Source organism: Sphingomicrobium clamense (genome assembly GCF_019264355.1).
In the GTDB taxonomy this organism is placed as follows: domain Bacteria; phylum Pseudomonadota; class Alphaproteobacteria; order Sphingomonadales; family Sphingomonadaceae; genus Sphingomicrobium; species Sphingomicrobium clamense.
The window spans coordinates 612955-668542 of record NZ_JAHVAH010000001.1; the positions used below are offsets into that span (position 1 = coordinate 612955).

General features: G+C 65.0%; 55 protein-coding genes and 1 tRNA gene (2 of these 56 running past the window's edge). 23 read left to right on the forward strand and 33 right to left on the reverse strand.

Features of this window, described 5'->3' with window-relative positions:
• The 6 genes from secF to KTQ36_RS11280 all read left to right on the forward strand — a co-directional run.
• Window positions 1-323: the end of a protein translocase subunit SecF gene (gene secF / locus KTQ36_RS03015; protein ID WP_218632276.1), read on the forward strand. It extends 634 nt beyond the left edge of the window; the window shows 323 of its 957 coding nt (coding positions 635-957); its start codon lies off the left edge, out of view; its stop codon occupies window positions 321-323.
• 70 nt (window positions 324-393) lie between these two features.
• Window positions 394-1179 carry an outer membrane protein assembly factor BamD gene (locus KTQ36_RS03020; protein WP_255554159.1) on the forward strand — a complete coding sequence of 262 codons (786 nt, stop codon included), beginning with the start codon at window positions 394-396 and terminating at the stop codon, window positions 1177-1179.
• 21 nt (window positions 1180-1200) lie between these two features.
• Window positions 1201-2853, forward strand: a complete 1653-nt coding sequence (gene recN / locus KTQ36_RS03025) for a DNA repair protein RecN (protein ID WP_218632277.1) — start codon at window positions 1201-1203, stop codon at window positions 2851-2853.
• The gene (locus KTQ36_RS03030; protein ID WP_218632278.1) at window positions 2850-3584 is read left to right on the forward strand and encodes a dienelactone hydrolase family protein; all 735 of its coding nucleotides are present in this window, start codon (window positions 2850-2852) and stop codon (window positions 3582-3584) included. Before recN ends, KTQ36_RS03030 begins: the two co-directional genes overlap by 4 nt.
• 44 nt (window positions 3585-3628) lie before the next feature.
• A complete protein-coding gene (gene ligA / locus KTQ36_RS03035) occupies window positions 3629-5623 on the forward strand; it encodes an NAD-dependent DNA ligase LigA (protein ID WP_425600735.1) in 1995 nt (664 codons plus the stop codon).
• 11 nt (window positions 5624-5634) lie between these two features.
• A complete protein-coding gene (locus KTQ36_RS11280; RefSeq protein WP_255554161.1) occupies window positions 5635-5769 on the forward strand; it encodes a hypothetical protein in 135 nt (44 codons plus the stop codon).
• Here the strand turns inward: KTQ36_RS11280 and KTQ36_RS03040 are convergent.
• From KTQ36_RS03040 to KTQ36_RS03055, 5 genes are read right to left on the reverse strand one after another with little or no spacing between them, the layout of a single operon-like run.
• Window positions 5766-6656, reverse strand: a complete 891-nt coding sequence (locus KTQ36_RS03040) for a 50S ribosomal protein L11 methyltransferase (protein ID WP_255554163.1) — start codon at window positions 6654-6656, stop codon at window positions 5766-5768. The genes KTQ36_RS11280 and KTQ36_RS03040 overlap by 4 nt on opposite strands.
• A complete protein-coding gene (gene bla, locus KTQ36_RS11285; RefSeq protein ID WP_255554164.1) occupies window positions 6653-7564 on the reverse strand; it encodes a subclass B3 metallo-beta-lactamase in 912 nt (303 codons plus the stop codon). Before bla ends, KTQ36_RS03040 begins: the two co-directional genes overlap by 4 nt.
• The gene (locus KTQ36_RS03045) at window positions 7554-8261 is read right to left on the reverse strand and encodes an SDR family NAD(P)-dependent oxidoreductase (protein ID WP_218632281.1); all 708 of its coding nucleotides are present in this window, start codon (window positions 8259-8261) and stop codon (window positions 7554-7556) included. Before KTQ36_RS03045 ends, bla begins: the two co-directional genes overlap by 11 nt.
• Window positions 8262-8301: 40 nt before the next feature.
• Window positions 8302-9591, reverse strand: a complete 1290-nt coding sequence (locus tag KTQ36_RS11290; RefSeq protein WP_255554165.1) for a methyl-accepting chemotaxis protein — start codon at window positions 9589-9591, stop codon at window positions 8302-8304.
• A 33-nt stretch (window positions 9592-9624) separates the two neighbouring features.
• On the reverse strand, window positions 9625-10971 hold the full coding sequence (locus KTQ36_RS03055; RefSeq protein WP_255554166.1) for a methyl-accepting chemotaxis protein: 1347 nt from the start codon (window positions 10969-10971) through the stop codon (window positions 9625-9627).
• A 158-nt stretch (window positions 10972-11129) separates the two neighbouring features.
• Here KTQ36_RS03055 and sdhC point away from each other — a divergent pair, with 158 nt between their 5' ends.
• From sdhC to KTQ36_RS03080, 5 genes are all read left to right on the forward strand, one after another.
• On the forward strand, window positions 11130-11525 hold the full coding sequence (sdhC, locus tag KTQ36_RS03060) for a succinate dehydrogenase, cytochrome b556 subunit (RefSeq protein ID WP_218632282.1): 396 nt from the start codon (window positions 11130-11132) through the stop codon (window positions 11523-11525).
• The gene (gene sdhD / locus KTQ36_RS03065; protein WP_218632283.1) at window positions 11522-11911 is read left to right on the forward strand and encodes a succinate dehydrogenase, hydrophobic membrane anchor protein; all 390 of its coding nucleotides are present in this window, start codon (window positions 11522-11524) and stop codon (window positions 11909-11911) included. The genes sdhC and sdhD overlap by 4 nt, the downstream gene beginning before the upstream one ends.
• Window positions 11912-11914: 3 nt before the next feature.
• Window positions 11915-13714, forward strand: coding sequence for a succinate dehydrogenase flavoprotein subunit (gene sdhA / locus KTQ36_RS03070; RefSeq protein WP_218632284.1), 1800 nt, complete (start codon window positions 11915-11917; stop codon window positions 13712-13714).
• A gap of 159 nt (window positions 13715-13873) precedes the next feature.
• Window positions 13874-15253 (forward strand): cell envelope integrity protein CreD, encoded by a 1380-nt coding sequence (gene creD, locus KTQ36_RS03075; RefSeq protein ID WP_218632285.1) that lies wholly within the window; start codon window positions 13874-13876, stop codon window positions 15251-15253.
• A 34-nt stretch (window positions 15254-15287) separates the two neighbouring features.
• Window positions 15288-16175 carry an LOG family protein gene (locus KTQ36_RS03080; protein ID WP_218632286.1) on the forward strand — a complete coding sequence of 296 codons (888 nt, stop codon included), beginning with the start codon at window positions 15288-15290 and terminating at the stop codon, window positions 16173-16175.
• On the opposite strand, the gene KTQ36_RS03085 is transcribed toward KTQ36_RS03080, so the two are convergent.
• From KTQ36_RS03085 to KTQ36_RS03095, 3 genes are all read right to left on the reverse strand, one after another.
• Complete coding sequence (locus tag KTQ36_RS03085) at window positions 16172-16648, reverse strand: DUF1801 domain-containing protein (protein ID WP_218632287.1); 477 nt, start codon at window positions 16646-16648, stop codon at window positions 16172-16174. The genes KTQ36_RS03080 and KTQ36_RS03085 overlap by 4 nt on opposite strands.
• Window position 16649: 1 nt before the next feature.
• Complete coding sequence (locus KTQ36_RS03090) at window positions 16650-17315, reverse strand: c-type cytochrome (protein ID WP_218632288.1); 666 nt, start codon at window positions 17313-17315, stop codon at window positions 16650-16652.
• 66 nt (window positions 17316-17381) lie between these two features.
• A complete protein-coding gene (locus KTQ36_RS03095; protein WP_218632289.1) occupies window positions 17382-18377 on the reverse strand; it encodes an A/G-specific adenine glycosylase in 996 nt (331 codons plus the stop codon).
• A 27-nt stretch (window positions 18378-18404) separates the two neighbouring features.
• On the opposite strand from KTQ36_RS03095, the gene KTQ36_RS03100 reads away from it, so the two are divergent.
• From KTQ36_RS03100 to KTQ36_RS03115, 4 genes are all read left to right on the forward strand, one after another.
• A complete protein-coding gene (locus tag KTQ36_RS03100; RefSeq protein ID WP_218632290.1) occupies window positions 18405-18926 on the forward strand; it encodes a DUF721 domain-containing protein in 522 nt (173 codons plus the stop codon).
• A gap of 11 nt (window positions 18927-18937) precedes the next feature.
• Entirely contained in the window at window positions 18938-19687 is a 750-nt protein-coding gene (locus tag KTQ36_RS03105) for a thioredoxin domain-containing protein (RefSeq protein ID WP_218632291.1), read from the forward strand.
• Window positions 19688-19715: 28 nt separating this feature from the next.
• Window positions 19716-23132 carry a chromosome segregation SMC family protein gene (locus tag KTQ36_RS03110; protein WP_218632292.1) on the forward strand — a complete coding sequence of 1139 codons (3417 nt, stop codon included), beginning with the start codon at window positions 19716-19718 and terminating at the stop codon, window positions 23130-23132.
• Window positions 23133-23203: 71 nt separating this feature from the next.
• The gene (locus tag KTQ36_RS03115) at window positions 23204-25354 is read left to right on the forward strand and encodes a TonB-dependent receptor (RefSeq protein WP_255554169.1); all 2151 of its coding nucleotides are present in this window, start codon (window positions 23204-23206) and stop codon (window positions 25352-25354) included.
• On the opposite strand, the gene KTQ36_RS03120 is transcribed toward KTQ36_RS03115, so the two are convergent.
• Genes KTQ36_RS03120 through KTQ36_RS03130 form a run of 3 tightly spaced genes read right to left on the reverse strand, consistent with a single transcriptional unit; the run spans window position 25351 to window position 28601 of the window.
• The gene (locus KTQ36_RS03120; RefSeq protein WP_218633799.1) at window positions 25351-26766 is read right to left on the reverse strand and encodes a UdgX family uracil-DNA binding protein; all 1416 of its coding nucleotides are present in this window, start codon (window positions 26764-26766) and stop codon (window positions 25351-25353) included. The two genes, KTQ36_RS03115 and KTQ36_RS03120, sit on opposite strands and share 4 nt — an antisense overlap.
• A 36-nt stretch (window positions 26767-26802) precedes the next feature.
• Entirely contained in the window at window positions 26803-27285 is a 483-nt protein-coding gene (locus KTQ36_RS03125; RefSeq protein WP_218632293.1) for a hemerythrin domain-containing protein, read from the reverse strand.
• Between the two features lie 53 nt (window positions 27286-27338).
• Entirely contained in the window at window positions 27339-28601 is a 1263-nt protein-coding gene (locus KTQ36_RS03130; RefSeq protein WP_218632294.1) for a putative DNA modification/repair radical SAM protein, read from the reverse strand.
• A gap of 120 nt (window positions 28602-28721) precedes the next feature.
• Between KTQ36_RS03130 and KTQ36_RS03135 the strand changes: the two genes are divergently transcribed.
• Window positions 28722-30476, forward strand: coding sequence for a DUF885 domain-containing protein (locus KTQ36_RS03135; RefSeq protein ID WP_218632295.1), 1755 nt, complete (start codon window positions 28722-28724; stop codon window positions 30474-30476).
• Window positions 30477-30480: 4 nt separating this feature from the next.
• Here KTQ36_RS03135 and KTQ36_RS03140 read toward each other — a convergent pair whose 3' ends face one another.
• The 8 genes from KTQ36_RS03140 to KTQ36_RS03175 are packed head-to-tail and all read right to left on the reverse strand — an operon-like array spanning window position 30481 to window position 35933.
• Window positions 30481-30876 (reverse strand): hypothetical protein, encoded by a 396-nt coding sequence (locus tag KTQ36_RS03140; RefSeq protein ID WP_218632296.1) that lies wholly within the window; start codon window positions 30874-30876, stop codon window positions 30481-30483.
• 44 nt (window positions 30877-30920) lie between these two features.
• Entirely contained in the window at window positions 30921-31445 is a 525-nt protein-coding gene (locus tag KTQ36_RS03145) for a demethoxyubiquinone hydroxylase family protein (RefSeq protein ID WP_255554171.1), read from the reverse strand.
• Window positions 31442-31936, reverse strand: coding sequence for a disulfide bond formation protein B (locus tag KTQ36_RS03150; protein WP_218632297.1), 495 nt, complete (start codon window positions 31934-31936; stop codon window positions 31442-31444). The genes KTQ36_RS03145 and KTQ36_RS03150 overlap by 4 nt, the downstream gene beginning before the upstream one ends.
• Window positions 31937-33271, reverse strand: coding sequence for a S41 family peptidase (locus KTQ36_RS03155; RefSeq protein WP_218632298.1), 1335 nt, complete (start codon window positions 33269-33271; stop codon window positions 31937-31939).
• Window positions 33272-33318: 47 nt separating this feature from the next.
• On the reverse strand, window positions 33319-34467 hold the full coding sequence (locus tag KTQ36_RS11465) for a murein hydrolase activator EnvC family protein (protein WP_218632299.1): 1149 nt from the start codon (window positions 34465-34467) through the stop codon (window positions 33319-33321).
• Entirely contained in the window at window positions 34464-34898 is a 435-nt protein-coding gene (locus tag KTQ36_RS03165) for a 23S rRNA (pseudouridine(1915)-N(3))-methyltransferase RlmH (protein ID WP_218632300.1), read from the reverse strand. The genes KTQ36_RS11465 and KTQ36_RS03165 overlap by 4 nt, the downstream gene beginning before the upstream one ends.
• 19 nt (window positions 34899-34917) lie before the next feature.
• A complete protein-coding gene (rsfS, locus tag KTQ36_RS11300) occupies window positions 34918-35331 on the reverse strand; it encodes a ribosome silencing factor (protein ID WP_425600724.1) in 414 nt (137 codons plus the stop codon).
• Window positions 35332-35333: 2 nt separating this feature from the next.
• Window positions 35334-35933, reverse strand: coding sequence for a nicotinate-nucleotide adenylyltransferase (locus tag KTQ36_RS03175; RefSeq protein ID WP_218632302.1), 600 nt, complete (start codon window positions 35931-35933; stop codon window positions 35334-35336).
• 79 nt (window positions 35934-36012) lie between these two features.
• Between KTQ36_RS03175 and KTQ36_RS03180 the strand changes: the two genes are divergently transcribed.
• Window positions 36013-37119: a DUF3667 domain-containing protein gene (locus tag KTQ36_RS03180; protein WP_218632303.1), complete on the forward strand. Its 1107-nt coding sequence runs from the start codon at window positions 36013-36015 to the stop codon at window positions 37117-37119.
• 56 nt (window positions 37120-37175) lie between these two features.
• Here the strand turns inward: KTQ36_RS03180 and ftsH are convergent, their stop codons facing one another.
• The 5 genes from ftsH to ptsP form a co-directional block, all read right to left on the reverse strand.
• Window positions 37176-39152: an ATP-dependent zinc metalloprotease FtsH gene (gene ftsH / locus KTQ36_RS03185; RefSeq protein ID WP_218632304.1), complete on the reverse strand. Its 1977-nt coding sequence runs from the start codon at window positions 39150-39152 to the stop codon at window positions 37176-37178.
• Between the two features lie 77 nt (window positions 39153-39229).
• Window positions 39230-40177 carry a tRNA lysidine(34) synthetase TilS gene (gene tilS, locus KTQ36_RS03190; RefSeq protein WP_218632305.1) on the reverse strand — a complete coding sequence of 316 codons (948 nt, stop codon included), beginning with the start codon at window positions 40175-40177 and terminating at the stop codon, window positions 39230-39232.
• A 4-nt stretch (window positions 40178-40181) separates the two neighbouring features.
• Complete coding sequence (locus KTQ36_RS03195) at window positions 40182-41096, reverse strand: tetratricopeptide repeat protein (protein ID WP_218632306.1); 915 nt, start codon at window positions 41094-41096, stop codon at window positions 40182-40184.
• A 36-nt stretch (window positions 41097-41132) separates the two neighbouring features.
• Window positions 41133-42143, reverse strand: coding sequence for a helix-turn-helix domain-containing protein (locus KTQ36_RS03200; protein ID WP_218632307.1), 1011 nt, complete (start codon window positions 42141-42143; stop codon window positions 41133-41135).
• 78 nt (window positions 42144-42221) lie between these two features.
• Entirely contained in the window at window positions 42222-44489 is a 2268-nt protein-coding gene (gene ptsP / locus KTQ36_RS03205) for a phosphoenolpyruvate--protein phosphotransferase (protein ID WP_218632308.1), read from the reverse strand.
• 134 nt (window positions 44490-44623) lie between these two features.
• Here ptsP and KTQ36_RS03210 point away from each other — a divergent pair, with 134 nt between their 5' ends.
• Window positions 44624-45106, forward strand: coding sequence for a hemerythrin domain-containing protein (locus tag KTQ36_RS03210; protein WP_218632309.1), 483 nt, complete (start codon window positions 44624-44626; stop codon window positions 45104-45106).
• 25 nt (window positions 45107-45131) lie between these two features.
• Window positions 45132-45575, forward strand: a complete 444-nt coding sequence (locus KTQ36_RS03215; RefSeq protein WP_218632310.1) for a hemerythrin domain-containing protein — start codon at window positions 45132-45134, stop codon at window positions 45573-45575.
• Here the strand turns inward: KTQ36_RS03215 and KTQ36_RS03220 are convergent.
• A complete protein-coding gene (locus KTQ36_RS03220) occupies window positions 45572-46627 on the reverse strand; it encodes an NAD(P)H-dependent flavin oxidoreductase (protein ID WP_255554173.1) in 1056 nt (351 codons plus the stop codon). The two genes, KTQ36_RS03215 and KTQ36_RS03220, sit on opposite strands and share 4 nt — an antisense overlap.
• Complete coding sequence (locus KTQ36_RS03225; protein ID WP_218632311.1) at window positions 46624-47838, reverse strand: aspartate kinase; 1215 nt, start codon at window positions 47836-47838, stop codon at window positions 46624-46626. Before KTQ36_RS03225 ends, KTQ36_RS03220 begins: the two co-directional genes overlap by 4 nt.
• 51 nt (window positions 47839-47889) lie before the next feature.
• Between KTQ36_RS03225 and ubiG the strand changes: the two genes are divergently transcribed.
• Together ubiG and KTQ36_RS03235 are read left to right on the forward strand one after the other, a co-directional pair.
• The gene (gene ubiG / locus KTQ36_RS03230) at window positions 47890-48609 is read left to right on the forward strand and encodes a bifunctional 2-polyprenyl-6-hydroxyphenol methylase/3-demethylubiquinol 3-O-methyltransferase UbiG (RefSeq protein ID WP_218632312.1); all 720 of its coding nucleotides are present in this window, start codon (window positions 47890-47892) and stop codon (window positions 48607-48609) included.
• A gap of 2 nt (window positions 48610-48611) precedes the next feature.
• Window positions 48612-49259: a hypothetical protein gene (locus tag KTQ36_RS03235; protein WP_218632313.1), complete on the forward strand. Its 648-nt coding sequence runs from the start codon at window positions 48612-48614 to the stop codon at window positions 49257-49259.
• A gap of 2 nt (window positions 49260-49261) precedes the next feature.
• On the opposite strand, the gene KTQ36_RS03240 is transcribed toward KTQ36_RS03235, so the two are convergent.
• The 6 genes from KTQ36_RS03240 to KTQ36_RS03265 all read right to left on the reverse strand — a co-directional run bounded on the left by KTQ36_RS03240 (window position 49262) and on the right by KTQ36_RS03265 (window position 54794).
• On the reverse strand, window positions 49262-49933 hold the full coding sequence (locus KTQ36_RS03240; protein ID WP_218632314.1) for a glutathione S-transferase family protein: 672 nt from the start codon (window positions 49931-49933) through the stop codon (window positions 49262-49264).
• 83 nt (window positions 49934-50016) lie between these two features.
• The gene (locus KTQ36_RS03245) at window positions 50017-50457 is read right to left on the reverse strand and encodes a hypothetical protein (protein ID WP_218632315.1); all 441 of its coding nucleotides are present in this window, start codon (window positions 50455-50457) and stop codon (window positions 50017-50019) included.
• Window positions 50458-50583: 126 nt separating this feature from the next.
• Complete coding sequence (locus KTQ36_RS03250; protein WP_218632316.1) at window positions 50584-51522, reverse strand: DUF2059 domain-containing protein; 939 nt, start codon at window positions 51520-51522, stop codon at window positions 50584-50586.
• Window positions 51523-51600: 78 nt separating this feature from the next.
• Entirely contained in the window at window positions 51601-52428 is an 828-nt protein-coding gene (locus tag KTQ36_RS03255) for an undecaprenyl-diphosphate phosphatase (RefSeq protein ID WP_218632317.1), read from the reverse strand.
• A gap of 6 nt (window positions 52429-52434) precedes the next feature.
• Complete coding sequence (locus KTQ36_RS03260; protein WP_255554175.1) at window positions 52435-53379, reverse strand: complex I NDUFA9 subunit family protein; 945 nt, start codon at window positions 53377-53379, stop codon at window positions 52435-52437.
• 74 nt (window positions 53380-53453) lie between these two features.
• Window positions 53454-54794: an MFS transporter gene (locus KTQ36_RS03265; protein ID WP_218632319.1), complete on the reverse strand. Its 1341-nt coding sequence runs from the start codon at window positions 54792-54794 to the stop codon at window positions 53454-53456.
• Window positions 54795-54927: 133 nt separating this feature from the next.
• Between KTQ36_RS03265 and KTQ36_RS03270 the strand changes: the two genes are divergently transcribed.
• Window positions 54928-55014: transfer RNA gene (locus KTQ36_RS03270), tRNA-Leu, on the forward strand.
• Window positions 55015-55042: 28 nt separating this feature from the next.
• Here KTQ36_RS03270 and KTQ36_RS03275 read toward each other — a convergent pair.
• Window positions 55043-55345, reverse strand: a complete 303-nt coding sequence (locus tag KTQ36_RS03275; RefSeq protein WP_218632320.1) for a PilZ domain-containing protein — start codon at window positions 55343-55345, stop codon at window positions 55043-55045.
• A 143-nt stretch (window positions 55346-55488) separates the two neighbouring features.
• Here KTQ36_RS03275 and KTQ36_RS03280 point away from each other — a divergent pair, with 143 nt between their 5' ends.
• A protein-coding gene (locus tag KTQ36_RS03280) for a gamma carbonic anhydrase family protein (protein ID WP_218632321.1) crosses the window boundary here: on the forward strand, window positions 55489-55588 show its 5' portion. Its footprint extends 425 nt past the window's final position; only the first 100 of its 525 coding nucleotides appear in the window; it begins with the start codon at window positions 55489-55491; its stop codon lies off the right edge, out of view.

Here is a 55588-nt window from a genome sequence, read left to right on the forward strand (position 1 = left end):
TCATCTACGACCGTATTCGCGAGAATCTGCGCAAGTATCGCAAGATGGGCATCGTCCCGCTGATCAACCTGTCGCTCAACGAAACACTCAGCCGGACGATCACAACGTCGATCGCGCTGTTGCTTGCCATCGGTGCGCTGCTGGTGTTCGGCCCCGAAGTCATCTTCGGGCTCACCGTCGCGATCTTCCTCGGCCTGTTCATCGGGACTTATTCGTCGATCTACGTCTCGGCACCTTTGCTCGACTTCCTCGGCGTGACGCCCGACAGCTTCATCCACGATGACGAGGACAAGAAGCCGACCGGCGACGGCGCGGTAGTCTGAGCAGAGTTATCGTCCAGCACCTGTTCATGCGGCTTGGCGCAGCCACGCTGTCACGTTAAGGATCGATCCCATGAAGAACCCGATGCTCCGCACTGCCCTCATTGTCGCGCTTCCGATCGCTCTTGCCGCCTGTGGTGGCGGTGGCGGCGGGAGTGGCCTCGACCAGTCCTACGTCGCGCGCGACGTGAACACGCTCTACTCGCTGGCGAAGGAACGGCTCGACCGCGGACGCTACGAGGAAGCCGCCGACCTCTTCAACGAAGTTGAGCGACAGCATCCCTATTCGGTATGGGCGCGCCGCGCGATGCTGATGGGTGCCTTTGCGCACTACCAGGACCGCAGCTTCACCGACGCGATTTCCGCGTCGCAGCGCTTCCTGTCGATCCATCCGGGCAATAGCGATGCGCCCTATGCGCATTACCTCATCGCGATGAGCTATTATCAGCAGATCGAGGACATCAGCCGCGACCAGTCGATCACGGCCAGCGCGCGCGATGCCTTCGCCGAGCTGATCCGCCGCTATCCGACCAGCCGCTACGCCGGGGATGCGCGAATCAAGATCGACCTCGTCAACGACCAGCTCGCGGGCAAGGAAATGGAAGTCGGCCGCTTCTACCAGACGCAGCGCAAATGGCTCGCCGCCACCATGCGCTTCCGCCAGGTGATCGAGCAGTACGAGACCACCGCCCACGCGCCCGAGGCGCTGCACCGGCTCGTCGAATCCTACCTCGCGCTGGGCGTGCCTGCCGAGGCGCAGAAGGCCGCCGCGGTGCTGGGTCACAACTATCCCGGCTCCAAGTGGTACGAGCGCAGCTACGAGCTGATGCAGAAGCACGGGATCAACGTCCTTAGCTAGGCGGAAGGAACGGGGCATTCGATGCTGCGACAGCTCGCCATTCGCGACGTCGTCCTCGTCGAGCGGCTCGAACTCGAATTTTCCGATGGCCTGACCGTCCTCACCGGCGAAACCGGTGCGGGCAAGTCGATCCTGCTCGATGCGCTCGGGCTGGCGCTCGGCCGTCGCGCCGATAGCGGGCTGGTGCGCAGCGGCGCCGACAAGGCCGAGGCGAGTGCGGAAATCGACATTACGGCGGACCATCCGGTCTGCGCCATCCTAGACGACGAGGAAATCGACCGTGACCCGGGCGAGCCCTTGCTGCTGCGACGCCGCGTCAAGGCCGACGGGGGCAGCCGCGCTTGGTTGGCGGGGGCCTCGGTGCCTGCGCGCACGCTGCGCGATGTTGGCGAAGCGGCGGTCGAGGTTCATGGCCAGCATGACGAACGCGGGCTGCTCGATGCCAAGGGCCACCGCGCGCTACTCGATGCCTTCGGCAAGATCGACACGGGGCCCGTCGCGCGGGCCTGGGAGGCGCTTTCGGCAACGATCGCGCGCCATTCCGAGGTCGAGGCCGAGGTCGAGGCTGCCGAGGCCGACCGAGAATTTCTCGACCATGCGGTGGGCGAGCTCGAATCGCTCGACCCGCAGGTCGGTGAAGAGGATGAGCTGGCGACAATGCGCCAGCGGATGAAGGACGCGGCGAAGATCGAGGAGGATCTCGACGCGCTCGATCCGCTTTTGTCGGGCGCGGAAGGTGCATTGTCTCAGATGCGGCAGGCGGCGCGGAGGCTGCAGCGGGTTGCTGACGTGCATCCGGGACTAGCCGAAGCATTGAGCGCGACCGACCGCGCGATCATCGAGGCGGATCAGGCGGAAGAGAAGATCGTCGAGGCGCGGCGCGAGCTGATGCATAGCCCCGACGATCTCGATGCGGCGGAGGAGCGGCTGTTCGCGATCCGCGGATTGGCGCGCAAGCATCGGGTCGAGCCCGACAAGCTGCCCGAGCTGCTGGCGGAGATGAGCGAGAAGCTGGAAGCGATTTCCACGGGCGCAGAGCGGCTGGCGGGGCTGGAAAAGGCGATTGCCGAGGCGCGCAAATCCTACGACGCGGCAGCGGCGAAGGTGCGTGAGGCGCGCAAGGGCGCGGCTTTGCGGCTCGATGCGCGGGTGGCCGAGGAACTGGTGCCGCTCAAGCTCGATGCGGCGAAGTTCGCGACCGCGATTGAAGATGCCGAGCCGGGGCCGGCGGGGATCGACCATGTGTCTTTCACCATTTCGACCAACCCGGGTGCGCCCTTCGGACCGCTGAGCAAGATCGCTTCGGGCGGCGAATTGTCGCGCTTCATCCTCGCGCTCAAGGTCGCGCTGGCCGAGGTCGGGAGCGCGGGCACGATCATCTTCGACGAGATCGATCGCGGGGTTGGCGGCGCGGTGGCGAGCGCGATCGGCGAGCGGCTGGCGCGGCTGGCTGAAAAGGCGCAGGTGCTGGTCGTCACGCACTCACCCCAGGTCGCGGCGCGCGCACAACACCACTTCCGCATCGCCAAATCCTCCGACGGCACGGTGACCCGCACCAACGTGGTCGCGCTGTCGGATGAGGAACGACGCGAGGAAATCGCGCGTATGCTATCGGGAACCGACATTACCGACGAAGCGCGCGCGCAGGCCGCGAAACTATTGGAGGCAGCATGATCAACCGCACCGAAACCAGCCACACGCATGACGGCACCGAGCTGCTGCACCTGGTCATGGACGATGGCAGCGGACAGGCACGGCCCGGCGTCGTGATCCTGCCGAGCTTCGCCAATCGCGGCGAGGTCGAGGAAGAGCATGGCGAACGGCTGGTCGAGCTGGGCTATTCGGTGCTGGTCGCGGACATTTACGGACGCGACATGATCGGTATCGATGTCGGCGAGGACGAGGGCAAGCAGAAGGCCTTCTCGACGATGGAAGAAAAGATGGAGGACCGCGGCGGCTATGTGAAGCAGCAGGCGGCGATCCTCGAATTCGCAAAAGCGCATGACGCGTTCGATGGCGACAAGATTGCGGTGATGGGCTTTTGCTTCGGCGGGCTGTGCACGCTCGACCTCGCGCGCTCGGGCGCCGATTTCCAGGTCGCGGGAAGCTTCCACGGCCTGCTCAAAATCCCCAATTTCACGACCCAGAAGATCAAGCCCAAGGTCGCGGTGTTCCACGGCTGGGACGACCCGATGGCACCGCCCGCCGACGTCGTCGCGCTGGGGCAGGAGCTGACCGAACAGGGCGCCTGCGACTGGCAGATCCACGCCTATGGCGGGGTCGGCCACGCCTTCACGAACCCCAATGCCAGCAAGCTCGGCATTGACGGCGTCGCGCACAACGCCAACGCCGCCTCGCGCAGCTGGGACAGCTTCTGCGACCTGCTTGCGGAGACGATGCGCTAGTGGGCGTGGGCCAGCTTTCCGACGCCGAGGCCGCCAATCGGTTGATGCGGCTGGCGCGGGAGATTGCGAAGCATGATGCGGCCTATCACGACCGCGACGCGCCCGAGATCTCGGACGCGGAGTATGACGCGCTAGTGGCCGAGAACAAGGCAATCGAGGCAGCCTTCCCGCACCTCGTGCGCGACGACAGCCCGTCGAAAAAGGTTGGGCACACGCCGTCCTCGCCGCTGGGCAAGGTCACCCATGCGGTGCAGATGCTCAGTCTCGACAATGGCTTTTCCGATGACGAGGTGCGCGAGTTCGTGGAGCGCGTTCGGCGTTTCCTGTCGCTGTCCGATGACGAGCCGGTGCGGCTGACGGCCGAGCCCAAGATTGACGGCCTCTCATGCTCGCTGCGCTACGAGGATGGCGAGCTGGTGCTTGCCGCGACGCGCGGGGACGGAAGCGTGGGCGAGGACGTCACCGCCAATGCGCGCACGATTGCCGACATCCCACAGACTCTAAAGGGCGCGCCGCCCGTGCTCGAGGTGCGCGGTGAGGTCTATATGGCGAAGGACGACTTTGCGGCGCTGAACGCACGACAGGAGGAGGCGGGGGGCAAGATCTTCGCCAATCCGCGCAACGCCGCCGCGGGGTCGTTCCGACAGAAGGATGCGAGCGTGACCGCCGCGCGGCCGCTGCGCTTTTTCGCGCATGGCTGGGGCGAGATTTCGGCCGAGCCCAAGCCGACCCAGGAGGCGATGGTGCGTTGGCTCGAAGAGCTGGGCTTTCCCGTCGCCGACCATTTCAAGCGCTGCGAAACGGTTGAGGAGGCGCTCGACGTCTACGCCACCATCGGCTCGGAGCGCGGGGCGCTGCCCTATGATATCGATGGTGTCGTCTACAAGGTCGACCGGCTCGACTGGCAGCATCGGCTGGGCAAGGTCGCGCGCGCGCCGCGCTGGGCGTTGGCGCACAAGTTTCCCGCCGAACAGGCCGAGACGATCCTCGAAGCGATCGACATCCAGGTCGGGCGTACCGGCAAGCTGACCCCCGTCGGCCGCCTCGCACCGGTCGGCGTGGGCGGCGTCATCGTCTCCAACGTGACGCTTCACAATCGCGATGAGATCGAGCGGCTGGGCGTGCGCCCCGGCGACCGGGTCAAGATTCAGCGCGCGGGCGACGTCATCCCGCAAGTGGTCGAAAACCTCACCCGCGACGAGAAGCGCGACCCGTTCGTCTTCCCCGACCATTGCCCCGAATGCGGGTCCGAGGCGGTCGCGGAGGAAGGCGAAGTCGACGTTCGCTGCACCGGCGGGCTTATTTGTCCCGCGCAACGGTTCGAGCGGCTAAAACATTTCGTGTCGCGAAGTGCGATGGATATCGACGGGCTGGGCGAGAAATCGGTCGCCGAATTCCTCGAGCTAGGCTGGCTGGAAAAGCCGTCCGACATCTTCACGCTCCACGAATATCGGGACGACTTGCTCGCCAAGGAAGGCTGGCAGGAAAAGTCGGTCGACAACCTCCTCGCCGCGATCGACGCGCGGCGCGGGTTCGATCCCGGACGCTTCCTGTTCGGGCTCGGCATCCGCCATGTCGGCGCGGTGACCGCCAGGGACCTGATGAAGGCCTTCACCAATGTCGGCCCGCTGATGGAGGTCGCGCAAGCCGAAGACGCCATCGCGCAACTCTCCGCCGTCGACGGCGTCGGCGAGGTTGTCGCGCAGGCGGTCGTCGATTTCTTCCACGAAGAGCATAACCGCGAGGAAGTCGCGCTGCTCCTCGAACGCGCCCGCCCCGCCGATTATGTCAGCGACGTCCAGGAGACCGCGTGGAGCGGCAAGACCATCGTTTTCACCGGCAAGCTGGAAACTGTCTCACGCGACGAAGCCAAGGCGCAGGCCGAACGCATGGGTGCGAAAGCGGCGGGATCGGTGTCGAAGAAGACGGACTTGCTGGTCGCGGGGCCGGGCGCAGGCTCGAAGCTCAAGAAGGCCGAGGAGCTAGGCGTACAGGTGATGACTGAGGAAGAGTGGTTGGCCGAGGTGGAAAAGTCGTAGGTGGATTGTAGATGATCGAAGCCGTTGTCAGTTGGATGAATGAGAAGCTCGGGATCAGGCTTTTCGGAGAGAATGCCATGGTCGCACTCTCGGTCCTTATTCTTGTGATCGTGTTTGGCGGCTACCTCGCCCTAAAGTTCTTCTAGCCTTTCTCCAACACCAACACCCGCCATTCCCCGTCGCCCTTGTCGACGACGCTGAGCCCTTCCGCCTCATACGCCGCCGCGACCGTGTCGGCCTGGCTGTCGAGAAGGCCGGAGAGGATCATCGTGCCGCCCTTGGCCAGCGCGGCGGCGAAGCCGGGGGCGAGGCTGACCAGCGGGCCAGCGAGGATGTTGGCGATCAGCAGGTCGTAGGGCTTGCGGTTGGCGATCAGCGGGTGGCCGAGCCCGGGCGCAGTGAGCAGCAGGACGTGGCCCGCCGCCTCGGCAACCGGGATCTTGTTGAGCGAGGCGTTCTCCTCCGCCACCTCGATCGCGACCGGGTCGATGTCGCTCGCGACGACCCGCGCCTCGGGCCAGAGCTTGAGCGCCGCGAAGGCGAGGAGGCCGGTGCCGGTGCCGACGTCGATGATGTTGGAAAAATGCTTGCCCTGATCCGCCAGCCGGTCGAGCGACTGGAGGCAGCCCGCGGTGGTCGCATGCTGGCCGGTGCCGAAGGCGAGGCCGGCGTCGATCTCGAACGCCACCGCGCCCTTTGGGATGAGGTCGCGATGCTGCGGCGTGTGGACGAAGAAGCGACCGGCGTGGATGGGCTCGAGCCCCGCCTGGCTCATGGTCACCCAATCCTCGTCCTTCAGATGCGCGATCTCGGGCTCGCCGTCGGGCGCAAGGCGCTTCAGCAGCATCAGCTCCTGCGTGGTCGGCTCGTTCTCGAAATAAGCGTGGAGCCGCCAGCGGTCGGGCTGCTCGGGATCTGGCTCGTCCGCGACCAGCACGGGCGGATTGTCATGCATCGCGAACAGCGCATCGCCATCCTCCGACACGGCCTGCGCCTGCGCCTTGGTGCAATCGAGACTGACCTTCCAGCTCATTGGGCTTCCTTCGCGAGTCGCTCGTCCAGACGCGCGCGCATTTTGTCGGCATAGGCGGTGCAGGCGCTCCGGTCGATCAGCGGCGTCTCGCCCGCGAAGCGGTCGAGCATGTCGCTCGCGCTGGGGTGCGGGGTGAGGAGCACGTCGCATTCGAGCGCGGCGATCGTGTCGAGGCTGCGGCGGAAGGCCGCGACGGTGTCGGGATGGTCGGAAAAGCGATAGTCGTCGCGGCTGACGGGCGAGAGGCTGTCGGCATAGACGATGGCAAGGCAATCGTCGTCCTGGCACTCGGTCCAGGTCCAGCTCATTGCGCCCGGGCTGTGGCCGGGGGTGGCGAGGGCGTAGAGTACGAGACCTCCCAGCTCGAGCGTCTGGAGGTCGGCGATGGTCTCCTCGACCGTGGCGATCGGGAAGGGGTCGTGCATTCCGGCCTGCGGATCGTCGGCGGCCAGCGTGCCGGTGGCGAAGACTGGCGCGGCGGCCTCGCTCGCGACCAGCTTGGCGCCGGTCCGCTCCTTCATCCTGGCCATGCCGCCGACATGGTCGTGATGCTCGTGGCTATGGGTCAGCGTCGTGACATGGCGGAGCGAGAAGCCAAGCTTTTCGATATTGGCGGCGATGTGGTCGGCGCCCGCCTCGGTGCCGCTGTCGATCAATATATGACCCTCGGCGGTGGTAATGAGGATCGCGGCAATGCCGCACGTGCCGACATAATAGGTGCCGCCGTGAATGCGTGCGGGCGGGGCAGGCTTGTCCCACTCGTCCCACTCCTCGCAAGCCTCGGCCAGCGCGCTCTTGGGGAAATGGTCGATCCGGTCGGCCGGGTCGGGGGGCGCAGTGGTGAAGTCGGTCATGCACGCCGCGAGCGGGAGCGCGAGGGTCGAGGCGAGCAGGGCTCTAGCGGACATAGGAGGCTCCGTTGACGTCGAGGATGGTGCCGGTGGCGCTGGGCGGCGCGTCGACCGCCAGCCAGCGGATGGTCTCTGCGACTTCCTCCGGCTGCGCGACCCGGCCAAGCGGAATGTCGGCGAGCAGCGAAGGGCCACCGCGGCTGTCGAGATAATCCTCGGCCATGCCGGTCATGGTGAAGCCGGGGCAGACCGCGAAGGCGAGGATGTTTTCGGCGGCATAGCCGCGCGCGATCGACTTGGTCATCGCGACCATCCCGCCCTTGGAGGCGGCATAATGCCAGTGCTGCGGGCTGTCGCCGCGATAGGCGGCGCGGCTGGCGACGTTGACGATGCGGCCGCCGCGCTCCTCGCGCGAGCGGAAGTGCGAGATGGCGTGGCGGCACAGGTCGGCGCTGGCCTGCAGGTTGATCTGCATCGTGCGAGACCAGGCCTCGTGCCATTCCTCGTCACCGGCCTTGTCGGAGACGGGCTCGAACACGCCGGCATTGTTGACCAGCACGTCGATGTTTCCGTCGAGTGCGTCAAATGCTGCTTCCCACAATCGGCGCGGGGCGGCGGGGTCGGTAAAGTCGGCGGCGAGGAGGCCATCGCCGCCCTGCGTCGACTGGCCGACGACGCGGTGGCCGTCATTCTTGAGGGCTTCGAGGGTCGCGGCGCCGATCCCGCGGCTCGCTCCGGTGACGAAAATATGCATGCACCCTCGCTAACCGCGCGGGGGCGCGGGCGGCAAGGACTTAGCGCGCGACGTTCTTGGTGAATTCGCTGCTGGCGGCGCCGAACTTGTCGATTTCGACCGTGAAGTCCTCGAAATCTTTCTCCACCCCGCCGATCGAGCTGGCGACATGTTCGGTGTCGCTGCGAATGGCGGTGATGGTGTTCGACATGCTGTCTGCGGCGAGCGCGGTTTCGTCGACCGCGGCGGTGATGGTGGTCACCGTCTGCGCCTGCGCCTCCATTGCCTGGCGGATGCGGTCGGCGCTGGCCTGCACTTCCATTACCGTCTTCTCGATATCGGCATTGCTGTCGACGGTCTGCTTGGTGGCGGCGGTGATCGCGGCGATCTTGGTAGTGATGTCGTCGGTCGCGCGCGCCGTCTGCGAGGCAAGCGACTTCACTTCCTGCGCGACGACAGCAAAGCCGCGGCCGGCATCGCCCGCGCGCGCTGCCTCGATCGTGGCGTTGAGCGCAAGAAGGTTGGTCTGCCCGGCAATGTCGCGGATCAGGCCGAGGATGGATTCGATCGTCTCGACATGGCTCGACAGGTCTTCCGACACTTGCACGGCTTCCTTCGCCTGTCCGCCCGCGCGCACGGCGACCTGTGCCGCCCCTTCGACCTCGGTCCGCGCATCTTCGATGGCACGGATCAGCCCGGCGGCCGTCTGTGCGGCCTCGCGCATGGCGACGGCGCTTTGTTCGGCGGCGGCAGCCACTTCGCTGGTCTTGCCCATCATCCCGCGCGCTGCGCCCGCGCTTTCATTGGCGCGGTTGAGCATGTCGCGCGCCTTGGCAGCGGCGCTGGCGGAAATCTGCGTGACCTGTTTCTGGAACTGGTCGCCCGCTTCTCCGCGCTCGTCGGCCAGCATCTGCGCTTCGCACACGGCGACCTGCGCCAGGATGCAATCGTTCGAATAGAGCGCCTTCCTGACAAGCGCTTCGATCAGATGCGCGCGCACGTCCGGCTCGTCCGCAAACCGCTCGCACACCGCATTGATCATTTCGCTGACGCCCGTCGCGCGCTGGACGTTGATATGCGGAATGCTTTGCTGCTCAAGGAAAAGGCCGCGGCCATATTCGGTGACGTGGTCAATCCACTCGCGACCGAATTCCTGTCCGTAGTCGCCCTTGGCGCGCTCGGCGCTTTCGGTACCGAACAGGCGCTCGATCGTGTCATGGACGATGTCGTGCGCCTCGGCCCAGAGGAGGGCGCGCCCGCGCTCGAAATGCTCGTCCTTGCCATAGGCATCGAGACGATTGCGGATCTGCTCCTCACTGAGGGGCTGGATGGCATTCTCGCGGGCGTTCATGGGTGACCCTCCTCGGGTGTGCGAATTGGTCCGCTAGGCAGCGAACCTCGCGATGAAGTTGCGCGTCGTGTCGCGGAACGCCGCGATCTGGGTGGAGAAACGCCCGAACCCCTGTTCGACGCTGTCGATATCCTTGGCCACGGTCTCGGTATCGCTGCGAATGGCGGCGATGGTCGAGCTCATGGAATCGGCGGCGAGTGCCGTTTCGTCGACCGCGGCGGTGATCGTCGTCACCGTCTGCGCCTGCGCTTCCATCGCCTGCCGGATACGGTCGGCGCTGGCCTGCACTTCGCGCACCGTCTGGGCGATGTCGGCATTGCTGTCGACCGTCTGCTTGGTCGCCGCGGTGATGGCGGTGATCTTCGAGGTGATGTCGTCGGTGGCTCGCGCGGTCTGCGCGGCGAGCGATTTCACTTCCTGCGCGACGACCGCAAAGCCCCGGCCCGCATCGCCCGCACGCGCGGCTTCGATGGTCGCGTTGAGCGCAAGCAGGTTGGTCTGCCCCGCAATGTCGCGGATCAGGCCGAGAATCGATTCGATCGTTTCCACGTGGCTCGACAGGTCTTCGGAGACCTGCACTGCTTCCTTCGCCTGGTCGCCGGCACGCACCGCGACCTGCGCCGCGCCCTCGACCTCGTTCCGCGCATCTTCGATGGCACGGATAAGACCGGCAGCGGTCTGTGCGGCCTCGCGCATCGCGACCGCGCTCTGTTCGGCGGCAGCGGCGACCTCGCTGGTCTTGCCCATCATGCCACGCGCCGACTGGGCAGTGATCGCGGCCTGCGACTGCAGCGTCTCGCTCTCGCTGGTGCAGGCCTGGACGACGCCCAGCACCTGTTCGTTGAATTCCGAGGCCTGCTGCGCCTGGATGCGCTCGCTTTCGCTGCGCGCGATGGTCACGGCATGATGGATCATGCAGTCGGTTTCGATCGACTGGATTTCTGACAGGGTGCGCGCGAACCGCACGACCTGCTCTTCGGGCAAGTCGGCGGTGCGGATGGCGACGAAGGCTGCCTCCGTCTCGGCCGAAACCCCCGCGAGCAGGGTCGAGAGCGAGCGCCCGGCGGCCAGTTCGCCTTCGACGAAGCTCTTCGCCTTGTCGGTCCACAGCTGGCCATCGATGTCGGTGAACTTGGCGCGGATATAGGGCAGCGAAATCTCGGTCAGCTCGGCCAGCCGCTCGCCCTCAATCGTGTCGGTGACCTCGGGGGACAGCGCATAGCGCTTCCAATATTCGCGGCTCAGGTCGCGTTCGGCATGGCCGATCGCCGCCCACAGCTCTCGCGCCCGCTCGGGTAGGTCGCCCGACAGGTCGTAGAAGCTCAAACCGCGCTGAATGTCGTAATCGCCCGTCATGTCACCCTGAATGACCGTTGCCATATGTCTCAAACCCTTTTCGAAAACTCGGTGGGATACGCTTGTCCTCCCTCTTGGCAGCAATTGGTTAATGCCGGGTTAGCCCTATGGCCCGCCTTGCCTCTTTCAGCGGCCTCTTCTAAGCGGTCCCACGCACCCGTTCTGGGACTAGAGGAACACGCATGACGCCGAAGCATCCGCGGCCGCTTTCGCCGCATCTCACCATTTGGAAATGGGGCCCGCACATGCTGGTCTCGATCCTCCACCGCATCACCGGTGGCGCGCTGACCGCGCTCGGGCTGGTCGTGTTGACCTGGTGGCTCGTCGCCCTGGCCGGTGACGAGGCGGGTTACGACCGGTTCGTCGAGATCGCGACCAGCAGCGCCGGCCTCGTCATCCTGGTCGGCCTCACCTGGGCCTTCTGGCAGCATCTCTTCTCGGGCCTTCGCCACCTGTTCCTCGACATGGGCGCGGGCTTCGAGCTCAAGGTCAACAAATTCTGGTCGGTCATGACGATCGCGTTGTCGATCCTCGCGACCGCGGCCACCTGGTTCGTCATCATGGGAGTGGGTCAATGAGCACGGGCAAATCCTCCACTCCGCTGGGCAAGGTCCGCGGCCTCGGCGCGGCGGGCGAAGGCGGCGAGCATTGGCTGCACGAACGCTTTACCTCGGTCGCCCTGGTCTTCCTGTCGCTATGGCTGGTGATCTCGCTCATCATGCTGCCCGACCTGTCGCAGCGCACGCTGGTTGAGTTTCTCGCCCGCCCGCTGGGCGCGGTGCCGATGGCGCTGTTCGTCATCACCGCTTTTGCGCACGGGCTCGACGGGCTCAAGGTTGTCGTCGACGACTACGTCCATCACGAGGGCAACCGTGTCGCCATCCATTTCATCCTGACCATGGCCGCGATCGGCGGCGCCGCGCTGGCGCTGTTCGCACTCGCCCAGATCGCATTCGGAGCCTGACCGTTGAGCAAGTATCAGATCATCGATCATACCTATGACGTCGTCGTGGTGGGCGCGGGCGGTTCGGGCCTTCGCGCGACCATGGGCGCGGCCGAAAAGGGTCTCAAGACCGCCTGCGTGACCAAGGTCTTCCCGACCCGTTCGCACACGGTCGCGGCGCAGGGCGGCATCGCCGCCAGCCTCGGCAATATGGGTCCGGACCACTGGACCTGGCACATGTACGATACCGTCAAGGGCTCCGACTGGCTCGGAGATCAGGACGCGATCGAATATCTCTGCCGCGAGGCGCCTGCCGCAGTCTATGAACTCGAACATGCCGGCATGCCGTTCAGCCGCACCGAAGAGGGCGAGATCTACCAGCGCGCGTTCGGTGGCATGACCCAGAATATGGGCGAAGGCCCCGCCGCGCAGCGCACCTGCGCCGCCGCCGACCGCACCGGTCACGCCATGCTCCACACGCTCTACCAGCAGAGCCTGAAGTATGACGCCGACTTCTTCATCGAATATTTCGCGCTCGACCTGATCATGGAAGACGGCGTGTGCCGCGGTCTCGTGGCGCTGTGCCTCGACGACGGGTCGATCCACCGCTTCCGTGCGCAGGCCGTGGTGCTCGCCACCGGCGGCTATGGCCGCTGCTATTTCTCGGCGACCTCGGCGCACATCTGCACGGGTGACGGCAATGCCATGGTGCTGCGCGCCGGCCTGCCGCTCCAGGACATGGAGTTCGTCCAGTTCCATCCGACCGGCATTTACGGCGCGGGCGTGCTCATCACCGAGGGCGCACGTGGCGAAGGCGGCTACCTCACTAATTCCGAGGGCGAACGCTTCATGGAACGCTACGCCCCGTCGGCCAAGGACCTCGCCTCGCGCGACGTCGTCAGCCGCTCGATGGCGATGGAAATCCGCGAGGGTCGCGGCGTCGGCAAGGAGGGGGATCATATCCACCTCCACCTCAATCATATCGACCCCAACATCCTCGCGCAGCGCCTGCCGGGCATCACCGAAACCGCGAAGATCTTTGCGGGCGTCGATTTGACCAAAAAGCCGATCCCGGTCGTGCCGACGGTCCACTATAATATGGGCGGCATCCCGACCAATTATCACGGCGAAGTCGTGACGCTGAAGGACGGTAATCCCGACCATGTCGTGCCGGGCCTGTTCGCGGTCGGCGAAGCGGCCTGCGTGTCGGTGCACGGCGCCAACCGCCTTGGCTCGAACAGCCTGATCGACCTCGTCGTGTTCGGCCGTGCGGCCGGTCATCGCCTTGCCGAAGTGATCGAGCCGGGCAAGGCCGGTCCCAACCTCAAGGCCGATTCCGCGGATCTCGCGCTCTCGCGTCTCGACCATTTCCGTCACGCCGAGGGCGATCGCAAGACCAGCGAGATCCGTCTCGACATGCAGAAGACGATGCAGGCCGACTGTGCCGTCTTCCGCACCGAGCGCACGCTCGAGGAAGGCGTTAAGAAGATCGACGGGATCTTCTCCTCGATGCAGGACGTGTCGGTCGCCGACCGCTCGCTCATCTGGAATAGCGACCTCGTCGAAACGCTCGAACTCGACAACATGTTGAGCCAAGCCAAGGCCACGATCCAGCTTGCCGACAACCGCAAGGAAAGCCGCGGCGCGCACATGCACGAGGACTTCCCCGATCGCGACGACGCGAACTGGATGAAGCACTCGCTCATCTGGGTCGACGGCTGGGGCGGCAAGGGCGGCGAGACCCGGATCGACTACCGCCCGGTCCACGAATATACGCTGACCGACGACGTCAGCTATATCGAGCCGAAGAAGCGGGTCTACTAGCTCCTACTCGGCTTGAATTCAGGAGGGCGCGCCATCTTCGGACGGCGCGCCCTTCTTGCGCCTGCGCCCCATTCGTCGCACGCTCCCTTGACGACGAGCAATTCTATAGACGAACCGTTGAACCGTGCATATTCGTCGACGAGTTGAGGGAGAATGAGGATGGGCTGGCGTAGTGGCGAGAAGACCCCAGGGCAAAAACTGGCGATCGCAATTCTCGTAGGATTGTTGCTCGCCATCCCGCTCTTCTCCGTCTGGGCGTTGGTTTACGACCGCCAGACACAGTCCCAGGCCGCCGTCAGCTCGATCACCGAGGGATGGGGAGGCGAGCAGGCGCTGGCCGGTCCCGTGCTCGCCATTCCCTACACGGCCACCCGGCAGGAAACGCGGGTCGAGGACGGACGGCGCATCACGACGGCGCGTCAGGTGACGTCGGAGATGATCCTGTCGCCCGAAGCGCTCGATCTCGACATTGCGCTCGACCCCGACCGCCGCAAACGCTCGATTTACGAAGCGGTCGTCTATGACGGCGATGCGTCGGGTCAGGCGCGCTTCGCCTTCCCGCCCGATCTCGATCGCTACGATATCGATCCCGACAGCCTGCGGCTCGATGATGCCGAGCTGCGCTTCGGGATCAGCGATCCCAAGGGGCTCGGCGCCAATCCCGAAGTCTCGGTCGACGGCACCGCGCAGCGGCTCCAGCCGGGCGGCGGCTCGAAGGGCGGTTCGGGCTTCTTCGCCTTCGTCGATGCCAGCGCCTTGCGCGACGGCGCGATGGTCGCCGACTTCTCTTACGGCTTTCGCGGGTCGAGCGCAGTGGCATTGAAGCCGACCGCCGGCTCCACCCGCTGGAAAGTCTCCTCGCCCTGGCCGCATCCCAGCTTCACCGGGGCCTTCATCCCCGACGAGCATTCGACCAATTCGAGCGGCTTCGACGCGCAATATCGCATCGGCAACCTTTCGCTCGGCAAGAGCCTGGTCAATCTGGATGGCGGCAACGACACGCCCCGGATCGACCGTGCCGGGCGCGGCGGCCAGCTGGTCGACAATGGTCACCAGCTCGCGGTGATCGACCTGATCCAGCCGGTCGATCTCTATTCGCGGGTCAATCGCGCGACCAAGTACGGCTTCCTGCACATCGGCTTCACCTTCCTCGCGCTGCTGATGTTCGACGTCATTGGCGGGCGTCGCATTTCGGCGGTCGCCTATTTGCTGGTTGGCGCGGCGCTGGTGCTCTTCTTCGTGCTGCTGCTGGCCTTCGCCGAGGTGATCGGGTTCGCGCCCGCTTATGTCGTCGCATCACTCGCCATCGTGGGGCTGGTGACCGCCTATAGCGCGGCCATTCTCGGCAGTTGGCGAAGGGCGATCGCGGTGAGCGGGCTACTCGCCTTGCTCTACGCAGCGCTCTATATCCTGCTTGGGCTCGAGGAATTCTCGCTGCTTATCGGCTCGCTGATGATCTTCGCGGCGCTCGCGGCGGTGATGTACACCACCCGCAACCTCGACTGGAGCCGCGAACGCGCGCTTCCAGAAGAGGTCTAGGCTTGGCGCAGGGGAGCGGCTAAGCCGCTCCCCTATGTCAAAAGATCATCATCACAATCCGCGCGATCCGGTCTTCCCTTCGTCGAAGTCCGACGCGGCCGCGGCCAAGACCACCCTTTCCAGCCCGCAGACCGAAAGCGAAGCCTACAAGCTCGCCTTCCAGGACACCGATTTCCTGCTGCGCGACGATCTGCGCTCGGTGCGCTTCCAGCTCGAGATGCTCAAGCCCGAGCTGCTGATGAACGAGGCGGACATCGAAACGCTGTTCGTCATGTACGGGTCGGCACGCGTGCCCGAGCCTGCCAAGGCGCAGGCATTGCTCGATGCGGCAGAGACCGAATGGGACCGCAAGGTTGCCGAGCGTCTCGTTGCCAAGTCCCGTTATTACGAGGAAGCGCGCAAGCTCGCCCGCATCGCCTCGCGTTTTCCGGTCGACGAGAATGGCAAGCGTCACTTCGTCGTCACATCGGGTGGCGGGCCCAGCTTCATGGAAGCCGCCAATCGCGGGGCGCATGACGAGGGCAAGGAATCGATCGGGCTCAATATCGTGCTTCCGCACGAACAGCTGCCCAACGAATATGTCACCCCGGACCTCAGCTTCCAGTTCCACTACTTCGCGCTGCGCAAGATGCATTTCCTCATGCGCGCGCGTGCCGTCGCGGTCTTCCCGGGCGGGTTCGGGACGTTTGACGAACTGTTCGAACTGCTGACCCTCGTCCAGACCGGCAAGGTGCGCGAAATGCCCATCCTGCTGTTCGGCAAGGAAGAGTTCTGGGACCGCGTGTTCGACTTCGACGCCCTCGCGCTCGAAGGCACGATTTCGAAGGGCGACCTCGACCTCATCACCTGGTGCGAGACGGCCGAGGAAGCCTGGGCCGAAGTCTGCAACTATTACGATGTCTGCGGGGCGGTGCAGCCCTAGGCGCGCTTGCCCTTGCCCAGCGCCGCTTCGCGTTCGGCGATGGCGGCCTCGGCGAACTCTTCGGGGCCGATGTCGATGGCATCGGCCACCGCGTCCCATTCGATGTCGTCCATCTGCTGGAACCGGATACAGCTCTTGCCCATGTCGAGTTTCTTGCCGGCCTTCGCGTGTGCGTCGAGCAGCGCCGCCTTGCGCTCTTCATTCATGTAGGCGCACATGATGTAGAGGCCGATATGCCGTTTTTGCGCCGCCACCGCAGCGAACATCAGCGGCTTCTTGTTGTAGGTCGGGCCCGAGACCTCGAGCGGCACTTCCCAGGTCGGGAAGCCCCACGTCATCGCCTCGTCATAGCCGTCGGGGACCAGCGCGCGCATTTTCTCGACCACCGCGCGAAACGTCTCGCGGCGCTTGTCGTCGACACTGTCGATATAGTCGGCGACCGAAGCAGCGTTCCTGTCTCCGGCCGTCTGCATCCTACGCTTCCGGAACTTCCTGGCCACCATCCGAGCTGCCGTCGTCGGCGTCGGTCGTGGCTTCGTCGAGCACCGGCACGTCTTCCGCCTTCTGCGCATCTTCGCCCATCGCATCCTCGGCAGCCGCTTCCTCGGCTTCCTCAGGCGGGGGCGGGGGCACGGCCAGCGGGTTCGACGTCTGCTGGTTCAAATAGAGAAGGAGATCGGCGCGATCCTGCTCGTCCGAAAGACCGGCGAAGGTCATCTTCGTGCCCGGAGCATAGCTGCGCGGGCTGGCGATCCAGGCGTCCATCTCTTCCCAGGTCCAGTTGCCTTCCTTCGAAGCCAGCGCATCCGAATAGGCAAAGCCCGGAACACCGGCGATGTCGCCGCCCATCGTGCCGTAGAGCGCGGGGCCGAGCCCGTTGGCACCGCCCTGGTTGATCGAGTGGCAGGCCGCACAGCGCGCGAAGACCGCTTCGCCGCGCGCCGCATCGGCGCTCGCGAGGTAGAAGGCGACCGGCTTGGCTTCCTCGGCACCCGCTTCCAGCTCGACGCCTTCGATCGGATAGCCCATCGTTTCCGGACGGTCGCCGTGGAACATCTCACCGGTGAGGATGGTGCCGCCCAGCGCGATGATTCCCGCGAACAGGACCCAGCCGGCGATCGTATTGTTGCGGTCGTCCATGATACCTCTTTGACAAGCTTGAAAGTGAAGTGTTGGCCAGCCCCTTAAAGGGGCTTGCGGCAATCATCAAGAAACTAAGGTCATTGCTTCCACGACCTTGGCATAGAGCGTGGGCAGTCCCGCCTCGTCGATACGGTCGATCGGCTGCCACCAGCCCTCGCCCTCGGGCGGCACGTCGCGCGGCTCGATCGCCAGCGTCAGCGCGAAGTGGGTAAAGACATGGCGCACCGCCTGCTCGGGCTCTTCGGGCCACGCCCCGTCCGTCCATTCGCTTCCCGGCAGCGCCGCCATCCCGCCCAGCATGCCTTTGGCCGGACGCCGCACCAGCCACACTGCCCCGTCGCGCTCGATCCACCACGCAGTCCCGCGGCGCTCGGGCCGCGCTTTGCGAACCTTAGGCGCCGGAATCGCCTCGGGCGCGCCGGTCGCGAAGGCCGCGCAGTCCCCGCTCACCGGGCACTCCCCACAGCGTGGAGTCTTAGGCCGGCAGATGGTCGCGCCCAGGTCCATCATCGCCTGCGCAAAATCGCCAGCGCGCTCCTTCGGCCACAGCGCCCGCGCCGCGTCGTGCACCTCGGATCGCGTCTCGGCGAGCGGCCCCTCGATCCCTTCGATTCGCGCCACCACCCGCTCGACATTGGTGTCGATCGGCACCGAATCGGCATCGAAGGCGATCGCCGCGATGGCCGCGGCGGTATAGGCGCCGATGCCCGGCAATTCGCGCAACCCCGCCTCGTCCTCGGGAAAGCCCCCCAGTGCGACGACCTGCTGCGCACAGCCATGCAGGTTTCGCGCCCGCGCATAATAGCCGAGCCCCGCCCACTCGGCGAGCAGCACTTCGCGGCTGGCGCTCGCCAAGTCACTGACTTCAGGCCACTTTTCGATGAATCGGGCAAAGCGCGGCGTCACCGTCGCCACCGTCGTCTGCTGCAGCATCACCTCGCTCAGCCAGACGTGATAGGGGTCGGGACGCCTGTTGCTGCCGGGTCGCACCCGCCACGGCAAATCGCGGGCGTGGTCGCGATAATGTTCGAGCAGGCGATTCTTCCAATTGGCGGACACGGCATCGCTATGGCATGGTCGCCCCCTATGGCCAATCGCCGACCTTCCCGCGCGAAAGCGAACGATGACGACAAGCGCGTCAACGGCGTGCGCCGCGCGGGCGATATTGTCGGCGATATTGGCGGCGTGGCGTTCAAGAAGTTCGGCTTCGTACAGGGCGCGATCGTGCATCGCTGGCCCGAAATCGTCGGCGCCAAATATGCGCGCTCCAGCCTGCCCGAAGCGATCAAGTTCCCGCGCGGGACCAAGTCGAACGGCACGCTGACCCTGCTCGTCGAAGGCGCGCAGGCGCCGCTCTACCAGCACCTCGCGCCGATGATCATCGACAAGGTCAATGCCTTCTTCGGCTACCCCGCCATCGCCAACGTGGTCTTTCGCCAGGGTCGCCTGCCGCTCGAGGCCAAGCGTCCCGAGCGCCCCACTTTGCGCGAGGTCCCCAAGGAATTGGGAGAGGGCCTGCGCGAAATATCCGATCCCGAATTGCGGGCCTGTCTCGAATCGCTGGCGGCCGGGCTGGCGGGCTCGAAGGGTCCCCCGAAGATTTCATGATGGAGAACCAAGTGAAGCGAATTGCCAAAACCACCGCCGCACTGCTCGCGTGCACCATGGCCACCGCCTGCAATGGCGAAGCGACGGGCACGGTCGAGGCGCCGACCGCACCGGTCGAAACCGTCGCCGCGCCCGACGGCCAGGCGTGGAGCGACGTCGTCACCAAGACCGAGGCGGGCGGCTATGTCATGGGCAACCCCGACGCGCCGGTGAAGCTGATCGAATATGGCTCGCTCACTTGCGGCGCCTGCGCGCGCTTCGAGCTCGCCGGGGCCGAAGAGCTGGTCCAGCAATATGTCGAAACCGGCCGCGTCAGCTGGGAATTCCGCAACTTCATCCGCGATCCCATCGACATGACCGCCGCGCTGATCGCGCGCTGCGGCACGACCGAGCAATATTTCCCCTTCCAGCGCGCCTTGTTCCAGAACCAGCAGGACTGGGCGGGCAAGGGCTACCAGTACCTCCAGTCCAACTCGACCGCCAACATGGCGCCAGAGGAAGTGTTCAAGACGCTGGCCGAAGTGACGGGCCTCAAGACCTTCGCCGCACAGCGCGGTATCTCGCCCGCCAAGGTCGATGCCTGCCTTGCCGAACCGGGCGCCGCCGACGTGCTGCTCGCCATGAACGAGACGGCGAACAGCGATTACGGGGTCAACTCGACCCCCACGCACATCGTCAACGGCGTCACGCAGCCCAGCAGCGCGGCGCAATGGGAGGGCCTCGGCCCGGTCATCGCCACCGCCGTGGGCGACGCGTCGTAAGCCATCTTGAGGGGGGAGATTTGCTAAGGTGAAGTTCCGGCGGCTGAAACTCAGCGGCTTCAAGAGCTTCGTCGAGCCGTCCGAGCTCCGAATCGAGCGCGGGCTGACCGGCGTGGTCGGCCCCAACGGCTGCGGCAAATCCAACCTCCTCGAAGCCATCCGCTGGGTGATGGGCGAGGGGAGCCCCAAGTCCCTGCGCGGTGGCGGCATGGAAGACGTGATCTTCGCCGGCACCGCCGCCCGCCCCGCGCGCGACTTCGCCGAAGTCACGCTGCTGATCGAACGCAGCAAGGAAGAGGCGGGCGAGGACGCGGGCGAAACCGAGGTCACTCGCCGGATCGAGCGCGGCGCGGGCTCCGCCTACCGGCTCAACGGCAACGATGTCCGCGCCAAGGACGTCGCGCTGCTGTTCGCAGACGCGGCCACCGGCGCGCACAGCCCCGCGCTCGTCAGCCAGGGCAAGATCGGGCAGGTCATCGCCGCCAAGCCGACCGACCGCCGCCAGATGCTCGAAGAGGCGGCGGGGATTTCCGGCCTCCATCAGCGGCGCAAGGATGCCGAGAGCAAGCTGCGCGCGGCTGAAACCAATCTCGAGCGGCTCGACCGGCTGTTGGGCGATCAGGAAGCGCGCGCCGCCAGCCTCAAGCGACAGGCGCGCGCGGCCGAACGCTATCGCAAGCTCACCGACCAGATCCGCCACCACGAAGCGAAGATGATCACTGCCGCGTGGCGCGATGCCGACCGCGCCGCGACCGAGGCTCGTGAGGCGGCGGAAAAGGCCGAAGGCCGCGTCCGCGAACTGGAGGATAAGCGCACCGCCGCGCAGGACCGGCAGGCTGAAGCCGCCAAGGCGCTAGCCACCGCGCGCGACGCCGCGGTCGAGGCGCGCAGCCAGGGGCAGGAACTGGCGCACAAGCTGGCCAGCCTGCGCGCCGAGCGGAATGCCGCCATCCGCCGGATCGACGATCTCGATGCGCAGCATAATGCGCTGGTCGCCGAGACCGCGCGCGAGGAAGCGCTCAAGGCCGACGCCGCCAAGGCGATCGCCGCGCTCGACGAAGAGCGCGAGGCGCTGGAGAAAAGGCTCGAGGGCAGCGAAGAGGAAGCCGGCAAGCTTGCCGAGGCGCTGGGCGCTGCCGAAAAGAAAGCGAGCGAGGCCGAAGCCGATCTCGCCGCCTTGGTCGCGCGCGAAGCGGCGATGAAGGCCGAGCGCCGGGTCGCCGAGGCGGCACTCGAAAGCGCCGAGTCGCAAGCGGGCCGCATCCAGGCCGATCTCGAACGGATCGAGGCGCAGGAGGCCGAGCTTGGCAAGGCCGACGAGGAACAGCAGGCGCTGGTCGATGCCGAACGGCAGATCGAGGAAGCGCAGGCCGAGGCTGCCAGCGCCGAAGCTGCCATCGCCGATGCCGAAGAAGCCCGTGCGAAGGCGGTTGCTGCGCGTGATGCCGCCGAAAGCGAGCTGGCGTCTGCGCGTGCGTCATTGTCGGCTGCGACCAGCGAACTCGACGCGCTCGCGCGCGCGCTCGACAAGGGCGGGCACGGAGCGATCGAGGGCTTGAAGGCGAGCCCGGGCTACGAGCAGGCGCTCGCCGCCGCATTGGGCGACGATGTCGAGGCCGAGCTGGGCGGCGACGGACCCCGCCGCTGGGAAAATCCGGGCAATGGCGACGACCCTGCGCTCGGCGACGGCATGGTCCCGCTCGCTGCGCGTGTGGAGGCGCCGAAGGAGTTGCTCCGCCGTCTCAAGATGGTCGCGGTGGTCGACCGCGACACCGGACAGCAATTGAAGGCCGGCCAGCGGCTGGTCACGCGCGATGGTACCATGCGCCGCTGGGACGGCTTCGTCGTGCGCGGGGCAGGGGCGGCCACCGCCGAACGGCTGGTCCGTTTGAACCGCCGCGATGCGCTCGACAAGGAAGTGCCTGGGCTGAAGGCCGCGGTGACTGCTGCGGAGGCCGCGCTCGAAGCTGCGTCGGCGGAGGTGCAGAAACAGCGCGAAGCGGGCGACGCCGCCCGCGCTGCGCTCGCCGATGCCGAAAGCGCGGGCCGCGAGGCCGGGCGCGCCGCCGACAGCGCACGGGTCGAGATCGAACGCATGGCCGCGCGCCGTGAGACGATTGACCAGCGCAAGGAAGAGTTGAAGCCGCTGCTGCGAACCGCGCGCGAGGCCCTCGAAGACGCGCAGGAGGCGATCGCCAAGCTGCCCAAGGTCGAGGCGATGGCAAGCGATCTCGACAAGGCACGCGCCGCCGCCAACGAGGCCGGTCGCGCCGTCGCAGAACAACGCGCACTGGTCGCCACGCGCCAGCGCGAGATGCAGGCCGCGCGCGAACGTCACGCTGCTGCGGGAAGCGAGCAGGGCCAGTGGCGCGCCCGCGCGCGCGATGCCGAAAAGCGGCTCGAGGAAACTGCCGAGCGCGCCGCGCGCCAGGCGGAAGAACGCGAAGAGCTCAAGGACGTCCCCGCCACATTGGCCGAGAAGATCGAGGCGCTCGAAGGCGAGAGCGGCAAGGGCGAACGCAAGATCGGTGAAACCGCCGAGGCCGAGCGCGCCGCGCAGGAACAGCTCCGCGCTGCCGAGGCCGTGCTCGCCGATGCCGCCGAAGCTTTCGCCTCCGCACGCGAAGGTCGCGCCGGCTCGATCGCCCGCGCCGAAGCCGCCGAGGCGCGCCGCGCCGATCATGCCCGCGCTGCCGGCGAGGCCTTCGGATGTTCGCCGCCGCTGCTGCCCGAGAAATTCGATTTCGACATCGATGCGCTGGCCTCGGCTGAGGACGAGAAGGCGGCGCACGACAAGCTCGTCGCCGACCGTGAGCGGATCGGCCCGGTCAACCTCGTCGCAGAGCAGGAGCTGGCCGAACTCGAGGCTGAGCAGATCGCATCGGCCGAAGAGCGCGAGGAGCTGGGCGAGGCGATCACCCGTCTGCGCGGGTCGATCGGTCACTTGAACCGCGAAGGCCGCACGCGACTGCTCGCGGCATTCGAAGAGGTGAACGAGCATTTCAAGAGCCTGTTCGCGACCCTGTTCGGGGGTGGGCAGGCGCATCTCGAACTGGTCGACAGCGACGATCCGCTCGAGGCCGGGCTCGAAATCTTCGCGCAGCCGCCGGGCAAGAAGCTGGCGCGGCTGACCCTTCTGTCGGGCGGGGAGCAGGCGCTGACTGCCGTCGCGTTGATCTTCGGCCTGTTCCTGACCAATCCCGCGCCTATCTGCGTGCTCGACGAGGTCGATGCGCCGCTCGACGACGCCAACGTCGAACGCTTCTGCGACCTGCTCGAACGCATGACGCGCGAGACCGACACGCGCTACCTGATCGTCACCCACAACGCCGTGACGATGAGCCGCATGGATCGTCTCTACGGCGTCACGATGATCGAGCAGGGGGTCAGCAGATTGGTATCGGTCGACCTTGGCGGTGCAGAAGAGTTGCTCGCCGCCGAATGATCGATATTCGCTATTGCGAATGATTTTCAATAACACTATCCGGGTCTCAACACAGACACCGGGAGTACCCATTGTACCGTTCGATTCGCGCCCTCGCGCTTGCCGCCACCATCCTCACCCCCGCGATCCTACACGCGGCCGACACCGCCATTGAGGAAACCGACGCTGCATCCGACGGCGGCGCCCCCGGCGATCCGATCGTCATCACCGGCAAGCGCGACGGCTACGGCGCCGATGCCACCACCACCGCGATGAAGACCGACACCCCGCTCATCGACACGCCGCAGTCGGTCAGCGTCGTCACTGCCGAGCAGATCAACGACCAGGCGCTGCGTTCGATCGGCGATGTCGCGCGCTACGTTCCGGGCATCGCAATGGAATCGGGCGAAGGCCACCGCGACGCCATCGTCATCCGTGGCAACCTGTCGACTGCCGACTTCTTCACCGACGGCTTGCGCGACGACGTCCAGCATTATCGCGGTCTCTATAATGTCGAGCGTGTCGAAGTGCTCAAGGGCCCCAACGCGCTGGTCTTCGGTCGCGGCGGCGGGGGCGGAATCGTCAATCGCGTCCTCAAGCGCCCATTCCACGAACGTTATGCAACCGGCGCGTTCTCGATCGACCAGTATGGCGCGGGGTCGGCACAGATCGACCTCAACAGCCCGCTGACGCTCTCGAGCGAAGGCCGTCTCAACGCGGTCTACGAGCGGCTCGACAATTTCCGCTCGATCGAGGGTGAGCGCTGGGCGATCAACCCCACCGTCTCGTGGCACTTCGGCGCCGACACCGACCTCGATCTCGGTTACGAATATGCGCATGACGAGCGCGACGTCGATCGTGGCCTTCCGCCTGCATTCGAAGGCACGATCGACGATCCTGCCCGCGCGGTCGAAGACTTTGACGAGACCTTCTTCGGCATTCGCGGCGTCAACCGCAGCGACTTCGACAAGCATGTCGTCGATGCCAAGCTCACCCATCGTTTCAGCGACGCGGTGACCTTCACTTCCAAGGCGCTCTACGGCGACTATGACAAGATCTACACCAACGCCGTGCCGTCGAGCGCGGTCACCGACGAGAATACGGTCAAGGTCTCGGGCTACCAGGACTTCACCCGCCGCCAGAACATGCTGTGGCAGAATGACCTCGTCGCCCGCTTCGCCACCGGCGCGCTGGAGCACACGCTGCTAGTCGGCATCGACTATGCCAACCAGGACACGGACGCTGGTCGCCTGCGCGGGTTTTTCGATACGCTTCCCGCGGACCAGAAGAGCGCCAACGGCCGCGAGACTTTCGTGCCGCTCGCCGATCCGTTCGTGATCCCCGACCTTACCTTCCGTGGCGGCTCGGGAGAGCGCAATGCGCACACCGACGCCGAAGCGATCGGGGTCTATGTCCAGAACCAGGTCGAGATTGGCGAGCATATCGAGCTGATCGCCGGCCTGCGTCTTGATTGGGTCGACATCCGCGTCCAGGACTTCATCGGCGGCACCGACCTGTCGCGCGAAGACAGCTTGTGGAGTCCGCGCCTCGGGCTGGTGGTGAAGCCGCAGGACAATGTCAGCCTCTATGCGAGCTGGAGCCGCAGCTACCTGCCCCAGTCGGGCGACCAGTTCGCTTCGCTCTCGCCCACCACGGCGGCACTCGAACCCGAAAAGTTCACCAATTACGAAGCGGGCGTGAAATGGGAGATTCAGCCGGGCCTCGACCTGACGGTCGCCGCCTTCCAGCTCGATCGCACCAATACGCGTTCGATCGACCCCGTGACGCTCGACACGGTGCTAACCGGTGAGCAGCGCACCAAGGGTGTCGAATTCGAGGTCAACGGCAAGATCGGCCGCCTCTCGCTGGCGGGCGGGGTGTCGATCCTCGACGCCGAAATCACCGAGGACACCGCTTCGGCCCCGGCCGGTCGCACGACGCCCGACGCGCCCGATTTCGAAGCGTCGCTCTGGGGTCGCTACGACGTCACCGACCGCTTCGGACTGGGTGCGGGGATTTCGCATCGCTCGAGCGTTTTCGCATCTTACACCAACGAGGTCATGATCGACCCGCTGACGACGGTCGATGTCGCCGCCTATTACGACCTGAGCGAGCGCATCGCGCTGCAGGTCAACGTCGACAATCTGTTCGACGAAAAGGGCATCGAATTCGGCCATGGCGACAACAATTTGCACCCGGTCGACGACCGCACGGTGCGCGGTTCGATCCGCTTTGCCTTCTAGGCGGCGAGCGCCTTTGCGCGCTTGAGATCCTCGACGAAGCGGGCGCGCTCCTCCGCGCGCCTGGCTTCGTCGGGGAGCCTCAGCAGGTAGCTGGGGTGAACCGTCACCAGCGCGGTTGAGCCGTCGGGGAGCATCTGCGGCTCGTCGCGCAGTTTCGAGATGGTGACCGCCTTGCCAAACAGGGCACGCGCGGCGGTCCCGCCAAGCGCCACCGTGAGCGGCGGGCGAATGAGGTCGCGCTCCTGGCCCAGCCACCTATTACAGGCACTAATCTCGCCCGCATTGGGCGACTGGTGGATGCGGCGCTTGCCGCGCAGCACGAACTTGAAGTGCTTGACCGCATTGGTCACATAAGTGTCGGCGCGCTCGATCCCGGCCTCCGCCAGCGACGCGTCGAACAGCTGGCCCGCAGGGCCGACGAAGGGTCGACCCGCCAGGTCTTCTTGGTCACCGGGCTGCTCGCCTACGAAAAAGATGGACGGTGATAGCGGCCCTTCGCCGAACACCGTTTGGGTGGCGTCGCAGTGAAGGTCGCAACGCGTACAGCCCTTGGCTTCTTCGCGTAGCGCTGCCCAAGCAGCTTCGCGGCTGGTAGGCCGTTCCGCCTCAGTTTTCGCCTGCGCGGGCACGCTGGCGCTCTTCTCGATCATCGCGGCTTCACGCGCCTGCGCGCCTGCGAGCAATTCGCCGATCGCCGCGGTCTCGGGCATGTTTTTCCAATATTTCTTGGGCATCTCGGCGGTCATCGCCTTCACCTTCACCCGCGCAGGGTTGAAGATCGATTTGTAGTACGTCTTCCACGTCTCCTCGACCGGATCGCCGTCGGGGGCGTCGGCGCGGATCGCGCCCGGGCTTTCGGTCAGCGTCTCGCCGTCCCAATGGATGCACAATCGAGGCGTGAGGATCGACCAGCGCATGTTGGTGAAACGTCGCATGAAGAAGCCGGCCTCGCGCCGCACGATATGATTATCGGGTTCGAACCAGGCCACGAAACGCGTGCTCTCTTCATCCTCCACCTCGCGGAAGCGCACGAAGGCATGCATCTTGTGCGCATCGCGGCGCACCTCCTTCTCCAGCCTGCGGAGGCGGTCGACGAGCGGGTCGGCGCGGTCGGCTAGCGCGCGCTTGTTATCGCGCAGCTTGAGCAGGAGGGCGTAAAGCAAGGCGAAACGCTCGGGATCGCGGTGGCAAATGGCGGTCTTCGCAAGGCTTACGAAGTCGCGCGGGACAGAGAAGCTGGCACCTTTAGGCGCCGAAGCCGCTGCCGGATCGCCCGAACCGAACAGGTCGGCTTCGTCGCCCTCGACCTCCCAGACGACAGCGGAGGCGGGAACACCCGCCTCCGCCAGGCCGCGCGCGGCATCGCGCCAGCCATCGAAATCATCCTGCCGCGAGAGCCGAACCCGATGGATATCGACCTGCGGCCCGTCGGGCAGGATCCAGCTCATCTATTCCCTATCGTCGCCTTCATCGACGCCCTCGAGCGCCCGTTGATATTCTTCAGGCTTGCGCTCTTCGAACTTGTCCTTGAGCTCGACTTCTTCCTTGCGGCTCAGCTCGTCGGCTGCCGCAGGAAACATGTCCTTCTCTTCTTCCTCGATGTGGTGGAGATAATCGTGACTCAGCTTCTTGAGCTTCTCGCTCCACTCGCGGCTCGACGGATCGAGCTTTTCCATCTTCATGATGAGGTCGTCGAGTTCCTTATGTTCGGCGACGCTGTGCTGCCCGTCGTGGCGCAGGTCGGGATCGGCCAGCATCGTCGAATAGAGCGTTTCTTCCTCCGCGGCGGCATGCGCCTTCACTTCCACCTTGAAGTTCTCGAAGAGCGCCTTGCGGTCGTCCGGGTCCTGCGACACCGTCATCCGCGTGAGCATCTCGCGATGCTTGTCGTGATCTTCTTTCAACCGTTTGAAAATTGTCTCTTCGGCCATTTGTCGAAACTCCTTTTTTCTTTCCCTACCAACGCGTTGGAGGCGGGAAGAGTTCAGGCGGCCTTTGGTCCATGGTGGGCGAACAGGTCGAGTTGTGCGGCGGGTGGGGCGATCAGCGCCTTCAGATCGGCTCGGTCCGTCAGCAGCGTCGGGCGCCAGTCCGAGGTGATGATGAAAGGCCGCACCTTCTTCACCGACACGGTCAGCCGCGCCACGTCGTCGAGCCGCAAGGTCCGGAAGCGCCGCGAGGAAAGGATGCGCCCGACTGCCTTCGTTCCGAGGCCGGGGACGCGCAGCAACTCTTCCTTCGTCGCGCGATTGACGTCGACGGGAAAGCTCTCGCGAAACTTGAGCGCCCAAGCGAGCTTGGGGTCGATGTCGAGCGGCAGCATCCCCTTTTCGTCGGTCGCCGCAACGACTTCCTGCGGCTTGAAACCATAGAAGCGCATCAGCCAGTCGGACTGGTAGAGGCGGTGCTCTCGCATCAACGGGGGTCGTTTGAGCGGGAGCACCGCACTCGGCTCGGGAATGGGGGAGAAAGCGCTGTAATAGACCCGGCGCAGCGAGAAACGGTCGTACAGGCTGCGCGCCTTTGTCACGATCGCGCCATCATTCGCGTCGTCGGCGCCCACGATCATCTGGGTCGACTGACCGCCGGGTGCATAGCGAGGCGCGGAGCGATATTTTTTTCGCGCATCCTTGTTGTCGGCGATGTCGGACTTCGTATTGCGCATCGCCGTCTCGATCCGCTTCTCGTCCTTTTCGGGCGCGAGCCGTGTCAGACCCTGCCGCGTGGGGAGTTCGACGTTGATCGAAACACGGTCGGCGTAAAGGCCTGCCTGATGAACCAGCTCCGGATCAGCATCGGGAATGGTCTTGAGATGAATGTAGCCGCGAAAGTCGTGCACGTCGCGAAGCTGCCGCGCAACCTCGACCATCTGCTCCATCGTATAGTTGGACGACTTGATAATCCCGCTCGAAAGGAACAGACCCTCAATATAGTTTCGCTTGTAGAAGTTCAGGGTGAGCTGGACGACTTCCTCGACCGTGAAGCGTGCGCGGCGCACGTTCGAGCTCTTACGATTGATGCAATAATGGCAGTCGAAAATGCAGCTGTTGGTGAGGAGGATCTTGAGCAGGCTGATACAGCGTCCGTCGGGCGCATAGGCGTGACAGATGCCCATGCCCTCGGTCGAGCCCACGCCCGTGCCGCCCCGACTGTCGCGCTTGGACGAACCCGACGACGCGCACGACGCGTCGTATTTCGCCGCATCGGCGAGAATCGAGAGCTTTTCGCGAGTGTCCAGGCGGGCCATCTGTTCACTCTACGTTCTCACGCGTCGCGATAAAAGACTCCTAGCCGACATAGGTCGAAAAATTCTTCCGGTTCGTCCGGGGTGCGCCTAGGGTCCCGCGCAACGAACAGGGAGACTTTCATGCGCGTTTCGATCCTCGCCCTCGCCGCCGGCCTGTCGCTGGCTACGCCCGCTGCCGCCGATCCGACCGAGGATTTCGAGGCGCTGACCGACCGCTACTGGGCCTATGTCCTCGAGAACAGCCCGACGCTTGCGACCTCGGTGGGCGTCACGGACTATGACGACAGGCTGTGGGACAATTCGATCGAAGCGATGGATCGCAACGCAGCGATCGCGACCGAGATGCTCGAAGAGCTCGAAGCGATCCTGTCCGACGACCTGTCCAAGGAAGACCGCACTGGCAAGGCAATCCTCGAGCGCACGCTGCGCAGCGCGATCGAAGGAAATAGCTACGGTCAGCGGCTGATGCTGTTCACGAATCGGGGCGGCTGGCACCAGTCGGTGGCGGGGCTCGCGCGCAACCTGACCTTCGACGAGGTTGCGGATTACGAGAATTATCTCAAGCGGCTGGCGGCCTATCCGGAACTCAACGCGACGTCGATCGAAGTGTCTCGGCAGGCGGTGGCGGGTGGCTACACGCTGCCGTGCGTAGCGATGGCCAATTTCGAGCAGTCGATCACCGGCGTGATCGGTGACGATGCGACGGGGACGCGCTTCTACGAGCCGTTTGATCGCGAACGACCGAGCTTCGTTCCCGAAGTACGCTGGGCAGAGCTGCAGGCTGAGGCGGTCAGCCTGATCGATAACGAGCTGCGCGAAGCCTACGAAACCCACGCGCGCTGGTATGTCGACGACTATGCGCCCAATTGCGCGACCGAGCCGGGCATTTCCGCGCAGCCGGGCGGGGCTGACTATTACAATTTCCGCGTGCGACAGTTCACCACCACCGACATGAGCGCGGACGAGATTCACCAGCTCGGCCTGTCCGAAGTGGCGCGCATCCGTGCGGAGATGGAGGAAGTCGCTGCCGAAGCCGGGTTCGGGACGCGCGAGGCATTCATCGAGGACCTTCGCACCAACCCCAAATATTACGCGAAGACGCCCGAAGCGCTGATGCAGTATGTCGCGCGCGAGGCGAAGAAAATGGACGGGCTGATGCCGACCCTGTTCGGGACGCTGCCGCGGCTTCCTTACGGCATCCGTGAAATCCCTGCGGAGATCGCGGAAGGGACGACGACTGCCTATTATAATCCGGGAAGCCCGGCGAACGGCATCGCCGGGACCTATTACGTCAATACCTCGAAGCTCGACCAGCGGCCGCTATGGGAAGTTCCCGCGCTGACGGTGCATGAAGGCGTGCCGGGCCATCATCACCAAATCGCGCTGCAGCAGGAGCTGGACATGCCGATGTGGCGCAAGCGCGGGACCGGCTTTACCGCGTTTACCGAAGGTTGGGGCCTCTATTCCGAGCGTCTCGGGATCGAGATGGGGCTCTACGACACGCCGGCCAAGGATATGGGGCGTCTGAGCTACGAAATGTGGCGCGCGACGCGGCTGGTAGTCGATACCGGCATCCATTCGAAGGGCTGGAGCAAGCAGCAGGCCATGGACTTCATGCTCGACAACACAGCGCTCAGCCCCGCCAACATCGAGGCCGAGGTCAATCGGTACATCTCATGGCCGGGGCAAGCCCTCGCCTACAAGATCGGCGAACTGAAAATCCGCGAGCTGCGCAGCCTGGCCGAAGAGGAATTGGGCGACGCGTTCAGTCTGAAGGACTTTCACGACACGGTCCTGCTGCAGGGCGCCGTGCCGCTCGACGTGCTTGAAATGCAGGTGAAGGACTGGATCGCGGAGGTGAAGGCCGGCGCCTGAGGACTTAGTCCTCGGGCACCTTGTTGACCTCGTCGATTTCCTCGCGGCGTTCGTCGTTCGAGGAGATCATCTCCTGCATGCAGCCGACGAAGCCGCCCGGGCCGACCGGCGAGCATTGACGCATGCCGGTGGAATTATGGGTTTCGAGATATTGCGCGCGCGCGGCCCAGCTCTGGTTGGCCTGGCGGTCGCTATTGTCGCGCAATTGCTCCGGGATGCGGAAGCGTTCGCTCTCGTCCTTGCGGGCGCACACGACGATCTCGTCGTCGGTCGAACGCGGACAGGGATCGTCCCCGAATACGACGATGCGCGCGATCGGGCGATCCTGCGCGACGGTCGGCGCGGCGACGAAACCACTTGCGAGGACGGCGGTGCCGGCAATCCAGAGAAGCTTGGCCATGCGATATTCCTTTACTCAGGGGCGGCGGATCAACGCGCGCCCGGTCAAATCCGTTTCGACAATTCGATCGCGACGCGGCAGCCCGCACGGATCATGCCGGTGAGAAGCGGGTAGGCCGGCGCTTCCTCGGCGCCATGCTCGCGCGCCTTATCGAGATGTTCGAGTTCTTCTGCGCGAAACTGGGTGATGTCCGCGGCAAGCTCGGGGTCATGATCGCCCAGCGCCTCAAGCTGCTCCCTATAATGCTTGTCGATCTCGGTCTCGACCGCATCGGTGCAGGCCATCGCGGCCTTTTCACTAATCAAAGCGGTGGCTGCACCGAGAGCAAAGCCGGCGACATTCCAAATCGGCTGGAGCGCAGTCGGTCGCACACCACGCTCGGCAATGTAACGATCGAAGCGGGCAAGGTGGCGGTCTTCCTGTGCGGCCATGCGCGCGATTTCGTGCGCGGCGGGCGACGACTTGCCAAGGACAGCCAACTGCCCCGCATAGATGCGCGTGGCGCCGAACTCTCCGGCATGGTCGACGCGGATCATGCTTTCGGTATCAGGCGGGGACGTATCGCTCATCGCGCAACTTTCGTCATGGTGAGCCAACCCAAAATTGCCGCGCTGCCCAGCGAGATGACCGCGTTCCAGCCTGCCAGCGACAGGCCCATCCACGACCAGAGAATTTCGTCGCAGCGCACCAGTGGCGCGTTGAATATGTCGTCCATCGTGCTGCCGCCGCCGGCGGTGCAGGTCGTCAGACCCTCCCACCACTTCTGCTCGACGCCCGCGTGGAATACCGCGATGGCGCCCGATACGGCGATCATCACGATTGCGGCGAGGGTCAGCTTGCGGCTGAGTTCGGGTCGCGTATGAACCACCATCGCGCCTAGCGCTAGGACCGCGGCGATGCCATGCGGCCAGCGCTGCCAGATGCACATTTCGCAAGGATGCAGGCCGCCGATCACTTCGCTGCCGAGCGCGCCCAGCAGCAAGAGCGACGGGACGGCAAGCGTCAGCAGCCGCAGCGTATCGAGACCGATCGCACCCTTGGGCGCCGTCTTGGCGAGCATCTAGTTGCGGCCTCCCGCAGTGCCCGACGTCGTCGCCATCGCGACCCGCTCGAGCGTCTTGAGCGCATAGTGGAGCTGGTAGTCCTCGATGCCCTTTTCCTCGAGGCTTTCTGCCGTCTCGGTGAAGCGCGGATCGTCGGTGCCGTCTTCTTCGAGCACCGCATCCTCGACACCTTCCTGCGCCACGAGGTGGCGACGAAGGTCGGCTTCGCGGAACACCGGGCGGTCGAACCAGTCCGGATCGGACAGCTGCGGCACCGCGATGTCGGGCTCGATCCCGCCCGCCTGCACCGACTTGCCCGACGGCGTGTAGTAGCGCGCCGTGGTCAGGCGAAGCGCGGCTTCCGGCCCGGTCTGGATGACCGTCTGAACGCTGCCCTTGCCGAAGCTGGTTTCGCCCATCACCACCGCACGGCGGTGATCCTGGAGCGCGCCGGCGACGATTTCCGAAGCAGAGGCCGAACCGGCATCCTGCAACACGATGATCGGCGCGCCCTCGGTCAGGTCGCCCTTGGTCGCATAGAAACGCTCGATATCGTCCTTGCGACGACCACGCTCCGAAACGATCTCTCCGCTTTCGAGGAACAGGTCCGAGACCTCGATCGCCTGGTCGAGCAAGCCGCCCGGGTTGGAGCGCATGTCGAGGATATAGCCGCGCGGGCGGCCGCCATGGGCCTTCTCGATCCCGCGGATCGCTTCGGCCACTTCGGCGCCGGCATTGGCGGAGAAGCGGTTGAGGTTGATGATCCCGACCCCGTCGGTGACTTCCCACTTCACGGGACGCAGGTCGATGATGTCGCGCGTGATCTCGACGTCGAACGGCTTGTCGCGGCCGGGACGCACGATGGTGATCGTAACCGTCGTGCCCGGCTCGCCGCGCATCATGTCGACCGATTCATCGAGGCTCATGCCGAACAGCAGGTCGCCGTTGAGGTGGGTGATATAGTCGCCGGCTTTGACCCCGGCCTTGTCGGCGGGCGTGTCTTCGGTCGGCGCGATCACGACCACGGCGCCGTCGCGCATCGACACGGTCAGGCCGAGCCCGCCATAATTGCCGTCGGTGGTGAGGCGCATGGTCTGGAAATCGGAGGCTTCGACATAGGCGCTGTGCGGGTCCAGGCTCGACAGCATGCCGTCGATGGCGCCCTTGATCAGCTCGTGATCGTCGACTTCCTCGACATAGTTGGCGCGAATGCGCTCGAACACGGTGAGGAAATTCTCGAGCTCGCGATAGGTGTCCTGGTCCTGCGCGACCGCTCCCTGGCCGGGCAGGATCGCCATGGCGGCGGCACCGGCAAGCGCGGCGGCAGGAATGGCCAGATTCTTGAGTTTCATTCGCGTATGTCTCCTTGGATCCGACTCTAGCCGCTCTGGCGGTCATTTCACAATGAGTCAGATGAACCTGCGATGAGGGCAGGGGATCGCGGTCGTCCCTCCTGCCAGAGTTCGACGCCGAGCGGGCCAATCGTGCGGCCAAGCGGTGCGCCTTGCTCGACGGTGTCGCCCTCGGCAAGGCGGCTCCGGACATCGGTCAGCAAGCTGAGCCAGCCGCCGCCATGGTCGATCACCATCACCCCGTCCCGACCCCGGAAGGGCCCGACATAGCCGATGCGCCCATCGGCAGGCGCGACGACCGCAGTGCCGCGCCGGGTAGCGAGCGTCAGGCCGCGTGCACGGATGCCGTCTTCGCTGATGCTGCCGAGTCCCGCGACGACGCGCGCATCGGCAGGCAGGCGATAGGAAAAGGGCGGGAGCTCGTCGACAGGGCCGCCCTTGCGCGCCGCGATCGGCGGGGCCGGATAGGTGGCAAGCGCGCGGGCTTCTGCCTCCGCCTTGGCACGGCGGGTCGATTCGTCCTCCAACTCGGCGAGATCTTCGCGCACCGCGATACCGCGCCGGTCGGCATCGAATGCCGCGGCCTCGATCGCGGCAAGCGAGGCGCGCTGACGGGCCTCCGCCTCGGCGAAACGCTCACGCTCGACGGCGAGCGCCTCGCGGCGATCCTCCAGCTCGACCTGAGCCAGGCGCGCCGCTTCGTCGAGCCGCGTCAAGTCGGCGAGGTCGGTTTCGAGCGCGGCAGTGCGCTGCTCGATGGCCGGAATGCTCGCACCGATCAGCAGCTGGAGGCGAACGAGTTCGTCGGTCGAGCGCGCGTCGGCGATGCTTGCGAGCGGCGGCTGGCGCGACAGCGTCGCCAGTCCCGCGGTGAGGAAAGCGAGGGGGCGCCGCTCGGTGGTCAGCCGCTCCTCGATCTGCGCGCGCGCAGACCGCAGCGACTGCAATTCGATCAACGTCTCGGAAAGTCGCGCTTCTGCGGCCGCGATCTGCTCGGCGCGAGCCTGCGCTTCGAGCCCCAGCCGCTCGGCCTCGTTGCGGCTGGCGGCAGCATCGCGCTGCAGGGCGGCGGCGGCTTCCTGCGCGGCCTGCGCCTCGGCGCGGACGGCCTCGAGCCGGTCGTCGAAAGCGGACTGCTGCGCCGCGACGCTCGCGGAGGCGGCGAGCGCTATGAATATGGCCGCGACCCGCTTCACGAGCGCGCGCCCTCGCGATGATAGGGATGACCCGACAGGATCGCGGTCGCCCGAAACAATTGTTCGGCCAGCATCGCGCGGCACATCATGTGCGGCCACGTGGCAGGACCGAACGAGAAGAGCAGGTCGGCGTTGCGCTTGATCTCGTCCGAATGCCCGTCGGCGGCTCCGATCAAAAATTGCGTTTCGCGCACCCCGTCATCGCGCCAGCGACCCAGCGTGTTTGCGAACTTGACCGACGACATGACCTTGCCGCCCTCGTCGAGGACGACGGTGCGGGCGGGGGTCATCTTGGGATCGGGAATGGTGCCGCCCTCATCGGGCAGCTCGGTCACCTTCGTGTCCCACTGGATCCGTTTGAGATAGCGCTCGACCAGCTCGGCCTCGGCGCTTCGACCGATCTTGCCGCGGGCGACGATATGCAGCAGCACCGCCGCCCCCTCATTCTCTTCAGGCGTTGCCCGGGAGGGGCGGATTGCGCGGATTGTCCTCGTCGAACGCCCACATGCGTTCGAGGTTGTAGAAGCTGCGCACTTCGGGACGGAACAGGTGGACGACCACGTCGCCGGCATCGATCAGGACCCAGTCGGCGGTCGGCAGGCCTTCGACACGTACCGGCAGGCCGAGGTCCTGTTTGACCTTCTGCGCCAGCTTTTCCGCAATCGAGGCAACCTGGCGCGACGAACGGCCCGAGGCGACGACCATATAGTCGGCGATCGAGCTCTTCCCGGCGAGCGGGATCGAGACCACCTCGGTGGCCTGGTCGTCGTCGAGGCTCTTGAGAACCATGTCGTGAAGGGCCTCGGCGGAGGCGTCGGCTGGCACGGGCGGGTTGACCGGGGTCACGCTGTCGGTTGCGGGCAAATCTACTCCTCTGCGCTCGTAAAGCGGCGATACCAATACGGGTCTGATGCGCGCAGCGAAGTGGCCGAGGTCGGATCGGGCGGGAGCCTTAGAAAGGTAATCGCCGGAACTCTCCATTCGGTCCAGTTCTTCGCCTTGGCAGCGGGGCGGACAAATCCCCGAAGCCAGCCCATCGCGCGCGCCGCGCGGGCATCGTCATCATAACTCGGACGCGCAAGCACTGCAATCGGCACGGTAGCCGCCAATTTCCGCCAATTCTTCCATTTATGGAAGTCGGGAAGCGTGTCCTCGCCCATCAGCCAGATGAATTCGTGATGAGGATATCGGCGCTTGATCGCGGCCAGCGTATCGACGGTATAGCGGGTGCCGGCGCGTATCTCGAAATCGCTGACGTCGATCGGCGCGCGCCTGGCAATTTCGCGGGCCGAGGCAATCCGGGCCTCATAGGGCGCCATGCCTTTCTTGGGCTTCAACGGGTTGCCGGGGCTGACCAGCCACCAGACTTCGTCGAGCGCCAGCGCGCGATGCGCGGCGAGGCTGATGCGCCGATGCCCGCGATGCGCCGGGTTGAAACTGCCGCCGAGAAGGCCGATGCGCGCCATGGCGTTTGGCTAGCATGGGGGCTTGGCCCGCGCCAGCTTGTGCGTGTATGAAGCGGGCAACACGGCTTGGGGGACGGTGATGAGCATCGAAGGTGCAGGCGAAGTGGTTGGCGGGGCCCTGGCGGGTCGCGCGGTCGAACCCGTGCCCGACGGCGAAGGCGGCGAGAAAGTCCCAGGGCCCGGCGATTGCCTCAATTGCGCGACGCCAGTGGAGGGGCAGACCTACTGCCATCATTGCGGACAGAAGGTGAAGGTGCACCGCACGCTTCGCGGACTTTTCAACGACTTCATTCACGGCATTTTGCATTTCGACGGCAAGTTCTGGCGCACGCTGCCGATGCTGTTCACCGCGCCGGGTGAGCTGACCCGACGTTACGTGAAGGGGCAGCGCGCACGTTTCATCTCGCCCATTGCGGTCTATTTGTTCGCGGTCGTCGCCATGTTCGCCTTCGTCATATCGGTCGGCGACATCGATCCCGACGATGTGCAGATCAATACACCGAAGGCGCAGACCGTCGAAGAGCAGCAAGAGATCATCCAGGGTCTCGAGGAGGCGCTTGCCGAACTCAACACTCAGGATTTCCCCGGCGTTTCCGGCGCCAAGGCCGGGGTGCAAAGCGAGCTCCGAGACGCACGCGAGCATCTCCAGACTCTTCGAGAGGCAGACCCCGATTATGTCCCCGAGCCGAACGTGGGACCCAACGTGACGACGAGCGAAGACGGGACCGGTCCGATGCAGATCAGCTTCGGCGAAACCGATTGGGACGTTCTCCAGCAGCAGATCGACAAGGCGCAGAAGAACCCGGGTCTCTATCTCTACAAGGTGCAGACCAAGGCCTATAAACTCAGCTGGCTGCTCATCCCGATGAGCTTGCCCTTCATGTTCCTGCTCCTCCCGTTCAGCCGCAAATTCAAGATGTACGACCACGCGGTATTCGTGACTTACTCGATCAGTTTCATGATGCTGCTGGTTCTGGCGATCGCAGGCTTGGCGGCCATCTTCGGCGCGGGTGACTGGATCGCCTGGGCGCTTCTCGTGCCACCGATCCACATGTACCGGCAACTGCGCGGCGCCTATCGCCTCGGGCGATTGAGCGCGCTGTTCCGGACTTTCCTGCTCAGCATTTTCGCGGTCATCACGCTGGCGCTGTTCGCCGGACTGATGCTCGGGCTGGGCGTTCTCTAGATACAAAAAGAGCGGCCCCTCGGAAGCCGCCCTTCTTGTCAGGAGCCTTTCGAGACTTAGGCCGTCGCGGGTCCGCCGATGCCGCCGGGCTTGCGCTTGCCGGCCTTGGGGATCGAGCTGCCGGCCGCCGGGATCACCGGGCCGGTGGGACCGCCACGATCGATTTCGCCGCCCGCAAGCACCGTTTTGATCTCGTCACCCGATAGCGTTTCATATTCGAGTAGCGCTTGTGCAAGCGTTTCAAGCTCGTCGCCATGATCGGTCAGCACCTGCTTGGCGCGGTCATAGCCGGTCTCTACCAGCTTGCGGATCTCCGCGTCGATCTTGCGCGCAGTTTCCTGGCTGACGTTCATACCCTGCGACTGGGAGTAGCCGAGGAAGGTTTCGCCCTGCTGCTCCTCATACTGGATCGGGCCCATCTCGTCGGACATGCCCCATTGGGTCACCATGTCGCGCGCGAGCTTGGTGGCGTACTGGATGTCACCCGAAGCACCGCTCGAAACCTTGTCGTATCCGAAGATGATTTCCTCGGCGACGCGTCCGCCCATGGCGACCGCCATGTTCGCGTGCATCTTGTCGCGGTGATAGGAATAATTGTCCCGTTCGGGCAGGCGCATGACCATGCCCAGCGCGCGGCCGCGCGGAATGATGGTCGCCTTGTGGATCGGGTCGGACGCCGGCTCGTGCAGCGCGACGATCGCGTGGCCGGCCTCGTGATAGGCGGTCATCTTCTTCTCGTCCTCGGTCATGACCATGGAGCGGCGTTCGGCGCCCATCATGACCTTGTCCTTGGCCTCTTCGAACTCGCTCATCGCGACCAGTCGCTTGCCCTTGCGCGCCGCCATCAGCGCCGCCTCGTTGACGAGGTTGGCAAGATCGGCGCCCGAGAAGCCGGGTGTGCCCCGCGCAATCACGCGAGCATCTACATCGGGGGCCAGCGGCACCTTGCGCATGTGGACCTGAAGGATCTTCTCGCGGCCTTCGATATCGGGGCGCGGGACGACGACCTGGCGGTCGAAACGACCCGGGCGCAGCAGCGCGGGGTCGAGCACATCGGGACGGTTGGTCGCGGCGATGATGATGATGCCTTCATTGGCCTCGAACCCGTCCATCTCGACCAGCAACTGGTTGAGAGTCTGTTCGCGCTCGTCATTGCCATTGCCGAGACCCGCGCCACGATGGCGACCCACCGCATCGATCTCGTCGATGAAGACGATGCACGGCGCGTTCTTCTTGGCCTGCTCGAACATGTCGCGGACACGGCTGGCGCCGACGCCGACAAACATTTCAACGAAGTCCGAGCCCGAAATCGTGAAGAAGGGGACGCCCGCTTCGCCCGCAATGGCGCGCGCAAGCAACGTTTTACCCGTACCGGGCGAACCGACCAGCAGCGCGCCCTTGGGAATCTGCCCGCCGAGCCGCGCGAACTTGTTGGGGTCTTTCAGGAACTCGACGATTTCCTGCAGCTCTTCGCGAGCCTCGTCGATGCCCGCCACATCCTCGAACGTAACTTTCTGACGGTTTTCGGTCAGCATGCGCGCTTTCGACTTGCCGAAGCCCATCGCGCCACCGCCGGCATTTTTCTGCATCTGGCGGATGATGAAGAAGCTGATGCCAAGGATCAGAATAAAGGGGAGCGACTGGAGCAGAAGATATTGCCAGATGCTGCCCTGCTCTTCCTCGCGCGCCTGGACATCGACCCCGGCTTCGACCAACCGGTCGGCGACATTGGTGCCCGCAGGCGCTACAGTGGTGAAGGTTTCGTCGCCCTCGTTATAGGTGCCGCTGATTGAGGCATTGCCGCTGTTCCCGGTCGCTATATTGACCGCCTTCACTTCGCCGGCATCGACCTTTTCCATGAACTCGGAATAGCCGATCTTGGTCGCATCGGCGTTGGGATCGGCGGGCGAAAGCACCTGCACGAACAGGACCAGCCCGAAAATGATCGCCATCCACACGACGAAGCTCTTGCTCCAGTTGTTGCGGGGCGGAGGCGGGTTTTCGGGGCCCTGGGGCTGGGGATTGTTGTTCATATCGTCCAATGGTCATGAATGCGTGTCTTGCGCCCTAAGATAGGGATCAAAGCCTTAAGCTACAATGTCCGGCCGACTTAGCGCTTTCGGGGCGGTGCGGGCGATAGGGTCCAAAGGTCGCCGTCGGCCGCGAGAAGCGTCGTGCCGAGCGTGCATTTCCCGCCTTTCTCGAGCGCAGACATGGCGCGCTCGAGGTCGGGCCCACGCGGCGGACGGTCGCCCATCCTCTCGAAGCCGATCAGAAGAAGGCGGCGCAGCAATTCGTCAGGGATCGTCCCCCGCACCAGCGCCCAACCGTCCTCGGTCTCGCGAAGGCGCCGATCAGCGAGTCGCGTCGCGGTCCAGTCGAGCGCATCTTCGGCCTGTCGTAGATGGCTCGCGCTCGATGCCAGGGCAGACAGGTCGCCCAGATCGGCGCGATCGAGTGCCGTACGCAAACGCGACCGGTCGTGGGCAGGATCGGAATTGCTCGGATCGTCTACTGCGCGGATACCGGCAGTGCGGACGATGTCGGCCAACTCGTCCCGGGACCAGCCAAGCAAGGGGCGGATCAGGCGAACATCGTCGCGCAGCGGGCGACTGTCGGGCATGGCGGCCAGCCCGCCAACGCCCGCGCCGCGCATTGCGCGCATGAGCAGCGTTTCGACGACGTCGTCGCGGTGATGGGCGGTCGCTACTGCCCGCAACCCGCGTTTGGCGGCCCACTCGCCGAGCAGTCGGTATCGCATCGCGCGCGCTTCGGCCTGGATATTGGCGGTGGGCGGGTCGCCATCCCATGTCGCGTTCAACGTGTCGTGCGCGATCCCGCGTTCGGCGCACAGCTCGGCAATGTCGGCCGCTTCCTGCTTCGCCTCGGGTCGCAGTCCGTGATCGACTGTCGCCACCGCGATGCGATCAGGCACGGCGCGGTGCGCCAAAAGCAGCAGGGCAAGGCTGTCGGGCCCGCCAGAGACAGCGAGACCGATCCGTTCATCCGGTTGGGTCAGGCGGGCGAGATCGTCCGCGAAGCGGTCGACCTCGCTCATCGCATCAGCCGCAATTGGCCTCGCGGCGCGCAGCCGGCAGGCGCTCGGTCAGATAGTCGCGCATATTGCCCGCATAGACATCCTCGAGCTCGTCATAGGCCTTGCAGGCCTGGCCCGGCTGTCCCAGCCGCATCAGCGACTGGCCGAGGAAGTAGAGGCTGTCGGCGGCGCGGCCGCCTTCGGGGTCCTTGCGATAATTGGCCAGCAGCGCGTTGGCCGCGGCGCGCGGTTCGCCCTTGTCGAGCAAGGCGCGGCCGATGAGGTTGCGCGCCCAGCTGGCACGGCGATGGTCGGGGAAAGCGGCCTCGAAGGCACGCAGCGTCGTGATCGCCTGGTCGTAATTGCCCGCTTCCCACAGACGGAAGCCCTGCGTGTAAGCGTCTTCGCCTGCAGCCTCATAGTCCGGGTCGTTCTGCGCAAGCGCCGGGGCGGCTGGGATCGAGTCGACTTCGGGTGCGGCTTCGGCCTGGTTTTCGAAGCGCGGGGTCGAGATGAGTCTTTCGGGGACATCGACCTCTTCGGGTTCTTCGACGGGCGGCGGCGCGGCCGCGGCGGCTGCAGCAGCGGTTTCCTGCGAAACGCGCAAACGCGCCAATTCCGTTTCCATCTGGCCGAGGCGATACTGCGCTTCTTCATTGTTGCGGATGAGGGTCGTGATCTGGCGTTCGAGCGAGTCGATGCGGCCGGTCAGGATATCGACCGAAGAGCGGGTGGCGACAGGCTCGTCATAATATCCTGCGGTGCTGGCAGGCTGTCCGTCGGGGTAGACGGTGCGCTGCATCTGGCGGACCTGCTTTTCGAGACGCTCGATGCGGTCGCGATTGTCACGCTCGCGGCGCGACTGGCTTTCCTGCGCGAAGGCGGATTCGGCGACCAGCGTGGTCGAGGCGAGAAGGAGAAATAGAGTGCGAATCTTCATGGATAGGACCTTGGGTATTCGAAGCTGAACTGGAGACTAATCGGCCGCGCTGTCGCCGCCATTGTCGCCCGGCGCCTCGAGCGGCGGAGGCGGCGGCGCGCTATCGTCGAACTGGACGCTTGGCGTGTCATTCTCGTTCGACGTCGGGCTGTCTGCGGGACGGGTGGCGGAAGGCTGCGGGCGCGGGGCCGGCGGCGGAGTCTGCGCACGGCGCTGCGGCGGCGGGCTGCTGCGCCGCGCGGTCGGGCGCGAGGCTGGCGGCGGTGCAGCGGCCGGCGCGGGTTCGGCTGCAGCCTGGGCCTCGGCCGGATCGGCGAGCAGATCGCTCCCCAGAAGGCTGATGCCATTGGCGCTCTGGCCCGCTTCGCCGATCGGCGGAACGTCGGCAGTCCCGACCGCTATGCGCAGCGCGCCCGCGTCGTTGACCGCGAGCATGGGTGCCTGCGCGTCGGCCGGCACGACGTAAGACTGGCCGGTGGCAAGGCTCTGTTCCGTCAGCACTTCGTCGCCATCGGTGATGCGAATGTCGACCGGGCTGTTGGCGATCAGCAGGACGCGGTCGGCCTGCTCGAGTGCGGCCTGGCGCTCTTCTTCGGGATCGAGGAGCAATTCCTGATCCTCGCCGTCGGTATCGCCGAGCGTACGCTCGTTGGAATAGATGAACCAGGCGATGGCACCCACGAGCGCGAGCAGCGCGACCCAGATGATCCAGCGCGGAAAGCTTCGCGCGGGGTCGGCGACTTCATAGCCGTCCTCGACCGGCGCGGGGGGCAGGTCGTCGAGCTCGGTACGCAATTGCGCGGCAATCTCTTCCTTGTCGAGCCCGACTTCGGAAGCATAGGCCTTGGCGAAACCCATCGTGTAGGTGGGCGCGGGCAAGCGATCCCAATTGCTCTGTTCGAGATTTTCGAGGTGGCGCTTGGGAATGCGCGTGCGGCTGGCGATGTCGTCAATCTCGAGATCCTTGGCCTTGCGCGCGTCGCGCAGCCGCTCTCCGACGGTGACCATGCCCGGCAATTCTTCCTGCGCTTGAGTTTCTTCGTTCATTGCCCCACTTTCCGACACGGCTTTCTCCCACCTTCACGACTGGGGGCGGGGCTTGTCAACGACTTATCGGGGCGCAGGCTAATCGAGGACGATTTCGTGCCGCTTTGCCCAGCCGGTGAGCGATTTGCGAAGATCGCGCGGCGGGTCGGCCAGCAGCCGGTCCATCTCCGCCGTGATCGCGCCCGCATCGAGCGAGCGGACCATCGCCTTGATCGGCCCCATCGCCGCCGGCGTGATCGAGAAATTCTCGATCCCGATGCCGATCAGCGCCATCGCCTCGAGCGTGCGCCCGCCCATCTCGCCACAGATCCGCACGGGCACGTCGGCCTCCTTCGCCTGGCGCGCGATGCGCCGGAGAAAGCGCAGGATGGCGGGGCTGAGCCAGTCGTAGCGCTCGGCCAGTCGCGGCTCGGCGCGGTCGGCGGCGAACAGGAACTGGGTCAGGTCGTTGGTGCCGATCGACAGGAAATCGAGCCGCGGCAGGATCATGTCGAGCGTCTCGGCCAGCGAGGGCACTTCGAGCATGCAGCCATATTCGGTGACCATGGGAAGCATCCGCTTTCGCTTGCGCAGCCATTCGACCTGCTCCTCGAACAGGCTGCGGGCTTCCTCATATTCCCACGGTTCGCTGACCATCGGGAACATGACCCTGAGATGACGTCCACCCGCCGCCTCGAGTAGCGCTCGGGCCTGCGCCTTCATCAGCGCCTGGCGGTCGAGCGAGAGGCGTAGCGCGCGCCAGCCCATCGCCGGATTCTCGGCCTCGTCCTTTTCGTCCTGCAAATAGGGAAGCGCCTTGTCCCCGCCGATATCGAGCGTGCGGAAGACGACCGGCTTGTCGCCCGCAGCATCGAGCACTTCCTTGTAGAGCTTGTACTGGCTTTCGCGGCCTGGAAGCGTCGCAGCGACGAGGAACTGGAATTCGGTGCGGAACAGGCCGATGCCTTCCGCGCCCACCGCATCGAGATTGGCTGCATCCTCGGCAAGGCCCGCATTGACCATCAAGGTGACGCGATGTCCGTCGGTGGTCTCGGCCGGCTTGTCGCGAATGGCGGCGAATTCTTCGCGGCGCTTCTGGCTCGACGCCATGGCCTGCGCGAACGTGTCGGCGACCGCGCGCGACGGGCGTACGGTGATCGTCCCCTGATCGCCATCGAGCAGGATCGGGTCGCCCTCGGCCGCGATGTGGCGGATATCGTCGATGCGCCCGACCATCGGCACGCCCATGGCGCGCGCGACGATGGTGACATGCGCGGTCAGCGAGCCTTCCTGAAGCACGATGCCCTTGAGGCGGCGCTTGTCATAGTCGAGCAGTTCGGCGGGGCCGAGGTTGCGCGCGATGAGGATGGCGTCGTCCTGCAGCCCCTGCTGCGCGGCGGTGCCGGTGCGGCCCGAAACGATGCGCATGAGCCGGTTGGCCAGATCGTCGAGGTCGTGCATCCGCTCCTGCAGCAGCGGATCGTCGATTTCCTGCATGCGTGCGCGGGTGCGCTGCTGGACGCGTTCGATCGCCGCCTCGGCGGTCAGACCGCTGTCGATCGCCTCGTTGATGCGCCGCGACCAGCCCTCGTCATAGGCGAACATCTTGTAGGTCTCGAGAATCTCCTGATGTTCGCCGCCACCGGTGCCGAACTCGGCATCGCGAGTCATATTGTCGATCTGCTCGCGCATCTTGCGGAAGGCGGCATAGACGCGGGCCCGCTCGGCTTCGGTGTCCTCGGCGACCGTATGTTCGACGGTGACCTTGGGTTGGTGAAAGACCGCGACGCCCTTGGCCATGCCGGCGACGAGTTTGAGACCCGCCAGTTGCTGCGAGCCGGTATCGCGCGCGCGGCCCTTGGTGCCGTCGGCAATGCCGGCGCTGGCCAGCAGTTCCGATAGCGCCATGGTGACCGTCTGCAGAGCTTCGATCTCGACATCCTCATATTTGCGCGGATCGTCATGCTGGACGGTGAGGACGCCGATCGGCTCCTCGCGGCGGATGATCGGAAGGCCGGCAAAGCTGTGGAAATGTTCTTCGCCCGTTTCGGGGCGATAGGCATAGTTGGGGTGAGTGCTGGCCTCGTCGAGGTTGAGGATACCGCCCGTCTCCGCGATCGTGCCTACGAGGCCCTCGCCAAGGCCGAGACGAGTGACGTGCACCGCTTCCTTGTTGAGGCCGAAGGTCGCGTAAAGCTCGAGCGCATTCTCGCGCAGCACATAGATCGAGCAGACTTCGCTCTTCATCGCCTCGGCGATGAGATCGACCACGCGATCGAGCTTCGACTGGGTCGAACCCCGGGCGGCCATCACGTCGTGAAGACCGGTCAGGATTTCGCGAGCGGCGGAAGCGGCGGTCTCGGGCATGAAATGTTGGCTAGCAGGGAAAAAGCCGCGGCGCCATGGGGCTCGATATCGGTCCGTAACGGAAGTTTGCGCAAGGAGCCGTTGACCATCGCTGCGCCCTGACCGTCAGCCTCAACAGGGGCAAGGAGGGCGGCATGATTCCATCGGCACATTTTCGCGAACAGCAGGCGCGCGCCAGGGCGATTTCGCGCCGCATCGTCGAGGGTGTCGATCGCTATCGAACGCCCGACGACAGTTTCGCGATCGTGCTCGATATCGCACGCCTTACCGGCATGCTGGCGATCCATTTTGCACAGATCGACCGTTCGCTGGTCCCGAGGTTGGTGCAGGGCGACGACGATGTGCGGCGGCTGGCCCTTCGCTTCCGTGACGAGTTCGGCGAATTCGGACGGCTGGTGAAATTGTTCAACACGCGTTGGGGGACGTCCGCGGCGATCAGTGGCGATCCGGTTGCCTTCCGGGTCGATGTCCACCAGCTGATCGACGCGGTCGAGGAACGGTTCGTGCGCGAGGACAGGGACTTGTTCCGGGTCAACGACCGGCTGGCCAGCCTCGCCGACATCGAGTTCTCGATGCCCCCCGCAAAACCGCCGGTGGCCATACCCAACGCCGCCTAGCGCGATCTCATAAGGAGCAGGATAGATGAGCAGAACCAGCGCGCTGCGTGCGCAGCACGACCGCATCGAGCAATTGGCGGGAAAGCTCGACCGGGAGGTCATGGCGCGGCGAGAGGGCGACGATTGCGATGCGATCGCGCTGCTGCTCGCCAAGCTTCTCGGTGTCCTTCGCATTCATCTCGCGACCGAAGATCAATCGCTCTACCCCTACATGATCGACAGTGGCGACCAGCATGCGTCGGGCCTGGTACAGCATTTCCAGGATGAGATGGGAGGGCTGGCAGGAACGGTCAGCCAGTTTGCCGAACGGTGGACGTGCGCGCGGACGATGGAGAGCGGTTTTGCCGACTTTCGCCACGAGCTCGTCGCGATCCTATCGGCGCTGTCCAAGCGGATCGCGCGCGAGAATGACCAGCTCTACCCGCTTGCCGACGAACTTGCCGAACGTCAGCAGCGAATGTCGGCCTAGCCCCGCCGTTCGAGCGCGGCGGCGGCGTCGTCGACCAGTTCGGCGATGATCTCGGCGACCGGCTGTTCCGACTTGACCATGCCGACCGATTGCCCGGCCATGACGCTGCCTGTTTCGACGTCGCCGTCGATCACCGCGCGTTTGAGCGCGCCTGCCCAATAATGCTCGATCTGGAGCTGGGCCTCGTTCATCGCGATTTCCTCGCGGTCGAGGCGGTCGGCGACTTCGCGCTGCTTGGCGGCGAACCTGTCCATTTCCTTATTCTTCAGGGCGCGCACCGGGATGACGGGGAGGCGCGGGTCAATCTGGACCGACAGGATTGCATCGCGCGCGTTGCCGCGGATGAACGCCTTCTTGAAGTTTTCGTGCGCGATACATTCGTAAGCGCAGACGAAACGGGTGCCGAGCTGGACCCCGACCGCGCCCATCTCGAGATAGGCGGCAATGGCCGAGCCGCGGCCGATCCCGCCCGCGACGAAGACCGGCATGTCTTCGGCCATGTGGGGAAGGATTTCCTGCGCGAGGACGCTGGTCGAGACGGGGCCGATATGGCCGCCCGCTTCCATGCCCTCTACCACCAGTGCGTCGACGCCCGAGCGCTTGAGCTTCTTGGCGAGCGCAAGCGCGGGGGCGAAGGCAATGAGCTTGGCGCCATTGTCCTTGATCTTGGCGATCGCCTTGCCCGAGGGGAGGCCGCCCGCGAGGACGACGTGGCTGACCTCATGCTTGGCGCAGATGTCGATCAGCTCGTCGAGATCGGGGTGCATGGTGATGAGATTCACGCCGAAGGGCTTGGAGGTCATCTCCTTGGTCGCGGCGATTTCCTTGTCGAGCAGGTCGGGGGGCATCGCGCCGCACGCGATCACGCCGAAGCCGCCCGCGTTGGAGATGGCCGAGACGAGATTTCGCTCCGAAATCCAGCTCATCGCGCCTCCCATGATGGCATAGTCGCAGCCAAGAAAGTCGGTGCCGCGCTTCATCAGGGCGGAGAGCTTGGCATGGCTGCCATGGGCGACGTTGCGCTGTTCGGGAATGAGGCCTTCGCCGCTCATTTTACATCCTTGTCGTCGAGCCCGAAGGCCGTGTGGAGGGAGCGCACGGCGACGTCGACGTCATTCTCGTCGATCAGCACGCTGGCGCGGATTTCGCCGCCGGTCGCAGCCTTGAGGTTGATCTTTCGCTCGGCGAGCACCTTGAAGAGGGTCGCGGCGAGGCTGGGATCGGAGCGCAGGCCGACGCCGACGATGGAAATCTTGGCGACGCCTTCGTCGGAGCGGATGTCGGTGAAGCCGAGGTCGGGCTGCCGCTCCTTGAGCAGCGCGATGGCCTTGGCGAGGTTCGCGCGCGGGACGGTGAAGTGAAGGTCGCTTGCCGTGCCCGCCTCGGTTGCTGCGTGGACGACCATGTCGGTCGAAATGCCGGCTTCGGCGAGTGGCGAGATGATCGCGCTGAGCGTGCCGGGGCGGTCGGCGATGCCGGTGAGGACGACGTGCGCCTCGTTGCGGTCGGCGGCGATGCCCGCGATGGCGGTGCGTTCCATGTTGGTCTCCAGTTCGGCGACGATGTCGGTGCCGGGCAAGTCTTCGAAGGCGGACAGGACGCGCAGGCGCAGCCCCTCGCGCATGGCGAGGCCGACGCTGCGGACCTGCAGGACTTTCGCGCCCGCCCCGGCGAGTTCGAGCATTTCCTCGAAGGTGACGGCGTTGAGCTTGGACGCGCGCGGGACGATGCGCGGGTCGGTGGTATAGACGCCGTCCACGTCGGTGTAGATGTCGCAGCGGTCGGCGTTGACGCCCGCGGCGATGGCGACCGCGCTGGTGTCGGATCCGCCGCGACCAAGCGTGGCGACGCGCCCGTCCTCGGTGGCGCCCTGGAAGCCCGGGATGACGCAGATCTGGCCGGCACTGAGCGCCTCGTCCAGAAGGCCGCGCTCGATACTCTCGACGCGGGCGTTGCCGTGGACGCCGCTCGCCTTCATCAACTGCCAGCCCATGAAGCTGCGCGCGTCGCGGTTCATATTCTGGAGCGTCATGGCGAGGAGGCCGGCGGTGACCTGTTCGCCGCTGGCAACGACGACGTCATATTCGCGCGGGTCGTGCGTGGCGGCGGCTTCCTTGCAGAACTGGACGAGCCGGTCGGTCTCGCCCGCCATGGCGGAGACGACAACGAGCACTTCGTTGCCCCGTTCGGCTTCGCGCGAAACGATATCGGCGACGTGGCGGATGCGCTCGATGCCTGCCATCGAGGTACCGCCGAATTTCATCACGATGCGTTGAGGCTCGCCCATATGGGGACAAGCTGGTAGGGACGCGCCATGAGCAAGGCAAGTATCGTAGCATCGGAAGCCGCCCATTTCGGCGGCATGGCGCATGACTGGTGGGACCCGGACGGCGACAGTGCGATGCTGCACAAGCTCAACCCGGTGCGACTGCAGTTCATTCGAGACCAGATCGACCAGCATTTCGATGCCGACGAACATTCGCTCAAAGCCCTCGAAGGCAAAAGCGCGCTCGACGTCGGGTGCGGCGCTGGTCTGCTCGCCGAGCCCTTGGCGCGGCTGGGAGCGGACGTCACGGGCCTCGATGCGGCGCCCGAGCTGATCGAGGCGGCCAAGGGTCACGCGGCGGGGCAGGGGCTGTCGATCGACTATCGCGCGGGCGAGCTGAAAACACTCGAAGGATCGTTCGATCTCGTCACCTGCCTGGAGGTAATCGAGCATGTCGCGGAGCCCGCCGACTTCGTCGCGGCGCTCGAAAAGCGGCTGGCGCCCGGCGGCCTGCTGATCATGTCGACGCCCAACCGGACCGAATGGTCACGCTTCCTGACGATCACGCTGGCCGAGGGGATGGGCAAGATTCCTCGCGGCACGCACGACTACGACCAGTTCATCGATCCCGACGCGATGCGCGCACTGCTCGGCGCGGCGGGGCTGGAGATGGTCGAGGTGATGGGGATTGCCGCGAGCCCGATGAAGGGACTGCACCTGAGCGAAGACTTGCGGCTGAATTACATCTTCAGCGCGCGGCGAGCATAAGAATGGACTTGGACTTGGTGGATCCACTGGATCCCGATGCCTATTACACGTCGGCACGAGCATATCTGAGAAGAGCAAGAGAGGCGTTGAGGAAGAAAGATGTCAGGAATTTGTTCTACGCTGCCTTTGAATTGCGATGCTGCGTGGAGGCACGGCAATTAGAGTATGCCGATGCCCTTGTTAAATTGCAGGGCAAAAAGATCAGGGCATGGAAAATATCTGAAACATACAATGCCATTCAGGCCAATTCCGGGAATGGAAAGATTGTTCAGATGCAATTTCGGCAATCTGCCAATACTTTCGATCTCTTCCATGTCCCGGTCAGCGTGAACCTAAAGTCGAGCGCCGAAAAGTTGGGCGACTTTCTACACGCTAGAGAAGCCATGTTCCGCGTCGGTTCGACTGAGCACGAGCGGCTGCTTGCTCATGTCATTGAAACTTACAGGCTGTCATGGCTTTGCTGCAAGGGAGATGCTTTGGTTCCGCCTCTCTTCGCAAACGACAGCCATGAGATTCACCCCCTACGCATTGAGCTCGACCAAGAGATTAGGGAGAAGCTCTCAGACTTTTGTCTCGACGAAGGCAGCGAAGTGGAGTTTCAGGTCAAGTATCTCGATGAACCTCCAGCCGACTGGATTGCGGAGTTCTGACACTAGAAATCGACTTTGTCGTAATGCTTCGGCGGCACGATGCCGTCCATCCGTTCACCCAACAGCGGCCGGAAGCACGGGCGCGACTTCATCACCGAGTACCAGTCCTTGGTCTGCTGGTGACCACGCCAGTCGAGGCCGCCGAGATAATCGATGACGCTCAGATGCGCGGCGGCGGTGAAGTCGGCGAGGCTAAGCGAGTTGCCTGCGAGCCAGCGGCGGTGGTCGAGTAGATAGTCGAAGTAGTCCATGTGCCCGTTGGCGACGCGCATGGCGTGGCGCAGGACGTTGGTGTCGGGCGACTGGCTGTGCAGCACGCGCTTGAGCATCCGCTCGTTGAGCAGGGGCGCGACGACCTCGGCGAATAGCTTTTGGTCGAACCATTCGGTGAGCCGGCGGATTTCGGCGCGCGCGACCGCGTTGCCCTGGATCATCTGCGCCTTGTCGACCGTCTCGTCGAAATATTCGCAGATGGGCTGCGAGCCGATCAGCGTGACACCGCGGTCGGGCTCGACCATGACCGGCGTCTCGCCCGCCGGATTGAGATCGACGAACTCGTCGCGGCGTTCCCACGGATTCTCGCGCTGCAATTCATGCGCAACGCCTTTCTCGCCCAGGACCAGGCGGACCTTGCGCGAAAAGGGACAGAGCGGGAATTGGAAGAGCTGCCACATGATGCGAGAGCCATAAGAAGAAATGGCCGCGCCCGTCCATGGGGCGCAGCCACTTATCAACAGAAATTTAGCGGATCGACGCTTTAGCGGTCGTCGATGCCGGCGTCCTCGATCGCTTCGGCCATATTGTCGGCAGTAGCGATCAGTACGGGGAGCATCAGCGCCATGGCGCGCACCGCGCCCTGCATCTGCTCACGATTCTGGACCATCGCCGCGCGGGTCTGGTGCGCGAGCATGTCGCGATCGACCTGGATCTCGTCGCCAAGTCGGCGCTCGGCTTCTTCCGCGGTCGGTGCGCGTCCCTCGATCGCGGCCTCCATCTGGCCGATCGGCATCGCTTCGACCACGGACAGCAGCGCAACCGCCATCGTCGCCATGCGGTCGGGCATGTCAGGATCGTTGAGGAGCGTGTCGAGCCCCTCTTCCATTTCCTCGACAATCACATCGGGATCGTCCTGCGCAAGGGCAGGGGTGGCAGTGGTCATTGCCGCGATACTGGCGGCCGCCATCAGGATCGTTTTCATTCCCGCATACTCCGGAGAAATTACGCTGTATTTCAGGAGGATAGGGAAGAGGCTGCTGCGAGGCAAGCGGGCACGAAAAAGGCCGCGTCTCCCGAGGGAACGCGGCCTTTCTTCCTATAAGGAGCCCTAGAGTTCGGCGGCCTTTGCGCGCAGCGCGGCGGCTTCTTCGAGAATCTCGGCGGCATGCGCTTCGAGCTCTTCGGCCTCGGCGATCAGTTCTTCCGCCGTCGGCTCCTTGTCCTCGGCAGCTTCTTCGCCTTCGCCCTCATCCTCGTCTTCGGGGAACATGGGCGGCAGGTGCGCCATGCGCGCGTCCATCTTCTCGACCAGCGCGGGCATGCCCTCGATATAGGCAGGGGCCGAGGCGATCATCGCCTTGAAGTAGGCGGGGTCGAAGCTCATCACCCACTGCTCCTTGGCATATTTCTGGCCCGTCGGGGTCGCGGCGAAGGCAGCAATGGCGGCCAGTTCCTGGTCGTCGAAGCGACGCGCGAACGCTTCGGCGAAAGCCTTGCGCATTTCGGGTTCGGCGGCGGCGAACATCGGGGGGAGTTCCTCGTTGAGGACCTCGCGCGCGATGGTGATGCGCTCTTCGAGATGCTCGTCCTGCGCACCGAGCATGTCGATCAGGCGTTGGTCCTCGAACATGGCGAGCATGCCCTTGGCCATCTGCTCGGGGCCCGGCTGCATCGGGTTGGCGGCTTCTTCCTCGCCCTCGGCGTCGCCCTCTTCGCCTTCCATGGTCGCTTCGATTTCCTCGATCGCGCCCACCATGTCGGCGATGTCGTCCACCGCGTCCATGAGGCCGTATTTTTCGACCAGCTCGCCGATCGGGGTGTAGAGCAACTCGTCGGCGAAGGTCCCGGCGAGATAGTTGACCATGTACTGGCTGTTGCCCTGCGGCCAGTAGGCGTCGACCGCACCCAGCGCGAGCGCGTAGCGCGCATCGCTCATTTCGACCGCAACGGTCTCGACCGCCGCGTCCTGCGGCACGTCGGCCGCGAGCGCCGGCGTGGCAACGGTCATGGCAATGCCGCTCGCCGCGGCAAGGATCAGTTTCTTCATTGGATTCCCCCAAAGGATTTAAGCGTGTTACTAATATAATACGGTGAGATTTTTGTCCAGTCCCCGTAAGGAGCTAAATCAGATCGCGCCGAGCCAAACAAGCGCCGCGCCGCCGACGAGGATACGATACCAGGCGAATGGTGCAAATCCGTAACGGGTCACGATCGCCATGAAAGCTTTGACGACGATGTAGGCGACCACGAAGCTGACCAGCGCGCCGAGGCCGATCCACTGCAGGCCCTCCATGGTGATTTCGTCGCGTGCCTTGAACATCTGCAGTGCCGTGGCGCCGGTGAGCGTGGGAACGGCAAGGAAGAAGCTGAACTCGGCGGCGGTCTTGCGGTCGACCCCCATCGCCATCGCGCCCATGATGGTCGCGCCCGAGCGGCTAACGCCCGGGATCATGGCAAGGCATTGGACGAGGCCGATCTTGAGCGACTTGGCAAAGCTCATGGTGGCGACCGCGCCGCCGACCTGGTCTTCGGGAATGTCGGGACGCGCGGGCGGGTTAGCCCATTTCTCGATCACTAGGATGGCAATGCCGCCGATAATCAGCGCCCAGGCAACGACCACGGCATTTTCGAGCAGGGCGTCGATCTGGCTGCCCAGGGCAAGGCCGAGCACGACGGCCGGGAAGAAGGCGGTCAAGAGGTTGCGCGTGAAGGCGATGGCGCCCGCGCTCCGTTCGAACAGGCCGGTTAGCACGCCCCAGAAGGTCTTCCAGTAGAGGATGACGACCGCAAGGATCGCGCCCGGCTGGATCGCGATGTTGAACAGCGCCCATTCCTCCGCCTCGAAACCCAGCAGTTCGGTGGCGAGAATGAGGTGGCCGGTCGAGGAGACGGGCAGATATTCGGTGAGCCCCTCGACGATGCCGAGGATGATGACGAGCAGGAAAGTCGACATGGAAGGTTATGCGTTCTCGCTGGACCGGCGATGCGCGAAGCGACCGCCCGGGGTGAAGCGCCCGAGCCATCGCGGGGCGATGGTCTCGAGCTTGGACGGGTCGACGCCGAACGCCTTCACCCACTTGTTGTTGGCCGCGACATTATCGGACTGCAGCATGATCCACTGGTCGCGTGTGATCGGCGCGCCGGGGAGGAAGCCGAACTTGCTCATCAGGCTGCCCGCCGCATCGGGGAGGTCGACGATGGCGGGCGAGAGGCCGGCCATGTCGGCGATCTTGCGGTTGAGTTCGTGCATGGTGAGGACTTCGGGCCCGCCGACCTCATAGCTCTTGCCGCCATGCGTCTTGGGATCGAGCGCGGCGCCCGCGATGGCCAGTGCAAGGTCGCGGACCCACACGGGCTGGAATTTCGTCTCGGGCTTGAGCACCGGAAGCATGGGGAAGCGCGCGAGGCTGGCGAAGCGGTTGGTGAAGTCGTCATTCGCGCCGAACACGACGCTCGGCTTGATGATGGTCGCGCCCTTATAGGCCTTGCGGACCGCCTGCTCGCCCAGCGCCTTGGTGCGCGAGTAGTGGCTTTCGCTTTCCTCGTCGACGCCGATCGCCGACAAGTGGACCAGCGAGGAGGCACCGGCCTTCTTTGCAGCTTCGGCGATATTCTTCGCGCCGGTGACGTGGATGGCGTCGAGATTACCGTCGAATGTACCGACCAGGTTGATGACCGCATCCGCGCCCTCGACCGCGCGCGCGACCGTGTCGGGGCGGGTGATGTCGGCTGCCATCAGCATGACCTGTCCGACCCCGCCCAATGGCTGGAGGTCGTGCGCGCGCTTGGGATGGCGCTGCGCCACGCGGAGGCGGACGCCCTGCTTGAGCAGCGCTTCGCACACCGGCATGCCGATAAAGCCGCCGCCTCCGAAGACGGTCACGATGCGGTTCGAGTTGGTCATGGTCATATCCCGACAACGGCTGAAATGCGTTGGCGCTCCTTTTCCCGAGACGGCCCCCTAATGCAAGGGGGTCTTCAGGGCGTGGCGGGCACGTCGGGGACGGGCTCCGCCTCGACCTGCTCGGTGTCGTGCTCCACCGCCTCGACCGCCGCGACCGACTTATACGGGAATTTGGCGACAAGGGCGATGACGGCGGCAACCGCCATGGCACCGCCGACCGCGAAGTAGATCAGCTCCGGCTCGTAGGCGGCGGCAATTCCGCCCGCGACCCCGGCGCCGATCGGGCGGCCGAGATTGCCGACCGCCATGTAGATGGTGAACTGGGTCGCGGCGACCGACGGATTGCACAGGCGCATCGCGATCGGGATGAAGGTGACCTGGATCAGCACGCCGAGCAGGCCCCACAGGAAGAGGAGCGGGTAGAGCATGTTATTGTCGGTCCAGCTGCCGCGCATGAGCGCGAAGCCGACCGCGACCGCGGCGAACAGACCGAGCAGGACCGGGAAGACGCGCGGCTCGCCGATCTTGGAGATGGCCCAGCCGCCGACCGTCATGGCGATGAACCCGCTGATGAGGCCGAAGCCGGAGACGGCATTGGTATGCTCGGTCACCGACCAGTCGGAGATTTGCTGGGTGAGGATGGGGTGGAAAGCGTCGGCGACGCCATTGGCACCCGCGGCGACCATCATGCACACGGCGAGCGCGATGCTCATCGGAACGAGGATGGCCTTGATGCTGGTGAGAACCAGCGGGCCCCAAGCCTCGACCTGGATATTGAGGTTGCGCGGGTGGGCGGTGCCTTCGTTCCAGGGGAAGCGCTTCTCGCCCTCGCGCTCCTTGACCAGCATGCCGAGCAGGAGGACGACGCCGACGGCGGTCGCGGCGGCGAGGTAGGCGGCGGACGCGCCGACATTTTCGAGCAATTGTCCCCCGACGATGCCCGACACCGACATGCCGATCAGGCCCGAGCCGAACATGAGGCCAGCGGCAATCGAGCGCTCGTCCTCGCGCAGGATGTCGACCGCGAGCCCGTCGATGCCGACATCCTGCGTCGAGGCGCCGAAGCCCGCGATGAGGCCGAGCAGCGACAGCATGGCAATGTCGTCGGCAGGCGGATTGATAATGGCGGAGACGAGGAAGGTCGCCATCAGGATGGACTGCGCACCAATGATCCAGGCGCGGCGGCGACCCATCGGCAGATAGGTGTAGCGGTCCATGACGAAGGCCGTGATCCACTTCCAGATCCAGAAGGTCATATAGGAGGCTGCGACCCCGGCGGTCTGCAACGCGGTCCCGCCGTTCGCCGCGACCCAGGCGGGCAGCGCGACGAGGAACAGGCCGTTGGGCACGCCTTGGGTGAAATAAAATGCCGCCATCATACCCAGGCGCAACGGCTTGTTTTGGTCCAGGATCATGTGGGCCTCCCTCCCGATGTCTCGGCGGGACGATGGCCGGAGCGTGGGGAAAAGGCAAATGCGGCGACGGAAGCAGTTGACAGAATCGGCGCGTACGCCCTAAGCGCCGCCCCCTACCGAGCGATGCTCCTGTGCCCAGGTGGCGGAATTGGTAGACGCACCGTCTTCAGGTGGCGGCGCTCGAAAGGGCGTGGAGGTTCGAGTCCTCTCCTGGGCACCATTTCAAATCGGATTTGGATTGTTGGCTTTTAGCCGCCGCGTTTGCAGCGGATGCGGTCTTCGACGAGTTCGAGCACGCTGGGGTGCATCGGGCGTTCGAATTCGACGCCTGCGGTCCAGCCGTCGGTCCAACGAATGGTGGCCTGCAGCGGCTCGATCCCGGGAAGGCCGATCCACATCGTGTCGCCGGGGTTCATGGTCTTCGCGAGGCCGACGCGGCAACCGCCGGTCGAGACGTCGAAGACGGCCGCAGGGTAGCGCGAGCCGCCGCGTGCGCGAAGCCGCACGTCGCCCGTGATAGCCCTACGTTCCTGACGTCGTCCGCTGCTCATTTCCATTGTTCTGATCCGCTCTCATTACACTGCGAAAAATACGCGTTACTGACCGAACATATTTCTGGATTAAATCGACCGAGTAAACGAAAGGTAAAGATGGGCCTCTCGACCGGTCATTTTGCGGCGGCTATGGCTAGGCCATGCCACTCTACGAACTCGACGGTACAAGCCCGCAGCTCGCCGAAGGCGCTTGGGCCGCACCCTCGGCCGACCTGATCGGCGATGTCCGGCTTGGCGCGC

Bases quoted from the DNA above. Each gene is read 5' to 3' on its own strand.
- KTQ36_RS03020 (WP_255554159.1), top strand. From the start codon at position 394: ATGAAGAACCCGATGCTCCGCACTGCCCTCATTGTCGCGCTTCCGATC.
- recN (WP_218632277.1), top strand. From the start codon at position 1,201: ATGCTGCGACAGCTCGCCATTCGCGACGTCGTCCTCGTCGAGCGGCTC.
- KTQ36_RS03030 (WP_218632278.1), top strand. From the start codon at position 2,850: ATGATCAACCGCACCGAAACCAGCCACACGCATGACGGCACCGAGCTG.
- ligA (WP_425600735.1), top strand. From the start codon at position 3,629: ATGCGGCTGGCGCGGGAGATTGCGAAGCATGATGCGGCCTATCACGAC.
- KTQ36_RS11280 (WP_255554161.1), top strand. From the start codon at position 5,635: ATGATCGAAGCCGTTGTCAGTTGGATGAATGAGAAGCTCGGGATCAGG.
- KTQ36_RS03040 (WP_255554163.1), bottom strand. From the start codon at position 6,656: ATGAGCTGGAAGGTCAGTCTCGATTGCACCAAGGCGCAGGCGCAGGCC.
- bla (WP_255554164.1), bottom strand. From the start codon at position 7,564: ATGTCCGCTAGAGCCCTGCTCGCCTCGACCCTCGCGCTCCCGCTCGCG.
- KTQ36_RS03045 (WP_218632281.1), bottom strand. From the start codon at position 8,261: ATGCATATTTTCGTCACCGGAGCGAGCCGCGGGATCGGCGCCGCGACC.
- KTQ36_RS11290 (WP_255554165.1), bottom strand. From the start codon at position 9,591: ATGAACGCCCGCGAGAATGCCATCCAGCCCCTCAGTGAGGAGCAGATC.
- KTQ36_RS03055 (WP_255554166.1), bottom strand. From the start codon at position 10,971: ATGGCAACGGTCATTCAGGGTGACATGACGGGCGATTACGACATTCAG.
- sdhC (WP_218632282.1), top strand. From the start codon at position 11,130: ATGACGCCGAAGCATCCGCGGCCGCTTTCGCCGCATCTCACCATTTGG.
- sdhD (WP_218632283.1), top strand. From the start codon at position 11,522: ATGAGCACGGGCAAATCCTCCACTCCGCTGGGCAAGGTCCGCGGCCTC.
- creD (WP_218632285.1), top strand. From the start codon at position 13,874: ATGGGCTGGCGTAGTGGCGAGAAGACCCCAGGGCAAAAACTGGCGATC.
- KTQ36_RS03080 (WP_218632286.1), top strand. From the start codon at position 15,288: ATGTCAAAAGATCATCATCACAATCCGCGCGATCCGGTCTTCCCTTCG.
- KTQ36_RS03085 (WP_218632287.1), bottom strand. From the start codon at position 16,648: ATGCAGACGGCCGGAGACAGGAACGCTGCTTCGGTCGCCGACTATATC.
- KTQ36_RS03090 (WP_218632288.1), bottom strand. From the start codon at position 17,315: ATGGACGACCGCAACAATACGATCGCCGGCTGGGTCCTGTTCGCGGGA.
- KTQ36_RS03100 (WP_218632290.1), top strand. From the start codon at position 18,405: ATGGCCAATCGCCGACCTTCCCGCGCGAAAGCGAACGATGACGACAAG.
- KTQ36_RS03125 (WP_218632293.1), bottom strand. From the start codon at position 27,285: ATGGCCGAAGAGACAATTTTCAAACGGTTGAAAGAAGATCACGACAAG.
- KTQ36_RS03130 (WP_218632294.1), bottom strand. From the start codon at position 28,601: ATGGCCCGCCTGGACACTCGCGAAAAGCTCTCGATTCTCGCCGATGCG.
- KTQ36_RS03135 (WP_218632295.1), top strand. From the start codon at position 28,722: ATGCGCGTTTCGATCCTCGCCCTCGCCGCCGGCCTGTCGCTGGCTACG.
- KTQ36_RS03140 (WP_218632296.1), bottom strand. From the start codon at position 30,876: ATGGCCAAGCTTCTCTGGATTGCCGGCACCGCCGTCCTCGCAAGTGGT.
- KTQ36_RS03145 (WP_255554171.1), bottom strand. From the start codon at position 31,445: ATGAGCGATACGTCCCCGCCTGATACCGAAAGCATGATCCGCGTCGAC.
- KTQ36_RS03150 (WP_218632297.1), bottom strand. From the start codon at position 31,936: ATGCTCGCCAAGACGGCGCCCAAGGGTGCGATCGGTCTCGATACGCTG.
- KTQ36_RS03155 (WP_218632298.1), bottom strand. From the start codon at position 33,271: ATGAAACTCAAGAATCTGGCCATTCCTGCCGCCGCGCTTGCCGGTGCC.
- KTQ36_RS03175 (WP_218632302.1), bottom strand. From the start codon at position 35,933: ATGGCGCGCATCGGCCTTCTCGGCGGCAGTTTCAACCCGGCGCATCGC.
- KTQ36_RS03180 (WP_218632303.1), top strand. From the start codon at position 36,013: ATGAGCATCGAAGGTGCAGGCGAAGTGGTTGGCGGGGCCCTGGCGGGT.
- ftsH (WP_218632304.1), bottom strand. From the start codon at position 39,152: ATGAACAACAATCCCCAGCCCCAGGGCCCCGAAAACCCGCCTCCGCCC.
- tilS (WP_218632305.1), bottom strand. From the start codon at position 40,177: ATGAGCGAGGTCGACCGCTTCGCGGACGATCTCGCCCGCCTGACCCAA.
- KTQ36_RS03195 (WP_218632306.1), bottom strand. From the start codon at position 41,096: ATGAAGATTCGCACTCTATTTCTCCTTCTCGCCTCGACCACGCTGGTC.
- KTQ36_RS03200 (WP_218632307.1), bottom strand. From the start codon at position 42,143: ATGAACGAAGAAACTCAAGCGCAGGAAGAATTGCCGGGCATGGTCACC.
- ptsP (WP_218632308.1), bottom strand. From the start codon at position 44,489: ATGCCCGAGACCGCCGCTTCCGCCGCTCGCGAAATCCTGACCGGTCTT.
- KTQ36_RS03210 (WP_218632309.1), top strand. From the start codon at position 44,624: ATGATTCCATCGGCACATTTTCGCGAACAGCAGGCGCGCGCCAGGGCG.
- KTQ36_RS03215 (WP_218632310.1), top strand. From the start codon at position 45,132: ATGAGCAGAACCAGCGCGCTGCGTGCGCAGCACGACCGCATCGAGCAA.
- KTQ36_RS03220 (WP_255554173.1), bottom strand. From the start codon at position 46,627: ATGAGCGGCGAAGGCCTCATTCCCGAACAGCGCAACGTCGCCCATGGC.
- KTQ36_RS03225 (WP_218632311.1), bottom strand. From the start codon at position 47,838: ATGAAATTCGGCGGTACCTCGATGGCAGGCATCGAGCGCATCCGCCAC.
- ubiG (WP_218632312.1), top strand. From the start codon at position 47,890: ATGAGCAAGGCAAGTATCGTAGCATCGGAAGCCGCCCATTTCGGCGGC.
- KTQ36_RS03235 (WP_218632313.1), top strand. From the start codon at position 48,612: ATGGACTTGGACTTGGTGGATCCACTGGATCCCGATGCCTATTACACG.
- KTQ36_RS03240 (WP_218632314.1), bottom strand. From the start codon at position 49,933: ATGTGGCAGCTCTTCCAATTCCCGCTCTGTCCCTTTTCGCGCAAGGTC.
- KTQ36_RS03245 (WP_218632315.1), bottom strand. From the start codon at position 50,457: ATGAAAACGATCCTGATGGCGGCCGCCAGTATCGCGGCAATGACCACT.
- KTQ36_RS03250 (WP_218632316.1), bottom strand. From the start codon at position 51,522: ATGAAGAAACTGATCCTTGCCGCGGCGAGCGGCATTGCCATGACCGTT.
- KTQ36_RS03255 (WP_218632317.1), bottom strand. From the start codon at position 52,428: ATGTCGACTTTCCTGCTCGTCATCATCCTCGGCATCGTCGAGGGGCTC.
- KTQ36_RS03260 (WP_255554175.1), bottom strand. From the start codon at position 53,379: ATGACCAACTCGAACCGCATCGTGACCGTCTTCGGAGGCGGCGGCTTT.
- KTQ36_RS03265 (WP_218632319.1), bottom strand. From the start codon at position 54,794: ATGATCCTGGACCAAAACAAGCCGTTGCGCCTGGGTATGATGGCGGCA.
- KTQ36_RS03275 (WP_218632320.1), bottom strand. From the start codon at position 55,345: ATGAGCAGCGGACGACGTCAGGAACGTAGGGCTATCACGGGCGACGTG.